Origin of the sequence: Chryseobacterium hilariae (genome assembly GCF_051400735.1) — a bacterium.
In the GTDB taxonomy this organism is placed as follows: Bacteria; Bacteroidota; Bacteroidia; order Flavobacteriales; family Weeksellaceae; genus Chryseobacterium.
Genome location: NZ_JBLFFJ010000002.1, coordinates 288,358 through 346,028 on the forward strand (window position 1 = coordinate 288,358; position 57,671 = coordinate 346,028).

General features: G+C 35.9%; 56 protein-coding genes (2 of these 56 only partly in view). 38 read left to right on the forward strand and 18 right to left on the reverse strand.

The features are described 5' to 3' along the window. The 4 genes from ACMGDK_RS08135 to ACMGDK_RS08150 all read right to left on the reverse strand — a co-directional run. Nucleotides 1–814, reverse strand: the 5' portion of a protein-coding gene (locus ACMGDK_RS08135; RefSeq protein ID WP_436807468.1) for a putative porin. 1,124 nt of this gene lie to the left of the window's left edge; 814 of the gene's 1,938 nt are visible here — the first part of the coding sequence; the start codon lies at nucleotides 812–814; its stop codon lies off the left edge, out of view. Nucleotides 815–924: 110 nt separating this feature from the next. Beyond that, nucleotides 925–2,382, reverse strand: coding sequence for a RagB/SusD family nutrient uptake outer membrane protein (locus tag ACMGDK_RS08140; protein ID WP_436807469.1), 1,458 nt, complete (start codon nucleotides 2,380–2,382; stop codon nucleotides 925–927). 12 nt (nucleotides 2,383–2,394) lie between these two features. Further along, on the reverse strand, nucleotides 2,395–5,415 hold the full coding sequence (locus ACMGDK_RS08145; protein WP_436807470.1) for a SusC/RagA family TonB-linked outer membrane protein: 3,021 nt from the start codon (nucleotides 5,413–5,415) through the stop codon (nucleotides 2,395–2,397). Between the two features lie 429 nt (nucleotides 5,416–5,844). After that, the gene (locus ACMGDK_RS08150) at nucleotides 5,845–6,156 is read right to left on the reverse strand and encodes a hypothetical protein (RefSeq protein ID WP_436807471.1); all 312 of its coding nucleotides are present in this window, start codon (nucleotides 6,154–6,156) and stop codon (nucleotides 5,845–5,847) included. A gap of 444 nt (nucleotides 6,157–6,600) precedes the next feature. On the opposite strand from ACMGDK_RS08150, the gene ACMGDK_RS08155 reads away from it, so the two are divergent. Next, nucleotides 6,601–7,290, forward strand: coding sequence for a hypothetical protein (locus tag ACMGDK_RS08155; protein WP_436807472.1), 690 nt, complete (start codon nucleotides 6,601–6,603; stop codon nucleotides 7,288–7,290). 221 nt (nucleotides 7,291–7,511) lie between these two features. Here ACMGDK_RS08155 and infB read toward each other — a convergent pair whose 3' ends face one another. The 3 genes from infB to rimP form a co-directional block, all read right to left on the reverse strand. Then, nucleotides 7,512–10,463 carry a translation initiation factor IF-2 gene (gene infB, locus ACMGDK_RS08160; RefSeq protein ID WP_436807473.1) on the reverse strand — a complete coding sequence of 984 codons (2,952 nt, stop codon included), beginning with the start codon at nucleotides 10,461–10,463 and terminating at the stop codon, nucleotides 7,512–7,514. Nucleotides 10,464–10,542: 79 nt separating this feature from the next. After that, nucleotides 10,543–11,778 (reverse strand): transcription termination factor NusA, encoded by a 1,236-nt coding sequence (gene nusA, locus ACMGDK_RS08165; protein ID WP_111959002.1) that lies wholly within the window; start codon nucleotides 11,776–11,778, stop codon nucleotides 10,543–10,545. A gap of 15 nt (nucleotides 11,779–11,793) precedes the next feature. Then, a complete protein-coding gene (gene rimP, locus ACMGDK_RS08170; RefSeq protein WP_436807474.1) occupies nucleotides 11,794–12,261 on the reverse strand; it encodes a ribosome assembly cofactor RimP in 468 nt (155 codons plus the stop codon). 216 nt (nucleotides 12,262–12,477) lie between these two features. Between rimP and ACMGDK_RS08175 the strand changes: the two genes are divergently transcribed. The 32 genes from ACMGDK_RS08175 to ACMGDK_RS08330 all read left to right on the forward strand — a co-directional run bounded on the left by ACMGDK_RS08175 (nucleotide 12,478) and on the right by ACMGDK_RS08330 (nucleotide 45,266). Continuing rightward, nucleotides 12,478–13,794, forward strand: coding sequence for a UDP-glucose dehydrogenase family protein (locus ACMGDK_RS08175; RefSeq protein ID WP_436807475.1), 1,317 nt, complete (start codon nucleotides 12,478–12,480; stop codon nucleotides 13,792–13,794). Next, nucleotides 13,795–14,874: a dTDP-glucose 4,6-dehydratase gene (gene rfbB, locus ACMGDK_RS08180; protein WP_436807476.1), complete on the forward strand. Its 1,080-nt coding sequence runs from the start codon at nucleotides 13,795–13,797 to the stop codon at nucleotides 14,872–14,874. A gap of 10 nt (nucleotides 14,875–14,884) precedes the next feature. Continuing rightward, entirely contained in the window at nucleotides 14,885–15,748 is an 864-nt protein-coding gene (gene rfbA, locus ACMGDK_RS08185) for a glucose-1-phosphate thymidylyltransferase RfbA (protein ID WP_436807477.1), read from the forward strand. Between the two features lie 200 nt (nucleotides 15,749–15,948). Next, nucleotides 15,949–16,377, forward strand: coding sequence for a sugar 3,4-ketoisomerase (locus tag ACMGDK_RS08190; protein WP_436807478.1), 429 nt, complete (start codon nucleotides 15,949–15,951; stop codon nucleotides 16,375–16,377). Between the two features lie 129 nt (nucleotides 16,378–16,506). After that, nucleotides 16,507–17,607: a DegT/DnrJ/EryC1/StrS family aminotransferase gene (locus ACMGDK_RS08195; protein ID WP_436807479.1), complete on the forward strand. Its 1,101-nt coding sequence runs from the start codon at nucleotides 16,507–16,509 to the stop codon at nucleotides 17,605–17,607. 261 nt (nucleotides 17,608–17,868) lie between these two features. Then, entirely contained in the window at nucleotides 17,869–18,714 is an 846-nt protein-coding gene (locus ACMGDK_RS08200; protein ID WP_436807480.1) for an ABC transporter permease, read from the forward strand. A gap of 39 nt (nucleotides 18,715–18,753) precedes the next feature. After that, the gene (locus tag ACMGDK_RS08205) at nucleotides 18,754–19,989 is read left to right on the forward strand and encodes an ABC transporter ATP-binding protein (protein ID WP_436807481.1); all 1,236 of its coding nucleotides are present in this window, start codon (nucleotides 18,754–18,756) and stop codon (nucleotides 19,987–19,989) included. A 10-nt stretch (nucleotides 19,990–19,999) separates the two neighbouring features. Then, nucleotides 20,000–21,337: a glycosyltransferase gene (locus tag ACMGDK_RS08210; protein ID WP_436807482.1), complete on the forward strand. Its 1,338-nt coding sequence runs from the start codon at nucleotides 20,000–20,002 to the stop codon at nucleotides 21,335–21,337. After that, on the forward strand, nucleotides 21,318–23,171 hold the full coding sequence (locus tag ACMGDK_RS08215) for a DCC1-like thiol-disulfide oxidoreductase family protein (RefSeq protein ID WP_436807483.1): 1,854 nt from the start codon (nucleotides 21,318–21,320) through the stop codon (nucleotides 23,169–23,171). The genes ACMGDK_RS08210 and ACMGDK_RS08215 overlap by 20 nt, the downstream gene beginning before the upstream one ends. A gap of 40 nt (nucleotides 23,172–23,211) precedes the next feature. Then, nucleotides 23,212–24,333, forward strand: a complete 1,122-nt coding sequence (locus ACMGDK_RS08220; protein ID WP_436807484.1) for an ATP-grasp domain-containing protein — start codon at nucleotides 23,212–23,214, stop codon at nucleotides 24,331–24,333. Nucleotides 24,334–24,382: 49 nt separating this feature from the next. Beyond that, complete coding sequence (locus ACMGDK_RS08225) at nucleotides 24,383–25,015, forward strand: acetyltransferase (RefSeq protein WP_436807485.1); 633 nt, start codon at nucleotides 24,383–24,385, stop codon at nucleotides 25,013–25,015. Between the two features lie 4 nt (nucleotides 25,016–25,019). Continuing rightward, the gene (locus ACMGDK_RS08230; RefSeq protein WP_436807486.1) at nucleotides 25,020–26,159 is read left to right on the forward strand and encodes an acyltransferase family protein; all 1,140 of its coding nucleotides are present in this window, start codon (nucleotides 25,020–25,022) and stop codon (nucleotides 26,157–26,159) included. Then, a complete protein-coding gene (gene rffA, locus ACMGDK_RS08235) occupies nucleotides 26,156–27,307 on the forward strand; it encodes a dTDP-4-amino-4,6-dideoxygalactose transaminase (protein WP_436807487.1) in 1,152 nt (383 codons plus the stop codon). The genes ACMGDK_RS08230 and rffA (ACMGDK_RS08235) overlap by 4 nt, the downstream gene beginning before the upstream one ends. A gap of 10 nt (nucleotides 27,308–27,317) precedes the next feature. Continuing rightward, nucleotides 27,318–27,932 carry a DapH/DapD/GlmU-related protein gene (locus ACMGDK_RS08240; RefSeq protein ID WP_436807488.1) on the forward strand — a complete coding sequence of 205 codons (615 nt, stop codon included), beginning with the start codon at nucleotides 27,318–27,320 and terminating at the stop codon, nucleotides 27,930–27,932. A gap of 3 nt (nucleotides 27,933–27,935) precedes the next feature. Then, nucleotides 27,936–29,048 carry a glycosyltransferase WbsX family protein gene (locus ACMGDK_RS08245; RefSeq protein ID WP_436807489.1) on the forward strand — a complete coding sequence of 371 codons (1,113 nt, stop codon included), beginning with the start codon at nucleotides 27,936–27,938 and terminating at the stop codon, nucleotides 29,046–29,048. Nucleotides 29,049–29,050: 2 nt separating this feature from the next. Beyond that, complete coding sequence (locus ACMGDK_RS08250; RefSeq protein ID WP_436807490.1) at nucleotides 29,051–29,905, forward strand: glycosyltransferase family 2 protein; 855 nt, start codon at nucleotides 29,051–29,053, stop codon at nucleotides 29,903–29,905. Beyond that, complete coding sequence (locus ACMGDK_RS08255; protein ID WP_436807491.1) at nucleotides 29,905–30,768, forward strand: glycosyltransferase family 2 protein; 864 nt, start codon at nucleotides 29,905–29,907, stop codon at nucleotides 30,766–30,768. Before ACMGDK_RS08250 ends, ACMGDK_RS08255 begins: the two co-directional genes overlap by 1 nt. A gap of 14 nt (nucleotides 30,769–30,782) precedes the next feature. After that, entirely contained in the window at nucleotides 30,783–31,709 is a 927-nt protein-coding gene (locus ACMGDK_RS08260; protein WP_436807492.1) for a glycosyltransferase, read from the forward strand. 76 nt (nucleotides 31,710–31,785) lie between these two features. Then, a complete protein-coding gene (locus tag ACMGDK_RS08265) occupies nucleotides 31,786–32,454 on the forward strand; it encodes an NAD-dependent epimerase/dehydratase family protein (RefSeq protein WP_436807493.1) in 669 nt (222 codons plus the stop codon). A gap of 7 nt (nucleotides 32,455–32,461) precedes the next feature. Then, nucleotides 32,462–33,382, forward strand: a complete 921-nt coding sequence (locus ACMGDK_RS08270) for a glycosyltransferase family 2 protein (RefSeq protein WP_436807494.1) — start codon at nucleotides 32,462–32,464, stop codon at nucleotides 33,380–33,382. Between the two features lie 83 nt (nucleotides 33,383–33,465). Then, a complete protein-coding gene (locus ACMGDK_RS08275) occupies nucleotides 33,466–34,395 on the forward strand; it encodes a glycosyltransferase family 2 protein (RefSeq protein WP_436807495.1) in 930 nt (309 codons plus the stop codon). Continuing rightward, nucleotides 34,388–34,603, forward strand: a complete 216-nt coding sequence (locus ACMGDK_RS08280; RefSeq protein WP_436807496.1) for a WbqC family protein — start codon at nucleotides 34,388–34,390, stop codon at nucleotides 34,601–34,603. The genes ACMGDK_RS08275 and ACMGDK_RS08280 overlap by 8 nt, the downstream gene beginning before the upstream one ends. Beyond that, on the forward strand, nucleotides 34,572–35,201 hold the full coding sequence (locus ACMGDK_RS08285) for an acetyltransferase (protein ID WP_436807497.1): 630 nt from the start codon (nucleotides 34,572–34,574) through the stop codon (nucleotides 35,199–35,201). Before ACMGDK_RS08280 ends, ACMGDK_RS08285 begins: the two co-directional genes overlap by 32 nt. 3 nt (nucleotides 35,202–35,204) lie before the next feature. Then, nucleotides 35,205–36,329, forward strand: coding sequence for a dTDP-4-amino-4,6-dideoxygalactose transaminase (gene rffA, locus ACMGDK_RS08290; RefSeq protein ID WP_436807498.1), 1,125 nt, complete (start codon nucleotides 35,205–35,207; stop codon nucleotides 36,327–36,329). A 15-nt stretch (nucleotides 36,330–36,344) separates the two neighbouring features. Then, nucleotides 36,345–37,130 (forward strand): class I SAM-dependent methyltransferase, encoded by a 786-nt coding sequence (locus ACMGDK_RS08295; RefSeq protein WP_436807499.1) that lies wholly within the window; start codon nucleotides 36,345–36,347, stop codon nucleotides 37,128–37,130. A gap of 3 nt (nucleotides 37,131–37,133) precedes the next feature. Beyond that, complete coding sequence (locus ACMGDK_RS08300; protein WP_436807500.1) at nucleotides 37,134–38,711, forward strand: hypothetical protein; 1,578 nt, start codon at nucleotides 37,134–37,136, stop codon at nucleotides 38,709–38,711. 50 nt (nucleotides 38,712–38,761) lie between these two features. Next, a complete protein-coding gene (locus ACMGDK_RS08305; RefSeq protein WP_436807501.1) occupies nucleotides 38,762–39,529 on the forward strand; it encodes a class I SAM-dependent methyltransferase in 768 nt (255 codons plus the stop codon). Next, entirely contained in the window at nucleotides 39,523–40,437 is a 915-nt protein-coding gene (locus ACMGDK_RS08310) for a glycosyltransferase family 2 protein (protein ID WP_436807502.1), read from the forward strand. The genes ACMGDK_RS08305 and ACMGDK_RS08310 overlap by 7 nt, the downstream gene beginning before the upstream one ends. A gap of 3 nt (nucleotides 40,438–40,440) precedes the next feature. Beyond that, nucleotides 40,441–42,243 carry an asparagine synthase (glutamine-hydrolyzing) gene (gene asnB / locus ACMGDK_RS08315; protein ID WP_436807503.1) on the forward strand — a complete coding sequence of 601 codons (1,803 nt, stop codon included), beginning with the start codon at nucleotides 40,441–40,443 and terminating at the stop codon, nucleotides 42,241–42,243. 1 nt (nucleotide 42,244) lies between these two features. Then, nucleotides 42,245–43,393, forward strand: a complete 1,149-nt coding sequence (locus ACMGDK_RS08320; protein ID WP_436807504.1) for a glycosyltransferase family 4 protein — start codon at nucleotides 42,245–42,247, stop codon at nucleotides 43,391–43,393. After that, nucleotides 43,390–44,325 (forward strand): glycosyltransferase family 2 protein, encoded by a 936-nt coding sequence (locus ACMGDK_RS08325; protein WP_436807505.1) that lies wholly within the window; start codon nucleotides 43,390–43,392, stop codon nucleotides 44,323–44,325. Before ACMGDK_RS08320 ends, ACMGDK_RS08325 begins: the two co-directional genes overlap by 4 nt. 2 nt (nucleotides 44,326–44,327) lie before the next feature. Continuing rightward, nucleotides 44,328–45,266: a glycosyltransferase family 2 protein gene (locus ACMGDK_RS08330; RefSeq protein ID WP_436807506.1), complete on the forward strand. Its 939-nt coding sequence runs from the start codon at nucleotides 44,328–44,330 to the stop codon at nucleotides 45,264–45,266. On the opposite strand, the gene ACMGDK_RS08335 is transcribed toward ACMGDK_RS08330, so the two are convergent. From ACMGDK_RS08335 to ACMGDK_RS08370, 8 genes are all read right to left on the reverse strand, one after another. Continuing rightward, nucleotides 45,258–46,184 carry an SGNH/GDSL hydrolase family protein gene (locus ACMGDK_RS08335; RefSeq protein WP_436807507.1) on the reverse strand — a complete coding sequence of 309 codons (927 nt, stop codon included), beginning with the start codon at nucleotides 46,182–46,184 and terminating at the stop codon, nucleotides 45,258–45,260. The genes ACMGDK_RS08330 and ACMGDK_RS08335 overlap by 9 nt on opposite strands. Before the next feature lies 1 nt (nucleotide 46,185). Beyond that, nucleotides 46,186–47,604 (reverse strand): MBOAT family O-acyltransferase, encoded by a 1,419-nt coding sequence (locus ACMGDK_RS08340; protein ID WP_436807508.1) that lies wholly within the window; start codon nucleotides 47,602–47,604, stop codon nucleotides 46,186–46,188. After that, nucleotides 47,604–47,984: a VOC family protein gene (locus tag ACMGDK_RS08345; RefSeq protein WP_436807509.1), complete on the reverse strand. Its 381-nt coding sequence runs from the start codon at nucleotides 47,982–47,984 to the stop codon at nucleotides 47,604–47,606. Before ACMGDK_RS08345 ends, ACMGDK_RS08340 begins: the two co-directional genes overlap by 1 nt. Further along, the gene (locus ACMGDK_RS08350; protein ID WP_426047782.1) at nucleotides 47,984–48,223 is read right to left on the reverse strand and encodes an acyl carrier protein; all 240 of its coding nucleotides are present in this window, start codon (nucleotides 48,221–48,223) and stop codon (nucleotides 47,984–47,986) included. Before ACMGDK_RS08350 ends, ACMGDK_RS08345 begins: the two co-directional genes overlap by 1 nt. Before the next feature lie 7 nt (nucleotides 48,224–48,230). Then, complete coding sequence (locus tag ACMGDK_RS08355; RefSeq protein WP_436807510.1) at nucleotides 48,231–49,958, reverse strand: HAD-IIIC family phosphatase; 1,728 nt, start codon at nucleotides 49,956–49,958, stop codon at nucleotides 48,231–48,233. Between the two features lie 14 nt (nucleotides 49,959–49,972). Then, nucleotides 49,973–50,104: a hypothetical protein gene (locus ACMGDK_RS08360; protein WP_436807511.1), complete on the reverse strand. Its 132-nt coding sequence runs from the start codon at nucleotides 50,102–50,104 to the stop codon at nucleotides 49,973–49,975. Between the two features lie 27 nt (nucleotides 50,105–50,131). Then, nucleotides 50,132–51,160, reverse strand: a complete 1,029-nt coding sequence (locus ACMGDK_RS08365; protein WP_436807512.1) for an acyltransferase family protein — start codon at nucleotides 51,158–51,160, stop codon at nucleotides 50,132–50,134. A 138-nt stretch (nucleotides 51,161–51,298) separates the two neighbouring features. After that, the gene (locus tag ACMGDK_RS08370; protein WP_436807513.1) at nucleotides 51,299–52,069 is read right to left on the reverse strand and encodes a class I SAM-dependent methyltransferase; all 771 of its coding nucleotides are present in this window, start codon (nucleotides 52,067–52,069) and stop codon (nucleotides 51,299–51,301) included. A gap of 105 nt (nucleotides 52,070–52,174) precedes the next feature. Here ACMGDK_RS08370 and ACMGDK_RS08375 point away from each other — a divergent pair, with 105 nt between their 5' ends. The 3 genes from ACMGDK_RS08375 to ACMGDK_RS08385 are packed head-to-tail and all read left to right on the forward strand — an operon-like array spanning nucleotide 52,175 to nucleotide 54,729. Next, the gene (locus ACMGDK_RS08375; protein WP_436807514.1) at nucleotides 52,175–52,717 is read left to right on the forward strand and encodes an acyltransferase; all 543 of its coding nucleotides are present in this window, start codon (nucleotides 52,175–52,177) and stop codon (nucleotides 52,715–52,717) included. 6 nt (nucleotides 52,718–52,723) lie between these two features. Next, nucleotides 52,724–53,563 (forward strand): glycosyltransferase family 2 protein, encoded by an 840-nt coding sequence (locus tag ACMGDK_RS08380; protein WP_436807515.1) that lies wholly within the window; start codon nucleotides 52,724–52,726, stop codon nucleotides 53,561–53,563. Then, nucleotides 53,563–54,729, forward strand: coding sequence for a glycosyltransferase (locus ACMGDK_RS08385; protein ID WP_436807516.1), 1,167 nt, complete (start codon nucleotides 53,563–53,565; stop codon nucleotides 54,727–54,729). Before ACMGDK_RS08380 ends, ACMGDK_RS08385 begins: the two co-directional genes overlap by 1 nt. Here the strand turns inward: ACMGDK_RS08385 and ACMGDK_RS08390 are convergent. Genes ACMGDK_RS08390 through ACMGDK_RS08400 form a run of 3 tightly spaced genes read right to left on the reverse strand, consistent with a single transcriptional unit; the run spans nucleotide 54,726 to nucleotide 56,722 of the window. Continuing rightward, nucleotides 54,726–55,484, reverse strand: a complete 759-nt coding sequence (locus ACMGDK_RS08390) for an SDR family NAD(P)-dependent oxidoreductase (protein WP_436807517.1) — start codon at nucleotides 55,482–55,484, stop codon at nucleotides 54,726–54,728. The genes ACMGDK_RS08385 and ACMGDK_RS08390 overlap by 4 nt on opposite strands. Then, complete coding sequence (locus tag ACMGDK_RS08395) at nucleotides 55,484–55,717, reverse strand: hypothetical protein (protein WP_436807518.1); 234 nt, start codon at nucleotides 55,715–55,717, stop codon at nucleotides 55,484–55,486. The genes ACMGDK_RS08390 and ACMGDK_RS08395 overlap by 1 nt, the downstream gene beginning before the upstream one ends. A 30-nt stretch (nucleotides 55,718–55,747) precedes the next feature. Beyond that, nucleotides 55,748–56,722: a ketoacyl-ACP synthase III gene (locus ACMGDK_RS08400; RefSeq protein ID WP_436807519.1), complete on the reverse strand. Its 975-nt coding sequence runs from the start codon at nucleotides 56,720–56,722 to the stop codon at nucleotides 55,748–55,750. A 44-nt stretch (nucleotides 56,723–56,766) separates the two neighbouring features. Here ACMGDK_RS08400 and ACMGDK_RS08405 point away from each other — a divergent pair, with 44 nt between their 5' ends. After that, nucleotides 56,767–57,330: a DapH/DapD/GlmU-related protein gene (locus tag ACMGDK_RS08405; protein ID WP_436807520.1), complete on the forward strand. Its 564-nt coding sequence runs from the start codon at nucleotides 56,767–56,769 to the stop codon at nucleotides 57,328–57,330. Then, a protein-coding gene (locus tag ACMGDK_RS08410) for a glycosyltransferase (protein WP_436807521.1) crosses the window boundary here: on the forward strand, nucleotides 57,331–57,671 show its 5' portion. The gene runs 811 nt beyond the window's last position; the window shows 341 of its 1,152 coding nt (coding positions 1–341); its start codon is at nucleotides 57,331–57,333; the stop codon falls past the right edge of the window.

Below are 57,671 nucleotides of genomic sequence, written 5' to 3' on the forward strand. Positions count from 1 at the left end.
TTTTTTCTGAATTGAACGGCGTGAACTGATGGCTCAGAAAATATCTCCTGTACGAATATTGAGAGCTGGATGAAGCCAGATTGACCTGGGCATTTTGTCTGTTTTTATAATTGCTGTCACCACTCTGAAAAAGATCATCTTCTGTGATTCCGCCACTTTCCTGGTTGTTGACATTCTGGTGAAGGTAATGAGCAAACAATTCATAATTTCCACTCTTGGAAACATAATGCCCCGAAAATAAAGTATTATTATTGGAAGCCAATGAATTTCTATAAAACCCCTGGGAACGAAGCCCCATATATTCAAGGGCAAAATTGAATCTTTTCCCAATATTCTGGGTATAGGTAGATTTCAATGCAGCTCCATTCTTCATGGCAGTATGATAGATGAAAGCGGCTGTAGGTGTTTTTACATCATAGTATTTCACATCATCAGCAGCTATAATCATATAGGCTTTATTGGAAGGAAGCAAAGAGAGGTTCTGCTCCGGATTCACTTCATACACCAAAGGATTGAATCCTGCCCCTATATTGGCTACCTGAGCTCTTCCAAAGTTGTCTGTATTGTTATACTGTGAAAAGATATGGGTCTTATCAAACGTCATCACGGTATCAAAAATCTTCTTTTCAGAAAACTGGGTCTGATACTGATAATCATTAATAGTAGGTTTAAAGATTTTAAGTGAATCTTTTTTTCCTGTGTCTATGACAAGGGTGTCTTCTTCTTTTTGCTGGCTCTTGATATCTGTTTTATTGACTACCTGGGCCTTCGCTACAAAACCGAAGAAGATTATTATAATAAGGATGTACTTCATTATTCATTTTTGTATGGCAAATTTAATAAAAAAAGCGGTCTCAATTTTGAGACTGCTTTTTATTTGCATAAAAAAGAGACTGCTTTTTAAGGACAGTCTCTTTGTATTTATTAGAAATTAGGATTATTTAAAATTTCCTCTTGTGGAATTTTTAAAGATACCCTGTCGTCGTTGTAAGGGAACGACTGACCTACATAGAACAAGTGGTTTGATCCTCTTGTAACTGTAGCTTTATTTCTCTTGAATGCTAAGTAAGATTTACCTTCACCCCAGAATTCTAAACGAGTATTTTTATAGATTTCAGCCTGCAAAGCAGCTCCACTTAAACCATCAATGTATGAAACATCTGTAATTCTGTTTGCTAGATAGTTCTTAAGAATTGTCTTTGCTTCACCTTCCTGACCTGACTTAGCAAGCGATTCTGCTGCCAGTAAATGGAACTCGTCAGCTCTCATATAGATATAATCTGTGGTAATTTGTCTCTGTCCTTGTCCAACTCTGTTAGGGTCAAAGAATTTGTTCCCTGGATAGTTTTGTGCTGGATTTGTTACAACAAATTGATTTCTTCTGATATCATCAGGTCTCATACTATTGTATAATCCTAAATCTATCCCCTTTCTAGTTCCTACTGAAGCATAGCTGTATGTGAATACATCTACTTGTCCCCACCAGCTTACTAGATCTAAACCATTAACTACCTCAATATCAAAGCCCCACATCCAGCTTGGAGTTCCCAGATCATTAAATCCACCTCCACTAGGTGCAGCACCTGGAGCCTGAGCCATTCTAACAGCCTGAGCTCTTGATGTGACAGGGTATCCATAATTAGCAATAATATCTTTTGATAAAACTGCTGCTTGTGCAGATTGTCCCGTAGCTGCATAAGTATAGGCTAAAAGTCCCTTTGCCACACCTTGATCAATCATACCTTTATTTGCTCTATCAAAACCTTCTAAATAATCAACAGCTTTAGTTAGATCATCAACAATAAGAGCATACACTTCTGCTTGTGTAGATTTTGGTGCAGCTGGCATCTGCGATTTAGTATATACAGGAATAGCAGCTTCAGCAGCATTATATCCTTTTGTATAAAATTGCATTAGATAAAAGTAAGCATAAGCACGTAGAGCTTTTGCCTGTCCCATTGCATATTTATCTGTATCAGAAGCCGGAACTGAGTCCGTTCCTCCAAGCGCATCAATTACGTCATTAGCGCCTGCGATAACTCTGTAATAATATCTCCATGGTTTATAATTTACTGTATTGGTAAAATCAACCTGTCCAGCCATGTTAGCTATGTTAACATACCATCCATAATTCACGGCTTCAAGAGCCATATCTTGAGAAAGAAGGTCACTGTATATATCATACCCTTTCTGTCCGAAATCATCATGATCCAAATCTGTACCCCCGGTTCCTGTATTGATCATCATCAGATACAGACCATTTAATTTGGTTTGTGCCGGAGCATCCCCAATAGTTTCAGTCGGTACAGTTTCAAGAAATTCTTCACGACATGAAACGGTCAATGTCGCCAATGCTATACTTAATAATAATATCTTTTTCATTTTATTTACTTATTAGAAGTTAATTTTTGCTCCAAATGTAATCGTAGATAGCGGGGCATAAGCATAAGTATTAGTACCTCCGGTTTCTGAAACACTTGGGTTAAACCCTTTTCTCTTAGTTGCAATCCACAAGTTATCTCCACTTACGAATAGATTAAAGCCTGTAATCCCGATTGATTTTACAAAATCCTGTGAAAGATTATATCCTAAACGGATGTTATTAAGAGCAAGATAATCTGACTTAATCAAGAATCTGCTTGACCTTGATGCAAAATTAACATCAGCCGCATAGTTAGAAGACATTCTTGGAACATCAGTAATATCTCCAGGATTTTGCCATCTGTTTAAAATGTCCTTATGCCAGTTATTTGTTCCTACCTGACCATTAGCCATCAATCCTGCATAAGCACTATCATAAGCGTATCCTCCAATGCTGTATAAGAACTGTACGCCTAATGTAAATGACTTATATCCAAAATCAAGGTTAAATGCACCTCTTATATCTGGTATAGCTGATTTGTCTAAGAATTTCTGAGTTGCCTGAGAATATACTTCAGTAACACCCGTTCTGATGTCCGCATTAGGATTTTTAGACTGATACTCATGAAGTGATGTAATTTGCTCTCCAGCATCAAAAGTACCATTTCCGTTATTATCGGTATAGTTTACATACCATTGAGCAGCACCAGTTGCAGAATTTACTCCTGCATATTCTCTCATGTAATAATCATAAAGAGATCTCCCTTCAGCTCTACCAAAACCTGCTTCAGATAAATCAAGAATCTTTCTCTGTCCTGTACTCACGTCAAATGGCATTCTGGTAAGTTTATTACGCAAGATTTCGCCATTTACACCAAAGTCAAGAAATATATCATTCTTATTGATGATATGTGCCTTTAGAGTAAATTCTACTCCTTGGTTAACCATATTACCATCGTTAACTTTTAGGATTGCATTACCTGTAGATGGTGCCAATCTAGTATCAAAGATCAGGTTATCAGTTTTTCTGTTATAATAATCAACATCAAGTTCAATAGCCCTGTTTTTAAATAACGCTAATTCAAAACCAGCTTGGAAAACCTTAAACTTCTCCCAAGTCAAGTCAGGATAACCACTTCTATCATATGTTGCTCCTGGAAGCCCCATAAAGTTCCCTGGGTTATAAACATTATATCCAGGATAATTTCCTACTCCGGCCTGATCTCCTACAGTACCATAACTTGCTTTTAACTTTAAGTTAGTGATAATCTTATTATCTGATAAGAAGTCTTCTTTTGACACTAACCATCCTAAACCTGCAGATGCAAAAGTATCCCATTTGTCCTTCAAGAATCTTGAAGATCCGTCTCTTCTTACTGATCCGTTAAAGAAGTATTTCCCCTTGTAATCATATGTTAACTGGCCAAAGAAACTTTCAAGAGTATAATTATTTATATATGAACTTGATAAAGATTCTCCAATCCCTAAATTCAATTCAGGAATCATATCAATAATATTCGGTCTTCCTGCAGACATAAATTTCTGTTCCCAGCTATTATTTTCATGAGCAACAAAAGCCATCACGTTATGATCTCCAAACTTCTTATTAAATCTTAATAGCTGCAACCAGTTATAAGACATTAATTCTGTTTTGGTTTTGTAAATATATCCATTCTGACTTGCTGCATTTCCATAAAAAGGATTGTCCACCTGATCATTGCTGTTGTTATAGTACTGACCACCAATTCTTGTTTCAAAACTTAAGAATTTAGTAATATCAGCTTTCAAGAACATATTGGCATTGATCTCATGCTTATAAAACTTATTAAGGTTGTTAGTAGCATCTGCAATTGAATTCGTTAATCCACCAAAACCTCTTCCATTTGGTCCATCTCCATAGTCATACTCATAACCTCCAAAGTGTGGATCAGGAATCTTATTTCCTGCCGCATCACGTCTGAATAAAGGATATATAGAAGGAATATTATCTACAAACCAGAAAATACTACCTGAGTCACTACTCTGTCCATTTCTGTTAGCTTTTGAATAGGCATATCCTAAGTTAAAATCTCCTCTTAACCAAGGTCTTGCCTGATGACTTAGATTTAATCTACCCGTGTATCTTTCAAAGTCAGAGTTGATAGAATAACCCTTATCACTTAAGTATCCAATATTAGTATAATATGTTGTTTTACCCGTACCTCCACTGATGCTTAAATTATTTTCTGTTCTTGCAGAAGTTTGGAAAGCATAATCTTCCCAGTTTTCCGGATCATATAACCTACCAGCTCCAGGTCTTACCTGTCCTGTGGTCGGATCGATTAACTGAGATGCAGGTGTTCCCCAAATATTATAATCTGCGCTGATTCCGGCACCACCGAAAAGATTTGCATTAGCATAAGCTGTAGGATCAGCTTGCCCCAATAATCTTCCACGGTTTCTCATTGCCTGCCAGCTTAATCCTACATATTCTTCAGGAGATTTTATTGTTGAATATCTTGGGAGCAATGCCATATTGAAACCTACTTTAGACTCAAGTTGGATAACAGATTTATTAGACCTTCCCTTTTTAGTATTCATAACCACAACACCATTAGCACCTCTTGCTCCATAAATGGATGTTGCTGTAGCATCTTTAAGAATTATCATATTCTCAATATCCTCAGGGTTAATTGCACTAATATTCCCTGTGTAAGGCATCCCATCTAATACATATAGTGGATTTCTGTTTCCACTTACTGATCCAAAACCTCTGATACGAATTGTTGCATCTGTACCAGGCTGTCCCGATGGATTAATAACTCTAACACCAGCAGACTCTCCTGCAAGTGCTTGTCCAACACTGGATACGTTCTTTGAATCAATCGACTTAGCATCAACCTTAGATGCAGTACCCACATAAGTTTCCTTTGGAACCTGGCTATAACCAATTACAACTACTTCTTCAATTGCTGTTTCCGTAGTTGTTGTATCTCCAGGCTTCTGCTGTGCGTAAGCAGCTTGTCCAAGAAAGAACAAGGCACCTGCACTTAATACACGTAGTTTAACATTCATATTAACAAATTTTAATATATTTAATTCGCAAATATGTTAATAAATATTAACACTCACAAGTGTATTGATAGCGGTATTAACAACTGTTAGTTAATTAGTTCTGCTCATAATCTTTAAAATAATATGGATTAAGCAATATTATTCAGCATTATTTACATAATTTTTTTTTTTTTACTTAATGTTATTTTTTTTAACAAATTATTACTAATACGAAAAATATTATTTAGAATCGATATAAATTATATTTTAAAAAAAGTCGTTTAAAATCAAAGCCCTTTCTTAAGGAAAGTAACTGCTAACCAACTGCAATATAGCTTTTAGCAAGAAAAGATAAAAGGATAATATACATTTTTGTCTTTCATGACCAACTTACTTCGTGAGTACTTCAATCAATGCATTATAATCTTCTGTTTTCTTTAATTTATTTTATTAAAAAAAGAGATCAAAATCATAGCTTTTAGAAAGAAATAATTTTTTAAGATCTTTTAAATTTAAAGGAATCAGCACTTTGGTTTCAGAATTATATAGGAAATAATCAGATTTTAAATTGGAAAATTTAGTTGGTGTACTTTGACCATATGTATTTTCTGCAATTTTCCCTTTAGAAAATTTCACCGTTTCTTTTCTCACGATGGTAAAATTATTTTTTTCCGTGGAAGATTGAATATAATAACTATCATTAATTAATCTTATGATATATTTATTATTTATATTAAAATATTCTACTCCCTCTTTAGGCACCTTGAAATATTCTTCAGCTTTTTTCAGAATAATTTCATCATTATAAAATATTGTATCTCAAAAGAAATGTACCTGTCTCGCCCTTTATGGTGGAAGGCAAAAATTCTTTATCCAAAAAGGGTGATCCTTCATACTCATTGTCAGCCAGTCCACTTACACTAATTTTATTAACAGCTTGTGACATCAACCTGTCATAGTTGAGTGTATTCAAAGCTGTACTCTTAATTTGGGAAAAGTAAAAGTATTCGGAACAAGACCATCTTGTTCCAGATACCCAAAAGAGGAATATACTAATGTATTTTCACTTCCAAAAGTCGCTGAAACTATGAATTACGTATGAATCTTTCGAAAACATGATTAAATTATCCGCTTTAAAATTATTATTGAATAAAATTTAAACAGGCTATATATATCAAAATAATTTGTATTTTTAAAAAAAATATTATGAAAAATACAATTATTTCTTTCTTTATTTTATTATTCTTTTTTCAATCATGTGAAGTCGATAAGAATACAGACAAAGAAGAATTCTCTAATGGAACAGCCTCTGATTATTACAAGCAAGCTGAATTCAACCTGAATTCAATCCTATCTCTGAGTAAAAATTCAAACCCTTTGAATCCGAATGCAGCATCCAAAATTGTTCCTGACCTTCCTGTTTTAGAAACTCGAGCCATATCGGCTTACTTAGTAGAAGAAAGAGTTTTAGAATGTGGCAAATCCTATGTATATGTAGCAACAGCAACCGATGTAAGTGCTTATGATAGAATGGTATGGATAACTATCAAAAAAAATTCAACTACAATAGATACTCAATATGTAATTATTCCGGCAGGTCAACAAACCAATTCGGTACAATTCAATAGAATATATGCTAATGTAGCAAAACCATATCCTATTAACGATGCAATAATATCAGTTACTGATATTGTTGAATTTTCACCGGGTGCACCAAATTTAACGAGTGCTTATGTGAAAAATTCAACTTCTCAATACATTGAAAACTGCATGACCCTAAATGGTATTCCAGATTTTTGTGAAGAGCATGGGGGAGATCATAATCATAATGGTATATGTGATGACACAGACCGAATTATAAGAGAGCTGCAAGGAGTGGATACTTCAGTAGATTAATCAATAACGTTTGATTCTGACATTCTGTAAAAGTCCGTTTTCACTGGCCGTGAAACGGACTTTTTTTATAATCCTTCTTTTTTCCGAATTTATTGCAAGTAAAAACTATTAATACCATATTATCTAACCGGATTTAAAAAATAAAGACTATAATAAAAAAGGAATCCGTTTCACAAATTTGTTGTGAAACGGATTCTTTCGTGTAATTTACAGATAAACTATTACTTCAGTTTTTTCTTAACAGCTACTTCTTCGTAAACTTCAAGAATATCTCCGACCTCAATATCGTTATAACCTTTCAGGTTCAATCCACACTCGTAACCTTTGGTTACTTCCCTCACATCATCTTTGAAACGTTTTAAGCTTTCCAGCTCTCCGTCAAATTTAACGATACCATCTCTCAGTACTCTCACTTTCGACTGTCTGGTTACTTTTCCTGAAAGAACCATACATCCTGCAATGGTACCAACTTTAGAGATCTTAAACACCTCTCTGATTTCAACATTACCAATTACCTGTTCTTTGATCTCAGGAGAAAGCATCCCTTCCATTGCTTCTTTAACCTCATCAATAGCTGCATAAATTACTGAATATGTTCTGATTTCGATTTCTTCCTTATCAGCCAATTCTTTAGCATTAGCACCGGCTCTAACATTAAATCCGATAATAATTGCGTCAGAAGCAGTTGCTAAGTTAACATCAGATTCAGTGATCTGTCCAACCCCTTTATGTAGGATATTAACGTTGATTTCTGCTGTAGATAATCTCTGTAACTGATCAGATAATGCTTCTACGGAACCATCCACGTCACCTTTAAGGATAATATTCAGTTCTTTAAATTCACCTAAAGCAATTCTTCTTCCAAGTTCTTCAAGTGTAGTATGCTTCTTAGTTCTTATTGAAAGTTCTCTCTGCAACTGCTCTCTCTTATTGGCGATTGTTTTAGCTTCGCTTTCATCTGAATATACTTTAAATTTGTCACCAGCTGTCGGCGCTCCGTCAAGACCTAAGATCGTAACAGGGATTGAAGGACCTGCTTCTTTAAGGTTTCTGCCTCTTTCATCAAGCATAGCTTTTACTTTACCGTGGTTTTTACCTGCCACTACATAATCTCCAACTCTCAAGGTTCCGGTCTGCACTAACATTGTAGCAACATACCCTCTTCCTTTGTCCAGTGAAGCTTCAATGACAACTCCCTGAGCTGCTCTATCAGGATTAGCCTTCAGATCAAGCATTTCTGCCTGAAGTAATACTTTTTCCAAAAGAACATCCATATTGTTACCAAACTTCGCGGAAATTTCCTGCGCCTGAACGTTTCCACCCCATTCTTCTACCAGGATATTCATCCCGGAAAGCTGCTGACGGATATTATCAGGATTAGCATTTGGTCTGTCCACTTTGTTTAAAGCAATGATCATTGGTACTCCTGCAGCCTGCGCGTGAGAAATTGCTTCTCTCGTTTGAGGCATCACATCATCATCAGCTGCAATTACGATAATTGCAATATCGGTAATCTGAGCACCTCTGGCTCTCATCGCGGTAAACGCTTCGTGACCCGGTGTATCTAAGAATGTAATTCTTTGTCCGTTTTCTAATTTTACATTGTATGCTCCAATATGCTGGGTAATACCTCCTGACTCACCAGCGATAACGTTGGTTTTTCTGACGTAGTCAAGTAAAGACGTTTTACCGTGGTCAACGTGACCCATTACCGTTACGATTGGTGCTCTTGAAGAAAGATCCTCCTCAGTATCCATATCCTCTTCAGATTCAACCTCTTCAAGGTCAGCATCTGAGAATTCTATTTTATAACCAAATTCATCTGCAACTAATAACAAAGTATCAGCTTCCAGTCTTTGGTTCATTGTTACCATTACACCTAAAGAGAAACAAGCAGAAATAACTTCTGTTGGAGAAACATTCATTAAACTCGCCAGCTCACCTACTGTGATGAATTCGGTAACTTTTAATGATCTGTCCTGAGCATCAATTTCTTGCTGACGTTCATCCTGCTCTCTACGGTACGTTCTTTTATCTTTTCTATGTTTGGCAGATTTAGATTTACCTCCTTTATTAGTTAATTTTTCAAGGGTTTCCTTGATCTGGTTTTTAACCTGCTCGTCGGTAAGCTCAACAGGCATGGTTCTTTGCCCTGGTCTGTTGTTGTTTCCGCCCGGACCTTTTTTGAATCCGCCTCCCTGACCTGGTGGACGGTTTCCTTGGTTATTTCCAAAACGGTTACCACCCGGACCTCCTTGGCCTGGCGGACGGTTACCTCCTGGACCACCCTGTCCTGGTGGACGGTTTCCTCCTGGCCCTCCCTGACCTTGAGGACGGTTACCCTGACCGCCTTGGTTATTGTTATTATTTCCTGAGTTTTGATTGTTCCCCTGCCCTTGTTGATTTGGGCCTCCGGGTTTTTCAATTCTCTTTCTTTTCTTTTTAGCACCTGAACCAGGTTTTGGAGCAAACTGTGTTAAGTCAATCTTTTCACCAACAATCTTAGGACCGTCAAGTTTCTGATACACAGTTTCTATTTTCTGAGGTTCCTGAGATTCAGTCTCAGCTGGTTTTTGAGGCTCTGCCTTATTTTCAGCAGGCTCAGGCTGCTTTGGAGTTTCTTTCACAGGTTCTGCCGGTTTTTCCTCTTCTTTTTTCTCCTCCATTTTGGGTTTATCTTTTTTTACAGGTCTATTTCTGGATTCTATTTGGGACAGATCTATTTTATCCAGAACTTTGAATTCCTGTTTTTCAGGAGCTGCTTTAACTTCCGGCTCAGCCACAACTTCTTCTTTCTTCTCTTCAACAGGTGCTGCTACAGGTGCTGGTGCTGCAGGAGCTTCCTCAACTTCGGGAGCTTTAGATTCTAGATCTATTTTACCTAAAATTTTAGTTTCCGGTTTATTTGCTTTAGCTCTTATTACTTCAGGGGTTTTCTTTTCTTCAATTTCCAGTTTTTCTTCCGGAACTTTAGTGATCACCACCTCATGGGAAGCCTTTCTCTGTTCGCCGTCTTTGGCAAACTCAGCCTCCAATGCAGAATATGCCGCTTCTTCTAATTGAGCGTTAGGATTGTTTTCAACTTCGAAATCCTTTGACTGTAAAAACTCTACTAATCTGGACATCGAGATATTGAATTCCTTAACCGCTTTATTTAATCTTATTTTTGGCATCTATATTATTTACTATTTTTTTTAATTCTTAAAATTAAAGTATTTCTTTTTACTGTTTATTAAAATTCCATTAAAAATCTTAATCTTCAAATTCTTCTCTTAGAATACGCTTAACATCTTCGATAGTTTCTTCTTCAAGATCTACCATGTTTAGAAGACTTTCAGTATCCTTATCCAATACTGATTTCGCAGTCGTAAGACCTACTTTCTTAAATTCATCCAAAATCCACTGCTCGATATCGTCATTAAATTCTCTCAAATCAACATCGTCATCCTCACTGGATTCTCTATACACATCAATTTCATATCCGGATAACCAAGAAGCCAGTCTGATATTCTGTCCTTGTTTTCCGATCACTTTAGAAATCTCTTCAACCGGAGTATAAACTAGGGCATAGTTTGCATCCTCGTTGATATCAATTTTGTTGATGGTAACATTTCCTAAAGCTCTTTTCACCATGATTTCAGGGTTTTTAGACCACTGAATCACATCGATGTTTTCATTTCTCAACTCTCTTACAACCCCATGAATTCTGGACCCTTTCACTCCTACACAAGCACCTACAGGATCTATTCTGTCATCATAAGCATCTACTGCAATCTTCGCCTTCTCACCAGGAATTCTTACTACTTTCTTAAGCATGATCGTTCCGTCCTGGATTTCAGGAATTTCCAGCTCCAATAATTTCTCTAGGAATTTAGGTGCAGTTCTGGAAATAATAATCTGTGGTTTTGAACCTTTAAAATCTACTGTTTCAACAATAGCTCTGATATTTTCGCCCTTTTTAAAGAAGTCGGACGGGATCTGGTTTTCTTTCGGCAAAATGAATTCGTTCTCCTCATCATCCAATAAGATCACATGTTTGTGACGGATGTGGTGGATCTCTCCAATAACAATTTCCCCAATTTTATCTCTGAACTGCTCATAAAGCATTGCATTATTATGTTCCTGAAGTTTTGTGGCCAGGATCTGTTTTAAGGTAAGAATATTTCTTCTACCCAGCTGAGCAACAGGAATTTCCATTGTAAAATCTTCACCTACTTCAAAAGTAGGGTCAATTTTCTTAGCTTCAGAAAGCTCAATTTCCAGATCGTCATCTTCAGACATCTCGTCCTCTACAATCGTTTTATTTAAAAATATCTGAAAATCTCCTTTATCAGGGTTCACAATTACATCAAAATGATCATCTGAATCGAATCTTTTTCTCAAAAGGGTTTTCAGTGAATCTTCAATAATTGCCATAAGATCAATCTTACTGATCCCTTTTTCGTCTTTAAAATCACCAAAGGATTCAATCAACGCTATATTATCCATCTATTTTTTTTTCTTTTAAAATTTAATTATTACTAACGCTTTTTTTATCTCAGAGTAAGGAATTTCTTTTTCCTCCTCCACATCCACTTTCCCTTTTCCGACTTCTTTCGGCTTTCGGTAGCGTAAAATAAGTGTGATCTTTTCATCATCCACTTTTGCCAGCTCACCTTCAATTTTGGAAGAATCATTCAGCAATACTTCTATTTCTCTTCCTAAATTTTTTCTGAACTGTCTTGGAGCGGAGAGCGGCTCACTTAGTCCCGCAGACATTACCTGAAGACTAAAATCATGCTCTTCACGATCCATATTAAACTCTATCGCACGGCTTGCATCAAGGCAGTCCTGAAGAGTCACCCCATTATCACCATCCAAGATCACAGTAATATCATCTCCTGCAGAAAATTTCAGATCAACAAGAAACAAATCCTTTCTGGTCTCAAGGAATTCATTTAATAATTCTTCAATTCTTTTTCTAAACTCCATACATTAATTATCTTGATTTACCAGTACGAAAAAAGGCTTTCTTCCGAAGCCTTCCCATTTTTCCTGTAAATCCACTGCAAATATACGCATTTTTTCTAAAAAAGCAAAATCTGCTTAATTATCAAGTAAATACCTTAAAATTTTGATTAAGGTAAATTAAACAGGCAGGTGAAGGTATTTTTATTATTTTTGTCCTGAAATTTAAAAACATACATTTTGAATATAACAATTGTAGGAACAGGTTATGTAGGGCTGGTTACAGGTACTACCCTGGCAGAACTTGGCAATTCAGTATACTGTGTTGATATTGATGAAAAGAAAGTAGAAGGTATGAAAAACGGCGTTGTTCCCATCTATGAGCCGAACCTTGAAGAGATGTTTCTGAGAAACATTCAATCCGAAAGATTATTTTTCACCACCAATCTTAGGGAGGCTTTAGACAAAAGCGAAGTCATATACCTAGCGCTTCCAACACCACCTGGAGAAGATGGATCTGCAGATCTTTCATATGTAATCCAGGTTGCCAATAATATTGGAGAAATGATGACAGAATATAAGGTCATCGTAAACAAAAGTACTGTTCCCGTAGGAACCGCTGATAAAGTAAGAGAAGTAATTGCTTCTAAAACGAACATTCCTTTTGATGTAGTTTCCAATCCCGAATTTTTAAGAGAAGGATTTGCTGTGGAAGACTCCATGAATCCTTCGAGAGTCGTTGTGGGTGCCAGCTCTGAAAAAGCAAAAAGTATCATGGCTCAGATTTACCAGCCATTTACCAATACAGGAATTCCGATCATATTTATGGATGAGAAATCATCGGAGCTTACGAAGTATGCCGCCAACTCATTCCTTGCCGTAAAGATCACTTTCATGAATGAAATTGCCAATTACTGCGAGAAAGTAGGCGCTGATGTAGATAAAGTAAGGCTTGGAATGGGTAGTGACGACAGAATCGGGCACCGGTTTTTATTTCCGGGAATCGGATACGGCGGAAGCTGCTTCCCTAAAGATGTAAAAGCCCTTATAAAATCCGGAATACAGGAGGATTTCAATTTCCAAATCCTTGAGGCTACAGAAAAGGTAAATACTACACAAAAAGTAATTCTGGTTTCAGAGATTGAGAAATACTTTGGAGGAAATATCAGCGGAAAGAAAATTGCCATGTGGGGTCTGGCATTTAAGGCCAACACAGACGACATCCGTGAAGCATCTTCTTTGGACAATATTGCTCTTTTATTAGAAAAAGGCGCAGAAATTGCTGCGTATGATGCGGTAGCAGAAAGTAATGTACAGAAACTTCTTGGTGATAAAATACATTATGCAAAAGGAATGTATGACGCTCTTGAAGATGCGGATGCTCTATTCATTGCTACGGAATGGCCTGAGTTTAAAAATCCGAATTTTGAACTGATGGCTAAGAAAATGAAAAACAAAGTTATTTTTGACGGAAGAAATATGTATCCGCTGGAAATTCCTGAGCAGAATGGATTTCATTATAAGAGTATCGGAAGAAAGACCATAGAAAATAAATAAATGAAACATATAATCATTACCGGAGGAGCCGGATTTATAGGTTCTCATGTTGTAAGAGAATTTGTAAAAAATAATCCGGACACGACAATTATAAATCTGGATGCACTTACCTACGCGGGAAATCTAGAAAATCTAAAGGACATTGAAAATGAGCCTAATTATGTTTTCGAAAAGGCAGATATTACAAAACCTGAAGAATTAAGAAAAGTATTTGAAAAATACAACCCTGATGCTGTAGTGCATCTGGCGGCAGAAAGTCATGTAGACAGAAGTATTACAGACCCTATGGCATTCATTAATACCAATGTGAATGGGACTGCCAATCTTCTTAATTTATGTAAGGAATTCTGGACCCTCAACCAGGATCACACACATGGCAGATTTCCTGATGAAAAAAGAAGTAATTTATTTTATCACGTTTCTACGGATGAAGTATACGGAAGTCTTGGCGAAACAGGATTTTTCCTTGAAACAACCGCTTACGACCCGCAATCACCTTACTCCGCTTCAAAAGCTGCATCTGACCATTTGGTAAGAGCGTATGGAAACACGTACGGAATGCCGTTCATCATATCTAATTGTTCGAACAATTATGGCCCGAATCATTTTCCTGAAAAACTAATCCCTCTGTGTATTTCTAATATTATTAATGAAAGACCATTGCCAATTTATGGTGATGGAAAATATACAAGAGACTGGTTATTTGTAATAGACCACGCAAAAGGCATTCATCAGATATTTAATGAAGCTAAAACAGGTGAAACTTACAATATCGGAGGATTCAATGAATGGCAGAATATTGATCTGGTGAAAGAACTGATCAAGCAAATGGATTCCAAATTAGGAAAACCAGAAGGACATTCAGAAAAATTAATCACTTTTGTAAAAGACAGACCAGGGCATGATAAGCGTTATGCTATTGATGCGACTAAACTTAATAAAGATTTGGGCTGGAAACCATCTGTGACTTTTGAAGAAGGCCTTTCAAAAACCATTGACTGGTATCTTGAAAACAAAGAGTGGCTGGAGAATGTAACAAACGGTGATTATCAGAAATACTACGAAAAACAGTATAATTAACACACACAAGATGAAAGGTATTATATTAGCCGGAGGATCCGGAACAAGACTTTACCCTCTTACCATTGCCGTAAGCAAGCAACTGATGCCTGTTTATGATAAACCAATGATCTATTACCCTCTGTCAACTTTGTTATTAGCTGGGATTAAAGATATACTGATCATCACAACTCCACATGACCAGGCAGGATTTATCAAACTTTTAGGTGATGGATCCCAGATCGGTTGTAATATAGAATACGTTGTACAGCCAAGCCCGGACGGACTGGCACAGGCCTTTATTTTAGGTGATGAATTCATCGGCAACGATCCTGTTGCACTGGTTTTAGGAGACAATATTTTTTATGGTTCTGAAATGGGCACTTTACTGAAGAACAAAACCAATCCGGATGGTGGAGTGGTTTTCGCTTATCATGTTTCTGATCCCGAAAGATATGGTGTTGTAGAATTTGATGATAATTTTAAAGCTGTTTCTATTGAGGAAAAACCTTTAAACCCAAAATCGAATTATGCAGTTCCCGGCTTATATTTTTACGATAACGAGGTAGTGGAGATTGCAAAAAACATACAGCCTTCTGCAAGAGGAGAACTTGAAATTACGGATGTCAATAATGTTTATTTAAGCAAAGGAAAACTTGAAGTAGGTGTTCTGGACAGAGGTACTGCCTGGCTTGATACCGGAACTTTTGATTCCCTGAATGATGCTTCTGAATTTGTAAGTGTTATTGAAAAAAGACAGGGTTTCAAAATAGGCTGTATTGAAGAAATTGCGTTCCGGAATAAATTCATCAACGAAGAAAAGCTGCTGGAGACCGCTGAAAAATATGGTAAAAGCGGTTATGGCGAATACCTTAAACAGCTCGTAAGAAAATAAAATTATCATATTCTGAATTTAAGAACTATTGGCTTTATAGCCGATAGTTTTTTAATGCAGCATTATCTCGTATTTTCTCTAATCCGAAACACCTATTTGATGTAATTTTTTATACAGACTTACATAATAATACCAGGCTGTACTCCGATAGCAATTTTATAATTAACTTTGAGGGCTTAAAGAATTATTTATAAACATTAATGGAATACAATAAACCGCAAATCATTACATTCGATAAAATAGGATCATCATCTCTGGGATATATTACTATAGCGGAGACTCAGAAAAATGTCCCGTTTGAGATAAAACGTGTCTACTGGACGTATTATACACCTCATGATGTAACGAGAGGAGGACATGCTCATAGGGCACTGCAGCAGATCATCTTTGCTGTTTCAGGAACCATTATCTTTAATACAGAAGATAAAGATGGCCATAAGGAAGTTTTTACTTTAGATCATCCTACAAAAGGTTTATATATTCCCAAACTGGTATGGCGTGACATTCAGTTTTCCCATAATGCAGTACTGTTATGTCTGGCTTCGGAAGAATACGATGAGGCAGATTACTTCAGAGATTATGAAGAATTTAAAAAGACGACTGATAAAAATAAAAAATATGAAAGCTAATAATATATGAAATCCAATAACAGGAATTTATATATTAGTGAAAAAGCGATGACCACTGCTCTATAATTTCTCAAGAAATGCCTTGGAAAAGTGGAGCTTTGAAAATTGAAATAAAAAACGGTTACGAAAATGATTAATTTTTTAGATTTAAAAAAAATAAACCTTAAATATCAGGAGGAAATTGAAAATAAACTTTTAAGTGTTTTCCGCAGCGGCTGGTACCTGCTGGGAAGCGAGCTTAAAAACTTCGAGACCAACCTTGCATCATATGTCGGTTCAGAATACGCCTTAGGAGTAGCCAACGGATTGGATGCTCTGCGTCTTATCTTCCGTGCCTATATTGAGCTGGGCATCATGGAACCCGGTGATGAAGTCATTGTTCCGGCCAACACTTATATCGCTTCAGTCCTGGCTTTATCAGATAACGGACTTATCCCTGTATTTGTAGAACCGGATGCCAATACCTATAATATTGATATCTCAAAAATTGAAGAAAAAATAACACCGAAAACAAAAGCCATTCTCATTGTTCATCTTCAGGGAAGAATTGTTTTTTCCGAAGAGCTTAAAAATATCGCATCAAAATACAATCTAAAGATCGTAGAAGACAATGCACAGGCAATCGGTGCGGAATGGAACGGTATTAAATCCGGAAACCTAGGCGATGCTGCAGGCTTCAGCTTTTATCCCGGGAAAAACCTTGGTGCTTTAGGTGATGCGGGAGCCGTAACCACGAATGACAAAGAAGTATCCGAGGCCATACGCGCTATAGCCAATTACGGTTCAAGCCAGAAATATGTCAATATTTATAAAGGATTAAATTCCAGGCTGGATGAAATTCAGGCCGCTGTTTTGGATGTGAAACTAAAATACATTGGCCATGAAAACGATACCCGGAGAAAAATAGCCAAAAGATTCATCTCTGAGATCAACAATCCTAAGATTATCCTTCCTGAAAATCCAGCTGACGAAAAAGAGCATGTATGGCATGTTTTCGTGATAAGAACAGAAAAGAGAGATGAGCTTCAGGCTTATTTAACGGAAAAAGGCATCAGTACCATTATCCACTATCCTATCCCGCCTCACAAGCAGGAAGCCTACAAAGAGTACAGCCACCTCTCATTCCCCATCACAGAGAAAATGCATCATGAGGTACTAAGCCTTCCAATTTCTTCTGTTTTGGAAGAGGAAGAGATTCAGGCTATCATCAAAGCTGTTAACGAATTTTAAATTAAAGAAATAATATTTAAGCAGAGCCAAAATCTATTTCAGGTGAAAGTTCATACAGTGAATATTCCAAACAATTCGTTAACAAATAAGATTCTTATTATAAACTTCAGTAACTATTGGCTTTATGGCTAATAGTTTTTTGTTCATAATAACAAATATTAATATATTAGTTGTTGGTTTCGGTTTTATATGAATAATTATTCATTAATTGAAAAAGCTAAATAAGAATTAAATATTTTAAATTTGCAAAAACTTACACAAATGAATGAACCACAGCAGAAGTGGACAGAAACGATTGATGCCGAGCATTCTTTATTTGACCTAAAACTTAAAGAGGTCTGGAGATATAAAGATCTGGTCTATATGTTTGTTAAGAGAGACTTTGTTTCCAGCTTTAAACAAACTGTACTGGGACCGGTCTGGTTTTTTGTTAACCCTATCCTGACTACGATTGTATATCTTGTTGTTTTCGGGAAAATAGCTAAACTTCCTACAGATGGGCCTCCTCTCTTATTTTATCTTGCAGGAGTTACCCTTTGGAATTATTTTTCAACCTCACTTATCGCAACTTCTAATACATTTGCAGGAAATGCCGGTATTTTTGGAAAAGTTTATTTTCCAAGACTTGTAACACCCTTGTCAATAGTGATCTCCAATCTGATGCGGTTTGCAGTACAATTCCTTTTATTTATTCTGGCCTGGATATATTACCTTTCCAAAGGAGAAGTTCATCCCAACATCTGGGTTCTTGCCACCCCGTTCCTTATCATCCTGATGGCTTTTTTCGCCTTAGGAGTCGGAATGATTTTCTCTTCACTTACTACCAAGTACAAAGACCTCAGCATGTTGTTGGGGTTCGGAATAAGCCTGTATATGTATGCAACTCCGGTAATTTATCCGGTATCTGCACTGCAGGGAGTTTTCAAAAAGCTGGCTTATTATAATCCACTGACAGGTATTTTTGAATGCTTTAAATATGCATGGATCGGTACCGGAGATTTTTCACCTGCAATGCTGGGAATCAGCTCAGTGATCATTTTGATCCTTCTGATGATAGGTGTTGTTGTTTTCAATAAGGTTGAAAAGACCTTCATGGATACTGTTTAGGAAACCATCTTTTTATTAATTTTAAATTCCAATTAAACTATGCTGGCTTTAAAAGCAGAAAATATATCAAAACAATACCGTCTCGGACAAGTGGGAACAGGTACGCTTTCTCATGACCTGAACAGGTTTTGGCACAAAGTAAGAGGCAAGGAAGACCCGTATTTAAAAATTGGGGAAGCCAACGACAGAACAACGAAGGGAGATTCTGAATATGTATGGTCGCTCCGTGATATCGATTTTGAAATCGAGCAAGGAAGTGCTGTAGGCATCATCGGCAGAAACGGTGCCGGAAAATCTACCCTGCTGAAAATTCTGAGTAAGGTAACCAAACCTACCACCGGAAAAATACAAACCAACGGCAGAATTGCCTCTTTATTGGAAGTAGGTACAGGTTTTCATCCTGAAATGACGGGTCGTGAAAATATCTTCCTCAATGGTGCCATTCTCGGAATGACACGAAAAGAGATCACAAGAAAATTTGATGAGATCGTTGCTTTTTCAGGAGTGGAAAGATACATAGATACTCCGGTAAAAAGATATTCTTCGGGGATGTATGTGCGCCTTGCATTTGCAGTGGCCGCACACCTTGAGTCTGAAATCCTTATCGTTGACGAGGTTCTGGCTGTAGGAGATGCAGATTTCCAGAAAAAATGCATTGGAAAAATGGGTGATGTTACCAAAGGAGAAGGAAGGACCATTTTATTTGTAAGCCATAATATGGCTGCCGTAAAACAGTTATGCAATACCGGTATTCTTATGAAAAACGGTCAGCTTGCAGATCAGGGAAGCATCAATAAAGTTTTGGAAAACTATATCATCCACGAATTATCTCCAAATTCTGAATTCAAATACATTGAAGATCTGAGCAAAAAGGCTCAAATCCATAATGTTAAGATTTTCAATAGTAAGAATATTGAGACCATGGAGTTCAGCCATACCGATAATATTAACATCAATATAGATTATGTCAACAGAAGCGTTGATAAGGGTATCCGCGTTAATATTGCCATTTTAGACAAGTTTGAAAATGTTATTTTCATTACAAGAAAAACATTTGGTGACATGCATGAAAACAGTCTGTCTATACAGATTGAAGGCTATAAACTTATTCCCAATACCTATATACTTTCCGTGGCATTAGATACTCCGGGAGTTGAGCTTTATGATTATATAAAGGGAGGCGTCCAGATCAATATTGTTGAAACAGGGCACGAAAACTTTCTTACAGGAGATACTGATAATGGGATCATTCATCCTCCTGTCATATGGATGTAAGGTGGTAAATATGAAAAAGATATTAGTTTTATCTACAGGGGATGTAAACGGTGCCTATGAAGCTATGTACAAAGTGGCTCATATTTTAAAAAATATGGGACATGAAGTAGTGATGTGCGTAAAGAATAAAACAAAAGCTGATGATTTTATAAAACCTTATATTCATGTACAGCATTCTCCTGTTACTAAAACCCTATCTTTAGCAGAGCGGGCAATACGGAAAATAAAAGCAAAATTGATACAGCCCCATCCTCAGGCTGCAGTAACAAAAACATTAACCACAGACGGTAAGTATTCTTTTCTAAGCAAAGACGAAATTACAGAGAATATCAATGTAGACAGCCTGTTAAAGTCAGTAGGTTTTATCCCGGATTATATTTTTACCGGTATGACTATTGATTTTCTAAACAGCACGGATCTTTTCAATATTCAAAAAGCTACACAAGCCAAGATATACAATATCACCGTGGATATGAATCATTTCACAGGAGGATGCCATTTTTCCTGGGGATGCGAAGGCTATATGAACAGTTGTGATAGCTGTCCGGCAATTCCCGATGAATCCCAAAAACACGTGGCAAAGGATAATCTGGAAAGAAAATATCAAAATGCTCAAAAAGCCTCTTTCAAAATTATTGCAGGATCGGGCTTAACTCTGGAACAGGCAAAAAAATCAAAAATCTACAGGGAACAGGAGACCATCTACAATATCAACAGCCTGATAGATACTACCCTGCTCAACGATAAGAACAAAAGTATAGCTAAAAATATTTTCTCTTTATCCGATGATAATTTTTATATTCTCACCGGAGCACAGAATATGGAAGATCCGCGAAAAGGCTTTAAATATCTTATTGAAGCTTTAGAAATCCTTGATCAGCAGCTTCCGGAAGATCTGAAAAAGAAAATAAACCTTTTAGTTGTTTCCAACAGTATAAATAAGGAATTTGACAGGGTTACCTTTAAGAAGCAGAAAATAGATTATATAAAGGACTACAGACTGTTGTCCTTATTATATCAGGCAACCGATGTTTTTGTTAACTCTTCTATTGAGGATTCTGGCCCTATGATGGTTTCAGAAGCTTTAGCCTGCGGAACTCCTGTTGTAGGCTTCGATACCGGAGTACTTACCAATATGGTTATAGACAATTACAACGGATATAAAATTCCCATGAAAGACAGCCTCCAGCTGGCAGAAGGAATTAAAAAAATATTCGAGCTGGATAAAAACCAATATGCAATTTTTTCAAAAAATGCGGTACAGCAGGTTCAGGAATTTTCATCGTATGAATATGCAGAAGAAATTTTCACCAAAATTTTAGAACAAAATGATCAGAAGACTTTATAATAAAAAAATTTCCGGGCTTGGGCTTTCCATTTTCAGAATTGCCTACACATTGGTGTTATTCTGTGATGTTGTCCAGTTCAATTATTTCAGACACCTAATCTTCGATAAGATTCCTTTTTTAGAACCCGCGGAAATTGACTTTGGAATCCCTATAAAAATATGGATGATTGCCATTATTTTTATCATGCTGGGACTTTTCACAAGACTGGCAACCATTATCAATTATCTGATGACCATTATTCTTATTGGAAGTATCAATAGCTATGAGTACCATATGTTTTATATATATGTATCGATTAACTTTATAATAATGTTTCTCCCAATATCACAACACTTATCTTTAGATAGACTCTTATTAAAATATAAATATTCTACTACACATTTTAATTATAATCCGCCAGATACCGTAAGTGTATTATACTATTATATTGCCGTTATAGTAGGAATAGTCATGATTTATTTTGATTCTACATTATATAAATATGACTCAAAATTTTGGTTAGAAGGCCTAGGTATGTGGTTACCTACATCTGTACCATGTACTAATTTCCTTTCAATTCCCTATTTATTAGATCAAAAGTACCTAATGATCTTTTTAGGATATTTAACTTTGGGATTTGAAACTATATTTATTTTTACTTTTTTCAGGAAGAAATGGAGGGTCCCTCTACTGTTCATCGGATTGGGCCTACATTTGGGTATATTGATCTGCTATCCTATCCCTTGGTTTGGATTGGGCATGTGTGCCATTTACCTGTTGATGGTTCCTGTTTCCTGGTGGAAAAAATTATTTAAAAGCTCTGAAAAACCGGCCAGGCTCACTTTTTATTATGATGGTGAATGTCCTTTGTGCAATCGCACCAAGGTCACAATCCAACATTTTGATATTTCAAAAAGGATTGATTTCAAAACGGCACAGCATTACGCAGAACAAAATGAGTTACTGAAAGATATTCCTACAGACACCCTTCTGGATGATATTCATTCTGTACGAAACGGAAAAGTGTATAAAGGACTGGATACCTATATTCAAGTGTTCAGTGCCATCACTTACCTAAAACCATTAAGCTGGATCTTACGTATTCCCGGGATTTATCATGCAGGAAAAGCGGTCTATCAGTATGTGGCTCAAAACAGAAATACAGAGCGCTGTACGGAAGAAAACTGCGGCTATACACCTCCAATACTACCTCAAGATGAAGAAAAATTTAAAATCCTTCAGAATTTTACGGTTAAAGATTTAAGAATAGCAGGAATTACAATCGGAATATCGTTTATCGTATTATTTCAAATTCTAGTATCTTATAATTCAATAGTAAAAAGTGGGTTTGAAAATACAGCAATAGGAAAAAGGATAAATAATCTATCTATAAGTGTTGAAAAATTCTCAAAACCGTATATGGGAATTACACATCATGGTGTTTTTACAGAATCTCATTTCAGCGAATATAATCATATTATTGCTCTTACTTATTTAAATAAAAATGGTCAAGAAATATGGCTTCCCATCATCAATAAAGACGGAACTAATAGCACATATCTATATAGTGGCCCTACATGGGCAAAATGGGGTTTCAGAGTAATGGATAATAAAATAAACCAAAATAATGTCATAAAAGGTGTAAGAGATTTTAGTGCCTTTTGGGCAGCAATGAATGGTATTGACCTTAATTCTGCAACTTTTATAATCAAAGTAAAAAAGATTGACACTCCTCACAATTGGGAAAAAGGTTTTCTAAAGAAACAAATGGAAAAGCCATGGATGGACGCAGGAGTTGCCACTTGGCATAATAAGGAGTACTCTATAAACATTCAGGAAATTGAAAGCTTATAACATTCGCTAAAAATATCACCCTCAAACTTTAAAATAAACAATGAAAAAGATTGCAATATTAGGAGCCAGCTACTTACAGCTGCCACTTATTCAAAAAGCAAAAGAGAACGGACTGGAAGTTCATTGTTTTGCATGGGACGACGGCAAGGCTATTTGTAAAGATATTGCCGATCGTTTTTATGACGTTTCAGTTTTAGAAAAAGAAATTATTCTTGAAGAATGTAAAAAAATAGGAATAGATGGTATTCTTACCATAGCTACGGACATCTGTATTCCCACTATAGCCTATGTAGCCAACAATTTGGGATTGCCGGGGAACAGTATTGAATGTTCACTGCTGACCACCAATAAATCCTTAATGAGAAAATGCTTCGAGGAAAATGGTATAGCATCTCCTCAATCTATTACAGTTTCTGAATTTAATATAAAAGACTTTGAATCATTCACTTACCCTATCATTGTAAAACCGTCTGACAGATCCGGAAGCTTAGGCGTGATAAAAGCAGCTTCACAAGAAGAATGCAAAAAAGCTATAGAAAATGCAGTACACGTTTCCTTTTCTAAAACCTGTGTAGCAGAAGAGTTTATCAAAGGGAAAGAAGTAAGCGTAGAAACCATTAGTTGTAAGGGGAAACATCTCATTATTACTATTACAGATAAAGAAATAACGGAAGAGCCTTATTTTGTGGAACTGGCACATCACCAGCCAAGTTCTTTTTCCGAGGAGATCAAAAATAGAATTCGCAAGATCAGTTACCAGATTCTGAATGCAACGAAGGTTGAAAACGGAGCTTCTCATATAGAACTTATGATTACTGAAGACGGAAAAATTTATCCCATAGAAATCGGAAGCCGTATGGGAGGTGATTTTATCGGTTCCGATCTTGTTCAGCTATCTACCGGATTCGATTATTTGCAGGCCGTACTGGATATAGCATTAGACCAGTATATCTTGCCTGAAAATGTGCAGTCAATAGCTTATTCCGGCGTTTACTTTTTATCGGAGGAAACAGCATTTCTTCTTCCTGTTATCAACGGTAAAGAAGAAAGTTATATTATCAAAAAAGAACTTTTATCAGATAATCTTAAACCCGCTCACTCCAGTAATGACAGATCCGGTTATCTGATTTACAAGTCTGACCATAAAATAATTTTAGGATAAAAAGTTGATATAACTTTATAAGTAAAACACAGAATAATTTATAAAAATCATGAAACGAATTGCCATCATAGGATCCGGACATTTGGGACAGCAGATTGCCTATCATATTCATCATGACTCCAGCGATAAGGTGGTGGCTTTCTTTGATAAGTTTCAGCCGCTGGATACTATTATTGACCAGATTCCTGTTATTGGAGGAAACCATGATGTGATCGAAAAATACCAGCAAAATGAATTTGATACAGTTCTGATTGCTATCGGTTATAAGCATCTTGATGTCAAAAAAGAACTGTTTCAGAACCTTGAAGGAAAAGTTCCGTTTCACACATTTATTCATTCTTCCTGTTACAGAGATCAGTCTGTAACTATCGGACAGGGATCGGTAATATATCCTGGCTGCATTATTGACCAGAATGTTAAAATCGAAGATAATGTATTAATGAATATCTCCTGCACAGTGGCTCATGACACGGTCATCGGAAAACATTCTTTCTTGTCTCCGTCTGTTGCCATTGCAGGATTTGTAAAAATAAAAGAGCAGTGCATTATAGGTATTAATTCCACCATTATAGACAACATTACAATAGCTACCAAAACCCAGATCGGTGGCGGAAGTGTAGTCATTAAAGATATTAATACATCAGGACTCTATGTAGGAAATCCTGTTAAATTTATACGATAAATAGATGGATTCAAAAAAACACATTTTCTTTGGCGGATTAAATGAATTAAGGGCAATTGCCGCTTTCGCTGTCATCTTGCATCACATTGAACTGTTCAAATACCGGGACAAAATAGATTCCTTGTTTGCCTCAAAATATACGGCATATTTCATCGAGCATTTAGGCAAAAACGGTGTTCATCTTTTCTTTGTACTTAGTGGTTTTCTGATTACCTATCTTTTATTATCAGAAAAAAAGAAAAACAGCTGCATAGATTTTAAAAAATTCTACCTCAGAAGAATATTCAGAATATGGCCATTGTACTATATCATCATTTTAATTTCTTTTCTTCTCATTCCTGCTTTGGTAAATTCCTTTCAGATATTTTCAATAACACCTTCATACTATAACCGAATTACAGATTCTTCAAATTATGATTTAAAAGCAATATTACTTTATGTATTATTTCTTCCTAATTTTGCTTTATACGCAGGAAAAGCGATTGTAGGAGCATCCCAATCCTGGTCTGTAGGGGTTGAAGAGCAATTTTATATTGCCTGGCCCATCATTGTTGCTTTTTTTTTCCGGAAATGGATGGCTGTCGCTTTTGGAGCTATTTTGATAGTCTTCATAATAATCAATTTTAAGTTTTACGATTCTATATTTAGCACAATAACCGCTATTATTCCATTTGAATATATGGCAATTGGTTCGCTGGGAGGTTATTTTTATTCAGAATATTCTGACACTATAACAAAATATACAAAAAGTAGATTCATCTATATAGCAGTCTTATTGTTGATTGGATTTTTTATTACAGTTCCTATCTTCAAACTGTATATTCAGAATCTTATTTTAGGATTTATATTTCTGCTATTGATACTCGTCAGCATTAATCAGTCGAACCCAATTACCTTCAGAAACAAATATTTTTCTTACCTGGGAAACATTTCTTATGGGATTTATATGTACCATCCTTTTGTGATGTTTTTGCTATTCCCTCTTTTTTATAAGATATTAGCATTTTATAATAATATATTTGTATTTAATATCGGAATATATATTGGTATTCCTCTTGTAACTGTTTTCATCAGTTACATTTCTTTCACATATATTGAAAAAAGATTTATAAAAATTAAAGATTCAAAATTTAAAACACTATGATCCCATTTAATAAGCCATTTATAGTAGGAAACGAACTTAAATATATTGAAGAAGCGGTAAAAAGCGGTAAAATTTCCGGAGATGGAATTTTCACAAAGAAATGCCACTCCTTTTTCGAAGAAAAATTTGGCTTTCAAAAAGTGCTGCTTACCACATCATGTACCGATGCACTGGAAATGGCTGCTATTTTATGTGATATCCAGCCCGGAGACGAAGTTATTGTTCCCAGCTATACCTTCGTTTCATCTGCCAATGCCTTTGTTTTGCGCGGTGCCAGAATAGTTTTTGTGGATTCATATCCCGACAATCCCAATATAGACCCTGCAGAAATAGAAAAGCATATTACGGAAAAAACGAAAGTGATTGTGCCTGTACATTATGCAGGTGTTGCCTGTGACATGGAAAAAATCATGGATCTGGCTAAAAAGCATAACCTTTTTGTCGTGGAAGATGCTGCACAGGCCATTGACAGCTATTATACTTTTTCCGACGGCACCAAAAAGGCATTAGGCTCCATTGGAGATTTCGCCGCTTTCTCATTTCATGAAACCAAGAATATCATCTGTGGAGAAGGAGGAATGCTCGTGATCAACAATCCTGAGTATAATGTACGTGCTGAAATCATCCGTGAAAAAGGAACCAACAGAAGTGCATTTTTTAGAGGAGAAGTCAATAAATATGGCTGGGTGGATCTCGGATCATCCTTTCTCCCTTCCGAAATACTTTCTGCATTTTTATATGCACAGCTTGAAAACCTGGGCACCATCCAGGAAAAAAGAATCAGGATCTGGAACGAATATTACAGCAGCCTGTTACCATTACAGGAAAAAGGCTTCATCACACTGCCGGAAATACCGGCTTTCGCAACCAATAATGCCCATATGTTCTTTATAATCTGCAGAAGCTATGAAGAAAGATCCAACCTCATCCAGTTCTTAAAAACAAAAGGAATTCATCCTGTATTCCATTATCTTAGTCTGAATAAAAGCGATTTCTTTTTAAAAGACAACTCCCCTATTGATATTCCGAACTCAGATCATTTTACAGACTGCCTGCTGAGACTTCCTTTCTATTATGAACTTGAAGAAGCGGAACAAAGAAATATCAACAGCCTGATTCACGAGTATTATTCATCACTGGAAAAGTAACCGGAAAGATATGAGCTTTATAAAAAAACATATTATTAAATTTTTATTCGGAATTTTGCATTCTGAAGCTTATAAAAAATATAAACAGCAGCAGAATAACAATTGGGCGAAAACCAATTTCAAAATCTTCGGAAAACAGTCAGTTCTTCCCGAAACATTTTGGATTAAAAATCCCCAATACATAAGCATAGGTGATAATTTCAGCTCATTATTCAACCTGAGGCTCGAGGCATGGGATAATTTTTACGGAACATCTTTCCAGCCGGAAATTCATATTGGAAATAATGTGAATTTTAACTCTGATGTTCACATTGGAGCCATTGATAAGATCAGCATTGGCAATAATGTGCTTATGGCCAGCAGAATATATATTTCGGACCATTATCATGGCAACATAAGCGTTGAAGATTTGGACCTAGTTCCGGCCGAAAGACCTCTGTCTTCCAAAGGCCCGGTGATTATTGAGGATAACGTATGGATCGGAGAAGGAGTCTGTATATTACCTGGAGTCACTATTGGTGAAAATTCTATTATAGGAGCCAATTCCGTTGTTAACAAAAGCTTTCCAAAGAACTCTGTTATAGCAGGAATACCTGCCAAACTGATAAAAACACTTGAAAAATAATTTATGAAACAAATAAAAACGCTTGCATTCTATCTTCCCCAGTACCATCCCATCCCTGAAAATGATGAATGGTGGGGAAAAGGATTTACGGAATGGACTAATGTAGGAAAGGCGAAACCTTTATTTGAAGGCCATGAGCAACCTATCTGCCCTGCAGATCTGGGATATTATGACCTGCGTGTTCCCGAAGTGAGAGAACAGCAGGCCCAGATGGCTCGCGATTATGGGGTATACGGCTTTATTTATTACCATTACTGGTTTGGAAACGGAGTACAGCTGCTTGAGCGCATTGCCAATGAAGTACTGGAATCCGGAAAACCGGACTTCCCGTTCTGTTTCTGCTGGGCCAACGAAACATGGTCTGGAATCTGGCACGGCCTGAAAGATAAAGTACTGGCAGAGCAAATATATTCTGATGAGGATTTGGAAGCTCATTTTAAATATCTGCTGCCGTTTTTTAAGGATCCCAGATACATTAAAGTAGATAACAAGCCTGTACTGATAGTCTACGATCCGATGCACATCCAGGAAAAAGCTCCGGAATATCTTGAGAAATTCAGGAGCCTGGCGAAAGAAAACGGTTTTGAAGGTCTCTATTTAATTGCCAGTAATAAAACAGAAGACAGTCATGGGTATCAGAAATTAGGTTATCAGGCAAAAATATCAAACGCTTTTATAAGGTCATGGCGGTCTCATATGAATAAAAAACCTTATATATCTGCGAAACAATATTATACCAATAGAATTAAAGGTCTTTTGGGACTTAAAACAACTGATTTTCAGAAGCCTGTTGATATTCAGAATACACCGGATGTAGTGAATGATCTTCATTTTGAGGAAACAGATGTTGATACTTTTCCATGCATCCTTCCCAATTGGGACAATACTCCGAGAAGTGGTACCCGTGGAATTATTTTAGGAAATAACAGTCCGGAACTTTTTGAAAAACAGGTTGAGAAAGCATCATCTTTTCTGAAAGATAAAAATTATACTGAAAAATTTTTAGTAGTAAAATCCTGGAATGAATGGGCCGAAGGAAATATCCTGGAACCGGACCGCAAACAAGGATTCGGTTATCTGGAAGCCCTGAAAAAAGGATTATCAAAAGGAAAATAAGGATGAGCAAAATAAGTATTTTAATCGCCAATTATAACAACGGACATTTTTTCAAAGAATGCTTTGACAGTCTTGTTGCTCAGACTTTTACAGATTGGGAAGCTGTTATTTTGGACGATGCCTCAAAGGATAATTCTCTTGAGCTTATCAGGAATATAACTAAAGATGATTCCCGTTTTAAGATTCATGTCAATGCATCTAATAAAGGAGTGGGATACACAAAAAGGAAACTGGTGGAACTAAGCAGTTCTGAAATCTGCGGTTTTTTGGATCCTGATGATGCTTTAACCAGTAATGCACTGGAAATTGTATTTAAAACACATTCAGAAAATCCGGATGTAGGTTTGGTCTATTCCAATTTTATTTTCTGCGATGATCAGCTGAATCAAATAAGAGTCCATAAGGGAACTCAAATTACCGGTCTGGATGAAAAATATTTTAATTTCCATGCAGAGATCTCCCACTTTGCAACGTTAAAAAAAACCATTTATAATAAGACATCAGGCATTGATACTTATCTGAAAATGGCTGAAGATAAAGACTGGTACATGAAGATGTGTGAGACTGCTCCGGTAAAATACATAGATGAAGATCTTTATCTGTACAGAATACATGGTGGCGGAATATCCAATAAAAGTGAAGACCAGGCAGCTTACTGGCATTGGGTGGCACTTATAAAAATGGCTGAACGAAGAAACATTAATGTCGAAGAATTTTTTTTAGACAACTATGTCAGGATGGGGCAATATAATAAGGAAACTACCCACAATACAAATCTGAAAAGAGAAATTAAGAATTCCCGATGGGTAAAACTTGGAAATATTCTGGGTTTATGTAAATTCTATAAACATCTGTAATGAACAATACATTAATCTCCGTAATCGTGCCATGCTACAACCAAGCTGTCTATCTGGATGAATGTCTTCAGTCTGTTCTGGATCAAACACATCAAAACTGGGAATGTATTATTGTAAATGACGGTTCTACCGACCATACAGAAGAAACAGCAATAAAATGGACACAAAAAGACAAACGATTCATCTATATTTATAAAAAAAACGGAGGGCTTTCTTCCGCAAGAAATACAGGGCTTAAGAAAGTATCAGGGGACTATATTCAGTTTTTGGATTCGGATGATATCATACACCCCGAAAAATTTTCAAAAAGCCTTTCCGGAAACAAAGAATATCCATTGATAGTAAGTCAATTTACTATTTACAGAAATCAAACCCAATACACAGGATATAATCGTGTTGAGCAGGACTACCTTTCTTTTGAAGGAATCTTATTTGGATGGGATCTGAAATTCAGCATTCCTATCCATTGTGCACTGATCTCGAAAAAACTTCTGGAGGATTTCCAGTTTGATATTACCTTAACAAGCTGCGAAGACTGGCTGATGTGGATATACATCACAAAAAATAACCCGGAAACACTTCTTGTAGATGAGCCATTGGCTCATTATCGTAAGGGAGATAACAACAGCATGTCATCAGATTTATACAAAATCCTTCACCAAAGGATCAAAATATTCCCAATGCTGAAAAAATTATATGGAGATCATATTCATGACAGATTAATGTATCATATTATAGAAGTACGGTCTACCCAATATATCCAGCAAAGAAATGAATTTAAAAAAGCAACCGGAGGTAAGATAGTTTCCGGATATCTTACCCTAAAAAGATACTATTACAACCTTTTTCAGAAAAAAAACTGAGAAATCCAGATATCATGACCTCATCTGTAGCACTATGCACCTATAATGGCGAAGCTTATATTGCCGAACAGCTGGACAGTATTCTGAGCCAGACCCTGCCGGTTTCTGAGATTATAATCTGTGATGACGGTTCTACAGACGGTACACTAGAAATACTTTCCCGTTATGCAGAACAGTATCCGGAGATGATCAGGGTCTATCAAAACCATGAGAACTTAGGATATGTGCGCAATTTTGAAAAGGCCATGAGCCTATGTTCCGGTGACATTGTACTCTTGTGTGATCAGGACGACCACTGGTACAGCAATAAAACCAAATTGATCAGTGGAATCTTCGAAAAACATAAGGAGATTAATGCAGTATGTCATAATATTAAACTTTTCGGTGAATCTATGAACAGCCAGGAAAGCCTGAACTACTGGGACATTGAAAACTTTAACCCTGAGCATTATAAGAATTCCCAAGAAATAATCAGACGTTTATTATATCAGGGAAATGTATTTCCCGGTATGAGTATGGCAGTACGAAATATCTTTCTAAAAAAGCACCTGCCCCTGAAAAGAGTCAATGAGACGATCATTCACGATTATGAGCTTCTTCTTCTTGCTGCTGATAAGAATTCACTTTGGATAGAAAATTCTGTTCTGGGAGAATACAGAATTCATCCTAAACAGAATATTGGATTTAATACGGTCTCAAAATTCACTGCTGAAGAGGAAAAACCGCTGACCCGTGAAAGTATTTTTGTACTATTCAAAAGATATCCTTTCGTGAAACAAGTAGTCTCCGGATTACACTTAAATACAGATTTGAATACCGGATACATCCATTACTGTCACAGAAAATACAGAGACTATCTTAAGAAAATCCCTTTTCCAGATCGTTTTATAACCCAAATAAAAATGAAATACTATTTTCATATCTTTGATTTTTTAAAATAAAAACCATTGATTTACAAGATATAAATATGGAATTTTGTTCCCCTTATATAACACACCTAATGAAAAAAACCAACGTATGATTATCGGAAATGGTATTATAGCCAATGCTGTAAAATCTTATGACAGAAATGACACAATTTTCTTTGCCTCCGGCGTTTCAAACTCTCTGGAGACAAGAACCTCAGAATTTGAAAGAGAGCTTTCTTTTTTAAAAACTGTACATGATGAAAATAAAGAAAAAAAACTGGTTTATTTTTCTACATTAAGCATTTACGATCAGTCCAAGCAGGATAGCCCCTATGTAATTCACAAAAAAAACATCGAAAATTATATTGAAAACAATGCCGGAAGCTTTCTTATTTTAAGAATTGGAAATATTGTAGGCAAAGGAGGAAATCCTAATACGCTTTTTAATTTCCTGAAAACTAAAATCGCGAATCAGAAAGAATTTCCCATTCACCTAAAAGCCAGAAGACTACTCTTGGACATTGATGATATTTCAAAATTTTTGGGATCTCACTGCCTGAACCATGAAAACAAAACCGTTAATCTTGCTTTTCCCTATTATTATAACCTTAAAGAAATCATCAGTGCCATTGAAAAAAAGACAGATAAGACTGCCCATTTTTCAGAATCAGATGAAGGCGATTTTTATAAAGTAGATTTTGACGAAGATATAACCTCTTTTTTCTTGGGAATACAACCGGAAGAATATTTGGAAACTTTAACCCAAAAGTATATTTAAAATTAAAATGTTGAATATCCACATTATTATTGTTACTTATAATGCCATGAAATGGGCTGAGAAATGTTTTACGAGTTTAAAGCATTCTTCAGTCCCTGTAAAATGCATTGTCATAGATAACGGATCTACAGACGGGACCCAGGAATATATTAAAAATCATTTCCCGGAAATCGACTTCATGCAGTCTGCTGAAAATTTAGGTTTTGGAAAAGCTAATAATATAGGTATAGAAAAAGCTTATAAAGAAGGGGCGGATTTTTTTTATCTCATGAACCAGGATGCCTGGATTTATCCTGACACCATTGAAAATATGCTTCATGTATATACCGGATACCCGAAAAAAGAAGAAATAGGAATTATAAGCCCTGTGCATACAGATGGTACTGAAAAGAGGATGGATATATTCCTTGACAAGTATATTGCCTTAAATTATGATACAACCAGACTTATTTCCGATCTCTATTTCCAGACCCTGAAACCATATTATGAGCTTGTTTTTGTAAATGCAGCCCATTGGCTTATACCCAGAGAAACAATAGAGGTTGTAGGCGGTTTTAATCCTTTTTTCTTTCATTATGGTGAAGACAATGAATATATAAACAGACTTCATTTCCATAAAAAGAAAATAATCCTTGTACCTGGTAGCAAAGCTGTACACGATGGCAAACAGCTCCTGAACAAAATAAACTATGACAAGTACAAAGATTTGAGTATAGAAACGAAGATCTTAGATCCCAATCATCCAAATTCGTTACAACGGGAAAAAAAAGCATTGATTCAAAGCATCATAAAAAATTCTTTGACAGGAAATTTTGACAAAGCTAAAAAACACTTTAAAAGCTATAGAAATATACATAAAAATGCTTCTGAACTTTTAAAAATTAAAGAAAAAATAACAAAAGAAAGAAACTGTTTCCTTAATATATAAGCAAACAAAGGATTATTTTTATAATTAAAAAAACTAATTCTTTATTTATATATTTGAAAAAAATTTATTATTCCCCATAATTCATGATTAGTATCGTTAGTCCTGTCTATCGTGCAGAAAAAACACTTCCTGCCTTAGTTTCCGAAATTGATAAAGTCTCTGAAAAGATTGGCGTGAACTATGAAATCATCCTTGTAGATGATAGAAGCCCCGACAATTCATGGGAAGTCATGAAAGATCTTGCTGAAAAAAATAAAAACCTGAAAATTTACAGACTGAGCCGAAATTTTGGACAGCATCCGGCTATCATGGCAGGTTTAAGCAAAGCTAAAGGTGAATGGATTGTAGTCATGGACTGCGACATGCAGGATCAGCCCAAAGAAATTGAGAAACTTTACCATAAAGCTCTTGAAGGTTATGATATGGTACAGGCTAAGCGAAAAGAAAGAAAGGATAATGCCTTCAAAAGACTGACTTCTCAGTACTTTATCCGCACCTTTAACTACCTTACCGATATGAAAGTAAATGAAGAAGTTGCCAACTTTGGAATTTACCACAGAAAGGTCATCAACAGTATTTTAAATATTAATGATTACATTAAAGCATTTTCTCTTTTTGTAAATTGGGTAGGTTTTAACCGTTATGAAATAAGTGTTGAGCACAATGAAAGAATGGAAGGCAAAAGTAATTACAGCTTTGGTAAGCTTTTTTCTTTAGCATTCAATATTATTGTATCCTTTTCCAACAAACCGTTGAAAATATGTGTAGGCTTCGGAGGTGCTATTTCAGTTCTCTCTGTTTTTGTGGCTATCTTTTTCTTAATTCAAACCCTTCGGGGAAAAATCACCGAGCCCGGATACAGTTCACTTATTTTATCTATTTGGTTCCTATCCGGTGTTATTATCTGCTGTATTGGGATCGTGGGACTGTATGTAGGAAAGACCTTTGACGAGGTGAAAAACAGACCGGTTTACATCATTGATGAAGAAATAACACATAATAGTGATGAGTAAAATACTTATACTTCAGTCAAACTCTATTGCCTGGAAGGAATATTTTGATCTTATAACCATCAGTGGCTTATTTGTTGTATACGATGATATGCAGTACACCAAAAACTTTGTTGAAGTAAGAAATTTCAGTAAAGAAACCAATGCCAATAACTTTTTAAAATCCAAATTTTCACAAAATGAAAACACTTGCAATTATAGGTTCCGGTGAATTGGGAATGCAGATTGCAAACTTTGCCATTCTCGACGGCCACTATCAAAAGGTTATTTTTTTTGACGATTTCGAAACACACTCTAAAAAAAACGGATATGAAATTTTGGGTGGCACAGAAGAAATTATCCCTGCTTTTAAAGAAAAGAAATTTGATGAAATAATTATCGGCATTGGCTATAATCACCTGGAAAAAAGAAAGGAAATATTCTTAAAATATAAAAAAGATATTCCATTTGGCACAATCATTCACACCAGTACTATTTGTGATGCATCAGTACAAATCATGGAAGGGACTGTCATCTATCCTGGAACCATTCTCGATAAGAAAGTGGTAATCTCTGAAAACTGTCTGATCAATCTGGGGTGCATTATTGCGCATGACAGTATTGTGGCGGGACACTCTTTTTTAGCTCCGGGAGTAAAAATAGCAGGATTTGTCTCAGTTGGTGAAAAATGTTTTCTGGGAATAAATTCTACGATTATTGATAATAAAAATATAACAAATGATGTAAAACTGGGAGGCAGTACTACCGTAATTAAGGACATTCACGAAGCCGGCACTTACGTAGGAAACCCCGCAAGAAAAATAAAATAACAAATGATTCCCTTTAACAAACCTTACCTTACAGGAAAAGAAACAAAATATATAGAAGAAGCAGTTGCTACAGGAAAAATCTCCGGAAATGGAGTCTTTACCCAGAAATGCCAGACTTTTTTTGAAGAAAAATATGGCTTCAAAAAGGTTTTGCTTACCACTTCCTGCACAGATGCATTGGAAATGTGCGCTATTCTGGCAGACATAGAAGCTGGAGACGAAATCATTGTTCCAAGCTATACATTTGTATCAACGGCTCTTGCCTTTGTGAGACAAAATGCTCATATTATTTTTGCAGATTCTTATCCCGATAATCCAAATATTGATGCCAATAAAATTGAAGCTTTAATTACAGATAGAACCAAAGCCATTGTTGTCGTTCATTATGCAGGTATTGCATGTGATATGGATACAATCATGGAAATTGCCAAAAAGCATCACCTTATTGTCATAGAAGATGCGGCACAGGCTATCGACAGCTATTATACATTCAAAAACGGCACTAAAAAAGCATTAGGAAGTATCGGTCATCTGGGAGCATTCTCATTTCATGAAACCAAAAATATTATTTCAGGAGAGGGAGGAATGCTTACTATTAATGATGAAAGGTTTGTACACAGAGCTGAAATTATCTGGGAAAAGGGAACCAACCGTTCTATGTTTTTCCGGGGTGAAATCAATAAATACGGATGGGTAGACACAGGATCTTCCTTTCTTCCAAGCGAAATCATTTCTGCTTTTCTTTGGGCCCAACTAGAAAATATAGATTCTATTCAGGAAAAAAGACTGGCCATTTGGAACAGATATTATGAAGGATTAAAAGGTAATGAGAATTTTTCGTTGCCCGCGATTCCAAAAAACGCAACCAATAATGCACACATGTTTTATATAGTCTGCAAAAATCTGGATTTCAGAACTCAGTTAATTAATAAATTAAAGAAAAATGAAATTTTAGCAGTTTTCCATTATCTTTCATTACATAAAAGTGAATTTTATGCCCAAAAGCATAGCAACGGCGAACTACCTAACTCAGATCATTTTGAAGACTGTCTTTTAAGGTTACCTCTATATTATGAACTTGATGAAACTGAACAGCAAAAAATAATCAATACTATTACTGACCTTTAAAAACCTACACTTAAGATGAAAAAAATTAATACAGAATTATTTAAAGATCAATTTCAGGAAAAAGATGGAAAATATATTTTTGTTCCTGTTCAGGAAGAGGTAGTGACTGATTTTCTTGATAAAATTAAATATAAATTAAAGAAATTCGGGAAATTATACAATCTATTAATAGAGTTTATAAGCCCTGTTTATCCACAACCTTTATTTGATATAAGAAAAATTATCAGAAATGAAATTAAAGGCAAAAATGTAGTTGCCTTAAACTTAGGGAGTGGAAGTTCTGATCTCGGAGAAGATTTTCTGAATGTAGATTTACTTCCTTACGAAAATGTAGATGTTATTTGCGATATCGAGAATATCCCGTTTAAGGACAATTCTGTAGATTACATCATCAATATTGCAGTTTTGGAACACGTTCCTAATCCACAGAAAGTAATTTCTGAAATTCACAGAATATTAAAACCTGGAGGCAGAATTTATTGTTTCATCCCATTTATGCAGCCTTTCCACGCATCCCCATATGATTTTCAAAGGTTCACTTATGAAGGAATGAAGCATCAGTTCAGAGAATTTGACATTTTAAAGCTGAAATCTATCGGACCTACATCAGGAATGCTCTGGGTAGTTCAGGAATGGTTTGCGCTGGTTTTTTCCTTCGGAATAAAACCGCTTCATACAATACTTTATTTACTGTTTATGGTTCTGACCTTCCCCATTAAGTTTTTGGATGTGTTATTCCAATTCTATCCAATGAGTAAGAATGTCGCTTCAGGATTCAGTATTTGGGCACAAAAAAAATAATTCATGGAAAAATCTCAATTCAGATATGAAAATTTATTAAGCTGGATATTTGTTATTGGTTCATTATTCATCGGTTATATTGTTTACTCCAACCTTGATAAGGGCTTTATCTTTAATGATGAAGCGTTTTATCTTTTCCTTTACAAAGATCATGAAAGTTTACCTACTGTAGATTCTACCAATTTTTACAGAATTTTCAAATTTCTTTTTACAGAAAATACATACCATTTCAGAATAATAACGTACGCGCTACTGAATATTTCCACCTTTATTGTTTATTTCTTTGCAGCAAAATACTATAAGCTTAAAGTCAATGCCTTTTTAATTGGCTTCCTGGGAATTACTGTCAATTTTGTAAGCTGGGGAATCAGTAATATTGTTTTGCACCAATATATCAGCAATACGGTTCTTATAAATATTTCCTTAGCACCCATATTCATTTATCTGATTTACAATAAATTAATACCATTAATAATCTCCGGATTCTGTTTGGGGCTATTATTGTTTAATGGCATTCCACACACCGTCGTTATCATTCCCATTGCAGCTTTTTTATTATTTAATTTTTGGAAAAAAGATAAAAGACCTATCTTCTTTATAATTGCCGGCGGCTTATTGGGAATTGCATTCTATTTTACATTTATTGAAAGTTTTTCAAAATTCATTTCTCAGTTTGAATGGATAAAATATTACAAACAATACCACACTAAGCAACATCCTAAAAGATTTTATCTTGTATGGATTTTAAAAGTGGCAGGTTTTATATTCCTGCCTGCGCTACTATTAATCGGGTATTTACATAGATTTTCAAAAAATAAAATTCATCTGACCAATTATATACTGCTTGTAATGGGAATCATTTTTGTGATCTCGTTCCTGTTTTATCCTTTTATTTATCTCAACTATGTGCTTCTCGCGCTGCTGATTTACAGATATTCTCTTGAAGATGTCAGCCTTGAAAAGAAAACCATGCCTATTGTGTTATCGTTGATTCCGTTTGGTCTTTCATTCGGATCGGGTACTTATTTCGAAGTAAGAGGAACTTTATATAACGTTTACTATTATCTTCCCCTTTCCATCATTATTTTATCTGTTTATAATGTAAGAGTATATGCGGCTTTTATTATTCTTTTTGTTTATCAATACCTGGTTTTTCCAAATTTGCTAAAGGAAAAGAGCTGGAAAGATTTCGTTTTTACAGAGCAGACAGAAAAAGTAAAGGTGAACGGATATGACCTGTATCTGGACAAGCAAAGGAAAAAGGACATAGAAGATTTACGTCCTTATCTCCAAAACCAGCCTAATGTAATTTATTCAAGCAATCATCTGATGGGGTATCTGTATATACTTGATGCCAGCCCTCCTATCTATTATTATTTCACATTAAAAGATTATTTATATTATATTATTAAAAAAACCGGTAAAACCCCGGACGATTATATTTATGTTGAAAGTAATGATTATCCTTTCAGCCCAAAAGAATTCGTACCTTTAAAATTCGTAAATCATCCTGACCAATATAAAGTTGTAAAAGCAGGCAGATTTACCTTATACCTTCCCTCTCAATTTCAGAAAAAATAAAATATTCCTATCTTTATTCTGAATAATCATATACAATTAACACTTAAATTATGAAAATACCTGGAGTAAACGCTATAAAATTTCAACTTAGAAAATTAGAATTAGCCAATAGATACCTTAATAATAAATATCACATTCATGCTAAACAAAAGTTTGTTGAGGAAATCGAAAAAACTCCTTTAAGAACAGATATCATTAGTTTTCTTTTGCAACAATTTACTGCACCAACTGTCTATTTGGAAATAGGCGTAAGAAATCCAAATGATAACTTTAATAAGATTTCCTCTCAGGAAAAATATAGTGTTGACCCTGGTTATGAAAATGCTGAAAACAGTGTAGATTTTAAAGTCACAAGTGATGAGTTTTTTGAAATGCTGAAAACAGGAAAAGCCCTTAGAAGTGATATAAAATTTGATGTTATTTTCATTGATGGCTCTCATCTTGCGGAACAGGTGGAAAAAGATATACAAAACTCTTTAGATTATCTTAAAGAAGATGGATTTATTGTGATGCACGACTGTAACCCTCCTACTGAATTTCATGCTTCAGAAAATTATGATTATATTTTGTCCCCGGCTTCAACTCTTTGGAATGGTACAACATGGAAAGCATTTGTCAAAAACAGAAAAAGAGAAGACATCTATTCTTGTTGTATTGATACAGATTGGGGCGTTGGCGTTATTTCAAGAAAAGTAAATTTTGGACCTTCCAATAAAATTGAAAATACTTTTTTTGAATATTATACTTTTGACAAGCATAGAAAAGAAAGCCTGAATTTAATTTCTTTTGATACATTTAAATCCTTTTTTATATGTTAGCAGTTATAGTTCCTTATTACAAAAAAAAGTTTTTTTCGGAGACATTGAAGTCTGTTGAAGCGCAAACCGATAAAAGATTTAATGTATATATAGGGAATGATGCTAGTCCGGAAGATCCGGAAGATCTTATCAGTCAAATATTAAAAAGTACCCATTATAAATATTTTACCTATAAAGAAAATCTGGGAGGTAAAAACCTGGCTTTACAATGGGAAAGAGTCATTGACGAAGCTAAACATGAGGAATGGATAATGATATTGGGTGATGATGATATATTGGAAGATAATGTAGTGGAAATGTTTTATAAAAATCTGGAAAAAATTCAGGAAAATAAAATTTCTTTAGTAAAATTCTCCCAATATATTATAGATGAAAATGGAATTCAAACAAGAAATCCTACTCATTTGGAGAATATTGTTTCTTCAAAAGACTTTTTAATCAAAAAAATAAGCAGCCAGTTTCCCAACAGTTTATCAGAAAATATTTTCAGTAAAGAAATGTATCAGAAATATAGATTCAAAAAATTTCCTTTAGCATGGCATTCCGATGATCTGGCAATACTTGAGTTTTCAGACCTGAAAGATTTTTTGTTTATACAGGATGCAAAAGTAGGAGTAAGAATTTCAAGCGAGAGCATTTCAGGGATGGATAACTCTACGAGAGATAAGCAATTGGCCACTTACCTATTCTGTGAACATATTATTAAAAATTATTATAAAATATTTCCTGAAAATTTCATCGAATTACTGTTAAAGAAATACCGTGAGATTATATGGAGAAACGGCTTTGATATTAATATAAATTTTAGTAAAATCTATATTAATCAAAGAAATTTTCTCAGAGCGCTCTATGCGATTAAAATAAAACATGATTTGCAAAAAAGAATCAAAAAAATAAATAAATTATAAGCTATGTGCGGAATAGCCGGAATTATAACCAATAATGCCAGAAACTATCAAAACGAAATTCAAATGATGACGGACGCCATCGCATACCGTGGTCCGGATTCTTCACATCATGAATTTTATGACAATGCGGCTTTAGGCCATCGCCGACTTTCGATTATAGATCTTTCTAAAAATGGAAAACAGCCCATGTTCTCCAGTACAAAAAAGGAATGCATCGTTCTGAATGGCGAGATTTATGGCTATCAGGCTATAAAAGATCAGTATTCCGACTATTCTTATCACGGAAACTCAGATACTGAAGTGGTGCTTGCCATGTATCAGAAAAAAGAAAAAAATCTGATTCATGATCTTCCGGGAATGTTTGCTTTTGCAATTTGGGATGAGGAAAAGCAGGAGCTGTTCTGTGCAAGAGACCGTTTCGGAGAGAAACCCTTCTATTATGCTGTTGGTAAAAACGGTGAGTTTATTTTTGCTTCCGAAATTAAAGCCATTCTCGCATCAGGATTAATAAAGCCCGAAATTGATAAAGCACAAATCGCCTATTATTTAAAAAACGGCTACATTCATCCTCATAAAACAATTTATAAAAATATTTTCAATCTTAAACCTGCCCATACTCTGGTATACAAGGCAGGAAAAATAGATATAAAACCTTACTGGACGATCCCTCCTGAAACCTCAAAACTGAGCATGGATGAGAGTATTGAAAAATTTAAATATCTTTTAGACAACGCTATAAAAAAACAAATGGTAGCCGATGTTCCCGTAGGTTCTTTCCTTTCAGGAGGCCTGGATTCCAGTACCATTGTTGCCGTTGCTTCGAAATATAAAGAAAATATAAAAACATTGGTGTATGGCTACGAAAGCGGTGACCTGAACGAGATGCCGTATGCACAGGCTATTGCAGATAAATACAAAACAGACCACCATATTCTTTTAGATAAAAAACAGAAGATTCCCGAAACTTTACAGGAAGTTTATTCATACATGGATGAGCCATTAATGGATTCTTCCCTGCTCCCGACTCATCTTATTTTCAAAGAAGCTGCGAAAAATCTGAAAGTAATCCTTTCAGGTGATGTGGGCGACGAGCTTTTTGGAGGCTATACTTTTTATAAATACAATATCAACCTTTCCCAAAAAGGCTATTACCCGGACTATCTTTCAAAGATGATTCTTTTGGCCGGTAAATTCAGGGATATGGGTTCTGAAAGGCGTGTAAGAGCAGAATATCGCGATACTATAGATTATCATCAGAATAAGGTCCGGAATTATTTTACCGTTTCTGAAATCAGAAAACTGGGCATTACCGAGGCAATTCCCGGGCAGGATTTCAGTTTTAAGCCTACTAATGAAGATTTTAATGATCTCATGCGGATCGATCTGGAAAAATATGTCCCTGGCAATATGCTACTGAAGGGCGACAGAACTTCCATGTACAATTCTGTAGAGGTAAGAATCCCGTTTCTGGATATCGATTTTGCGGAATTCTGCATCCAGATGCCATGGCAATACAAAGTCAATTCAACGGAGGATAAAATTATATTGAGAAAGGCCTATTCCCAAGCATGGACAGAAGAAATTGCAGTCCGTAAAAAGAATGGCTTTGCGGCTTCTGTAAAAGAATGGTTCAAAGAACAGGAACTTCAGGAACTAAGTAAAGATCTTCTTGAAAATAAAAACAGTTATATTTTTGAGTTTTTAGATTTTAACGAGGTACAGAAAAAACTGGATCACCATCATCAGCATTGGAGTCTACTGATCTTAGCGCTCTGGTTTCAAAATAATAAAAATCATTTACAGTAATATGAGAATAGGACTGGCAGAAAAGGGCTATCCCATTAAAAGGAATATTTTAAATAAAGTTTCTGAATTCCACTATGTTTTTCTAAGAAAGAACAACAATCTTTTTCATTCATTATCTACTGTCAGGAAAATTTTATTCAGAAAAAAGATGGATATTGGAGGAAGGTATTTCTTTTATCAGAACCCTAAGATTGATATCCTTCATCTTTACAATGATATCAATTATTCTTCCCAGAAATGGGTAACTTCTTTTGAGACTCTTGTTCCGCGTTTCCCTGAAACTAAAGATGATCATCAGAAAACTGAACCTCAGCATATCCGTAATGAAAAAACAGAAAATGCCCTCAAACAGATTTGCAAAAAAAACTGCCTGGGAATTATCTCAATTTCAAATGCAGCTGCCAATATCCAGATGGAGCTTTTAAAGAACTACCCCGAATTTCAGGAAATTATAAAATCCAAACTTTCAGTAATCCATCCATCGCAGGAAATTATCCCGAGAAACTCACAGGAGATTTACCAAAACACGGAAATCTTCAATCTTATTTTCGTAGGCACACAGTTTCATCTGAAAGGAGGCCCTGAGATGATGGAAGTTTTGAAGAAGTTAAGACAGAAATACAATTTCAGGCTTAGTATTGTTTCGTCATTTAAAACGGATAACTACGTAACCAGAGTTACCGAAAAAGAAGCCCTGGAAACTAAAGAAATATTAAAAAAAGAAGAATGGATTGATATTTTTGAAAATATCCCTAATGAAAAAGTGCTAGAGCTTATTAAACAGTCACATATCGGTCTTTTGCCCACTTGGTCGGATACCTATGGATTCTCTGTTCTGGAAATGCAGGCAGCAGGCGTTCCTGTGATTACGACAGACATACGTGCCTTGCCGGAAATCAATAATGAAGATTGCGGATGGCTTATTCATCTTCCTCAAAACCGTTTAAAACAGGCCCTTTATTTTACTGATGAACAACGGGAAGAACTAAAAAGAACACTGAAAATACAGCTTGAAAATATTTTGGAAGGTATTTTTACAAACCCGGAACAGCTGCCTGAAAAGTCAGCCAATTCCCTGGAAAGAATTAAAAAGAACCACGATCCCCATATTGTCAGTGAAAAATTAAAAGCCATATATAGCAAGGCATGAATATCTCTGTAATTATACCTGTTTACAATGCATCTGCCTTTTTGGAAAAAGCGGTAGATTCTGCTTTACAGTTTGAAGAAGTAAAAGAAATTGTCTTGGTTGAGGATAAATCCACCGACAATTCATTAGAAATCTGTCAGAAACTGATCTTAAAAGATACAAGGATTAAATTATATCAACATCCGGATAAAGGAAATCATGGAGCGGGAGCTACAAGAAATCTAGGTCTTGAAAAAGCAGGCTGCGAGTTTATATCTTTTTTAGATGCTGATGATTATTATCTTCCCAATCGTTTTAATGCTGAACAAGAAGCCTTTAAAGAACAAAAAATTGAAGGTGTTTTTGGAGCTATCGGCGTAGAGTATTTATCTGAAAAAGGCAGAAAAGAGTTTCAGGATAAGTTTAAAGATGTCTCATTGACCACCGTTAATTTCCCTGCGGAAGGTGAAACTGTTTTGAAAGGCTTATTAGGACTGACTTCTCAGGTCTTTGGAACATTCTTTCATCTGAATACCCTTACCCTCAGAAAATCAGTGCTGGTAAAGAATAATCTTCGCTTCAACGAAAATCTTCGTGTACATCAGGATTCCGATTTTATCATTAAACTGGCCTATCACTGCTATTTAAAATCAGGGATTATAGATAAAGCTATTGCCATAAGAGGGATTCATGACAATAACAGGATTACAAAAATCATAAGATATTCACCGCAGTATAATGAGAGGCAGCTGCTTTTATGGAAATCATTGCATGACTGGGCAGATTCCAATACGCTGCCTTCAGATTGTAAAAGAAAGATTTATTTAACTTATAAATCATTTGATCTATCCTTAAAAACAGGATTAAATAAATATTTTTGTACCTTTTTAGAAGTAATCAAAGACCCTCAAATATTAAAAACACAATACCGTTTTACCTATCTCAAACGATAATAATGAAAATATCCGTAATCATTCCCGTTTATAATGCTGAAGAATATGTCTCGCAGGCTGTAGAATCCGCTCTTCAATTCGAAGAAGTATATGAAGTTGTCTTAATTGAAGATAAGTCTCCGGATAATGCTCTTCAGGTTTGCCGGAAATTAGCCGAACAATACGATAGGGTTAAACTTTACCAGCATCCCGACAAAGGGAATCATGGTGCGGGAGCCTCCAGAAATTTAGGAATGGAAAAGGCGACAGGAGATTTTATCGCATTTCTGGATGCGGATGATTATTATTTACCCAACAGATTCGATGCTGAAAGGGAGCTTTTTAAAAATCCTGATGTAGAAGGCGTTTATGGAGCTATCGGGGTAAAATATTATTCGGAGAAAGCCAGGGAACAGTATTATCCTATTTATAAAGATAAACTGGATACAGTATACAAAAAAACCAATCCTGAAGATGTTTATCTGGGCCTGATAAGTTTACGCGGTACTTTTGGGCTTATTCACCTGGATACTTTAACCTTAAGAAAATCCTCTTTAACAAAAATGGACAGATTTTTCGAAACCTCTCTCAGGCTTCATCAGGACTCGGAAATCACCATAAGATTCGCCTATTATCTTAAGCTTTATACAGGCATTAATGATAAAGCTATCGCCTTAAGAGGAGTACATGAGAACAACAGAATCACAAAAGTAGATTCAGGGAAAATAAATCCTGCCAAAACACGTGTTTTGCTTTGGAGAGAATTGAATACATGGGCTGAAAATGAAGAAACCGTCCCCGAAAATGTAAAACTTCATATCAACAGAATGCTTCGCAGTTTTGAGATCGCCGTTGCTCCGACATTCAAAAAATGGGGAATGATCGTTAAATATCTGGTTTCAGATTACCCAAGTATCCGCTCGGGCTTGTTCAATATTAATTTCAGGAAAAATTTATTTTAATATTTTCTTATCCAGAAGAATAGAATCAGCAATCTGGGCCGTAAATATTTTCCCGGATTCTTTATACATATGGTTTCCGTCTGTATAGATGTACTTATCATACTGTGAAGAAAAGTCAAGAAATTTCACGTCATTTTTCTTGGCAATAGATCCTATTATATCATTAAAGTCAGGAGAAAAAGCATTTTCTATATCCATCACTCCCTTAAATCCTGGGATTCTGACAATATAAACAGTCCCTTTGGTATCAAGGTATTGAATGATGTCTTCCAGGGCATCCAGTCTGTATTGAGATATTTTTTGTGTGCTTGCAAATTCTTTGTACTGGATTATCTTGCTGGCTTCTCTTTTCCTTAAATCCGCAGGATTGATATCAACCGTTACTTCCATCCAACCGTTTTTATGAAGATAAGTATTGGATCTTGCTACTACTTCCCTGTCGTTGTAGATATTAAACCAGCTTTTAGGGTAATGCTTTAAAAGGTACTCATAATTGGGCGCGATATCATAAAAGTGCATGTCTGCCAATGCGGAAGTATTCTCGGTATATTCTTTTGCATCTTTTACGTCTTTTCCTGTGGATACATTCCATGGATTGACGGTCAGAATGAAGATGCCATCCTTTGTATCAGGATGAAGCTTTTTCTTTACCGCTTCAAGATAAATCTGACCGTAAGGTGACTCACTAAGATTGAGAGAGAAATTATCAAATTTTCTGCCTTTAAATTTACGGTCCAGAACATCTGGTACCAAAGCCTGGGAACCGCGGGAATCTCCCAAAATTATATTGGAAGGTTTAGGACCTGTAAAATGTCTGTAATTGTCATCCGTATTACCATCTGCATAACTTCCCAGCCACAATAAAACAGCAGCAACGGCAAGAATATAAAAGGATATTTTAAATAAAAACTTCTTCATATCAGAACTGTTCATAGATGAAACTAGCATTACCAAACACACCGAAATATAAAATCATGAAAATAAGAAAAACGTAAAAAGCCCGTCTCATAACAGGTTTAAATCTGCTGATTTCAAGACCATGTTCTTGATCTTTATTCAGCCAGTCTATCAATATTATGATTCCTATTAATCCTAAAATTTTAATTTTCATAAACTCCGGAACCGAAAAAACAGAGAGACTGAAAATCCTTCCATACATTCCCAGTGCATCAGTAAGGGTTGGCGCAACGAACAGTACCAGGGCAAAACAAACCATTGCCATTGTCAGCAAAATATTTCCAAATTCCTGAAAAGTAGGAATAGATTTTGAAAACTTTTTCTTTTTGTTCAGCTTATCTTTTAAGATCAATGGAACATAATAAAGTCCGTGAAGAAGACCAAACAGCACAAAGGTAAATCTTGGCCCATGCCAGGCTCCGATTAATATAAAGTTCAGAATAATTGCTGCAATCAACCCCTTCTTTTCATAATCCCTGAACTGAATGACCAAAGGGGTAAAAACATATTCCGTTAACCAGGAAGTCAGTGAAATATGCCACTTTCTCCAGTATTCTGCAATGTTCTGTGCAAAGAGCGGAAAGGCAAAGTTTTTTGTTATCTTAAATCCTAAAAGCCTGGCAAAACCAATTGCCATATCAGAATACCCGGAAAAATCCGCATACATCTCAAAAAGGAATAAAATCATCCCATAAGCAACGGTGCTTCCTGAAAGATGATCATAGTTCTGAAATATTTCCTGAGTAATAGGGCTGATACTATTCGCAACAACAAGTTTTTTAAATGCTCCCAAAAGAATCTGCCTTGCAGCATCTGAGCCATTTTCCAGCGTAAATATTCTTTCTTTCTTTAATTGTGGCAATAGCAGCCCGGCCTTATCAATAGGTCCGGAAGTCATGCTCGGAAAGAAAGCAATATAATTAAAAAACGCCAATACATCGGTCTCCGCCTTCAATTTATTATTCTTAATATCAAGCAGATAGCTTATCATCCTAAAGGTATAAAAACTGATTCCCAAAGGAAGAATTATCGTTAAAGTAAATGTACTTTTAATATTGAACAGCTCTGCAAAAGAACCTATGAAAAAATTGAAATATTTAAAGTAAAACAGAGTTCCAATGGAGAAAAGAAGCCCGAGATTAACTAAAAGTTTCTTTCTTCCAGGAGTTTTACTCTCAGAAATTTTTAATCCCAAATAATAACTAACCCCTGAGCTTATGATCAAAAGTATTAAAAACCTCCAGTCCCAATTTGCATAAAATACGTAGCTGGCCAATAATAAAAATATATTCTGAGCTTTAAGCTTTTTACCTAAAACCCACCAATACACAGCAAACACAACTGAGAAAAAAAGAATGAATACTAATGATGTAAACTGCATTAGTTACTGTTTAAAAGTTCAACAATTCCGTAAGAGAGCATCAGGAAAGCCACTTTCCGGTTATTAAAAAGAACAGCTTCTTTGGGAGGGGAAATAAGCATTCCTCCATTTTGGATAAGATGTTCTATTGTTTTATCAATATCTTCAACTTCATAGCAGATATGATAATATGAAATTCTCTTTTTCAAAAGATTCTCTACAGGTTTCCCGGAAACAAACTCAATGTTTAAACCATCTTCCACAGTAACCATACAAAGTTCCGCCTGTTGATTGGCATCAAAAATAACAGGAGTTTCTTCAACAATCTTATGGAGTGTTCTTATATTTTGGAGTTCTGCCTGTATATCTTTACAGGCAACTCCAATGTGATGAAATTTCATTATAGTTTTGAAGCTATAGAATCAGCCATTTCACCTACATTATTCCACCCCTGGATTTCAGAAGAGGTAAAACGGATTCCGAAAGCTTTTTCTACGGCAACAATTAACTGAATGTGGGAAAGGGAATCCCATTCTTCAACATCTTCGGCTGTAGTTTCTGCGTTTAATACAATTTCTTCATTATCCAATTCGTCACGGAAGACATTGGTAAGCTTTGATAAAATTTCGTTCTTATCCATGTTTTGTTTATTTTTTATTAGTAATATATACTTCTTTTGACTGATATTCGTCGACATTCAGAAGCCACTGTCCATTATGCTCGGTAAATCCTAATCTTTCATAATGATCTTTTACCATCTGGTTTTTTGCAGTAGGAAGATATTCTCCCACAACATTTTTGAAGCCGTGCTTTTTGGCTGTTTCCACAATGGTATTGAGGGTAAAATCTTCCATTCCTCTCTTCAATACACGGCAGCTCATCAGCCAGGTATCTATGAAAAGGGTTTCCGGATCTTTCTTTTCCAAAACAATTACACAGATCAGTCCATTATCGCCATATTTATCTTCCAGAGTGAAAGAAATAGTATGATGCTTCTCGGAATTGATCAAGCTGTCCACATCCTGTTCCGTGTATCTCACCGTTCTTAAATTAAACTGGTTGGAACGCTGTGTCAGCTGTGAAACTCTCGGTTTTGAAAAGCTGTCGAAAGATTTCACATCTGAAACCATATTCATGCTTTTCAGGAAATCTTTCACATTGGTAAAGCTGTCCAGATCAACTGCTCTCTGTGCTTCCACCTGGTATTGTTTGGTTCTCTCCGCATCGTTCTCCGAGAAACTGGATGTTTCAAAAAGATTCAGCCCGTAAAGATATTCCAGATATTCTGCCGGATCTTCGGGCAATTCGGGAACGCAGACTTCAGGAAGGTTTTCGCGTACGATATTTCTTTCAAACGGATTGTCATCCAGAAACACCATAGAATCAAATCCAATATTAAGAATATTTTGAATCTTTCTGATATTATCCGCTTTATTCTCCCAATTAGCTACAAATACAGCAATATCGTCCAGTTTAAGGACCATATCGGGATGCTTTTCAAAAGGCTCTTTGGCTTTATCTTCATCATTCTTGCTGCAAACAGCCAAAATTATACCTCTTCTCTGAAGTGCCTTGATCCAGTACTGAAATTCAGTGAATGCTTTTCCTATTCCAAGACTTCCTACCTGGATCTTTTCCAGGCCGTCATCTCCGATAATTCCGCCCCACATAGTATTATCCAGATCCAGAATCAGGCATTTTTTAAACTTTCCTTCCAAAGAGGAAATAATACCGGTGATATGGTGGGCAACAATCGGAAGGGCATCCAGTGAAAGCACCATTTCTGTGTTCACGTAAATGCTTGGGGAGAACATAAAGTCTCTTCCCCATTTATTCTGGATTGAAAGCAGATCTGCAATAAAGAAGTTATCATTTTTGATCGCCAGCTCTGCCGAAAGCAGATAATTCAGCTTATTCAGCTGGAAAACAAAAGATGACTCTACCTTATTGGAAAAATTACCGAAGATCTGATTGTTGATCAGCGGAAAATTACAGTAAATCACCCTGCTTTTGGTTCTGCTCTGAATCGTGCGGTAAAGATCCTCAACATAGGAAATCTTTGTTTCTGCAAAAGCAGCCTGAGTATCGTAAGATTTATAATACTGACTTAATAATTTATGAGAGGACTCAAAGATGATTGTATAATCTGCATTGAATTCATAATATTCTGAGGTGGGATCCAGGATCTGCCGGGAAATCTGTCCGAAATCAGCTTCGAAAATCTCAAATTCAAAGCCTTCATTTATAGCAGTACCTTTCAAAGCAAGATTGAGAAACTGTGTAGCAGTGTCACCAAGTAATGCCACCTTAATCTTCTTAAGATGAGGGATGTCTCTGCGGAGGCCTTTTTTCAGTTCTGAAAACGTTTTGTACATGAATTCTTTTATTATTAAGATATGAATGTACCCGTTCCCAATGCTGTCAGTTCCGTCTTATTTCTTTTAAAAGCTTCCGTGAGTTCCGGATCTTTAGCATAACTGCATGCTGTACATGCCTTGAGAATGTTCGTATTTCTTTTCATTGTGTTTTTGCTGCAAAAATAAAGATTTTATCTGATATTTACTTTTTTAAGATAATTTCTAAGTGGTTTTTCAATAAATTGATAGAACAGCATCGAGGTAAAGATAAGTACAGCCAGATAAATCCAGAACACACTGTTAATATCGAATTTATAATTTTGTTGTTTCAGAATTTCCCTCAGAATATACAGAATAGGGATATGGGTAATATATACCGCATAACTCACCTCACCCAGGTATTCCAGCGGCTTTAATGACAAAATTTTTGTTACCGTTCCGTTATTCCATGAGATTAAAAGAATAAGCGGAATAAAAAGTACTGCCATAAGACCGTTATGATAAAAAAGAGGAACAAATATCAACGAAAGCATCACACCTGCAAAGGCCAGAATTACAGGAATATCATAATTTTTCTGCTTAAAATTATTCACGAAATATAGCCCGGCAAGGTTACCTACTAAAAATTCACTTACATGCATCAGCGGGAAATAATACAAAAACTCGTGGCTTTCTGTATGTGGCCCTTTATAGGATAGTGAATCCTCATAGAGATGGGAAAATACCTGTGTAATGATCCAGAGCACAATACCTGCCACCCAGATGCTTTTATTCTTTTTAGAGTAAAAATAATTATAGAGTACAGGAAAAATCAGATAAAAAAGAAATTCCACAGAAATAGACCATCCCGGAAAATTCAGGATCATAGCCTTACCCGGAATCCAGCTCTGCAGCCCAAACAGATATAAAAAAATATTGATAATACTGAAATTTGAATATCTGGTCACCAAGTAAAGCAACAGTCCCACTACATATAACGGATAAATCCTTGCAAACCTGTTTTTATAATACTCTATATATTCTATTTTCTCTTTTTTATGATACGCTACGATCATGATAAAACCCGAGAGAATAAAAAAGTAGCTCACCCCAACGTTGGCTTTTAAAAAGATATTTGAAATATAATCTGTCTTATAAACAAACATATCTTTATTGAAATGAGAAATAACTATAGCTATAGCTGCAAGGAATCTGGTAAAGGTAATCTGGCTTATCTTCATTCACAAGGACTGTTCAACAGCTTTATAATAGTTTAGGGGGCAAGAAAACACTTTTAGAAAATCTTTAAACACTTTCCTCTCCCTTCATGAAAATATACGGTTAAAGCATCATAATACATAACGATACAGTCTAAAAAACTACTTAATAAAAACGCCGATATACTTCCCTTCATATTCCACTACCGTCGTTTCTATGCTGTTTTTTTCACAGAAATCCTGGTAAGCTGAATTGTCACCAATATCATCACTGATAAAAACGCCTCCTTTTTTCAGATGCTTATACAGCTCATCATAAGCCCACATTCTCCCGTTATAACTTTTATCGGAATCGTAATGAAGAACATCAAAAACTGAGTTTTCAGCAAAAATCTTTGGCAATGATTCTTTATCGGCAAAACGGAATAATTTCCAGTTGTTTTTAAGATTTTGAGGAACAACGCAACCTACGTACTGGTCTCCATCCTGCGCCAGATACGGCATATCTGAACTGTACAGTGTTCCGTTCCTTTTTGTGAGAGACAGAAGTGAAGCCAGAGACGACCATCCATATGCTACCCCAGTTTCCACTACTTGTTTTGCATTGGCAAATTCGCACGCATAATACATCAGCTCCAAAGCTCCGGGACCACCCATTTTTACAGGACATTCTTTTTCTCGTTGTTCTGCCGTTCTTAAAGCCTCAGCGTAATCAGTACGGAAAGCATTTATTTCAAGACCGAATAGCTTTGAAACAGCCTCCTTCTGGGAAATTGCTTTTCCAGCAGCCCAAGAATTTGTTTTTTCCTTTCCTTTGAAAGCATTGCCTCTGTTGACTGTATTTTTAATAATTTTCCGGCCCAGTTCCGGATAAAGATCGGGTCTTTTCAAATACCCTATTAATGTCTTGAGAACCCTTGTTATTTCACTCACTGTGTTGTATTTAATACCGCAAAAATAAATATTTTTTTTTCATTTATGTAAAAACAGGTTATATTTGTGAGGCCCAAGTGAAATAAAAAAATTAAAAACTCCTGTATGTTCTACAATTTTTTCGAAAAAATATACCGAAGGCAGCAGCTTTCTATTCTGAGAAAAAACCCGAAAGTATTTTTTGAAAATATCAGACTGGGTGTGGGTGGGCGCTTTGTCCTGGATAAGGATATAAAAAAAGTAAGTATCGGAAAGTCTGTGGAATTCAGAAACTACACTTCTATTTTGGTAATGAAAGATGCTAACCTAGAAATAGGTGACCATTTTTTCATGAATAACTTCTGCTCGATCAACTGTCTGGAGCATATTTCAATTGGTGAAAATACATTGTTTGGTGAAAACGTCAGGCTTTATGACCATAACCACACTTATGAAACTTCTCCAACCTTCAAGCTTCATCCGTCTAAATTTACTAAAGCTCCTATAAAAATAGGCAGCAACTGCTGGCTTGGAAGTAATGTTACAGTACTGAAAGGCGTTACAATAGGCGACAACTGCATTATCGGAGCAGGATGTACCATATTCAAAGATGTTCCTGCCAATACAAAGGTTGTTAATAAACAGGATCTAGTATTCAATTCCCTTTAAATTCAGATGAAATTCTCAATACTTATCGCCCATTACAATAATGCTCTGCTGTTCAAAGACTGCTATAGCTCATTGCTTGCCCAAACCTACAAAAATTGGGAAGCTATCATTCTGGATGATGCCTCGTCTGAAGACGAAAAGACACAGATAAAGGCCATCATTGCCGGTGACGAACGGTTTAAATTTTTCGAAAATGAACAAAATTCCGGCGTGGGAGTTACCAAAAGTACACTTATTGATCTTGCTTCGGGAGACATTTGTGGTTTTGTAGATCCTGATGATGCTATTCTTCCTCATGCTATTGAAAAGGCTGTAAGTATATTCGCGCAGAAAAAGAATGTAGTATTAGCTTATTCACGGTTTATGAGCTGCGATAAGGATCTGAAGCCTATTGCTCCTTTTAAATCTGCGATGCAGGTTCAGAATAAGGATCCCTATTTTTTTAATTACCCTATTCAGATTGCCCATTTTGTAACGTTCAGAAAAGACATCTATGAGCAAACTGAAAAGATGAATGCTGCACTGAAAATCTCGGAGGATCAGGATCTCTATTTAAAGATGTATGAAAAAGGTGATGTTTATTTCATCAACGACACAAATTATCTTTACAGAACCCATACAGGTGGAATTTCACAAAACGAGAATAAAACCAAATCTTACGAATATTTCGCCCTGGTGGTTTTCAATGCAATGAAGCGAAGGAATATTAAAAGCATAAACGGAATGAAAGTTCCGGAAACCTATACCGGACAACAGGAAATTTTCAAACTATTGGAATATCAGAATTCAATTCCATATAGGATAAAAAGAAAAATCTCTATTACTTTACAAAAACTTTTCAGGTAATGTCAGCAGAAAATCAGAAAATAAAAGTCCTTTTCAGACACCGTTCCATGGAAATGGGCGGCGTGGAAAAAGTGATTCTCAGTATCCTCAATAATCTCAATCCTGAAAAATTTGATATAACAGTATGTCTGAATATGAATCAGGGTGAACTGAGAAATGAATTCCCGGAACACGTTAAAAAGATATATTTTACTGATGGAAAGGAAGATCTATCCAAAAATCCATTGATCCATAAACTCCAATTGATTCGCAGAAGACTGAAGCTTTCCCGCATTCTAAAAAACAATAAAATTTCTGACCGCCTTTTGGGGAACAAAAAATATGATATCGAGATTGCTCCTACTTACTCAGCATTTTCATCTGTTATCAATTCCAGCAACAAAGCCTCTAAGAAATTAGGCTGGTTTCACTCTGAAATCAATTTGCCTAAGCTACAGCCGCTGGTTCCTGACATTCTGGACAATTTCCCTCAGTTCGACCACATGATTTACTGTTCTCAGAAAATCAAAGATCTGATGCATAAATATTATCCGGAACTGAAATACCCTGAAGAAAGTGTAGTGATCAACGCCATTCCTATTGACGAAATCAAGAAAAAAGCACAGGAAAAAATAGAATCTCTTCCTGAAGGTCCCGTTTTTGTTTCTGTAGGGCGCCTTCACGACAGAAAAGGATACCATAAGCTTATTGATGCCCACAAAAAATTAATTGATGAGGGTTTCCACCATAGTATCATCGTTGTAGGCAGCGGCGAAGAAATGAAAAACCTTACCGAGCAGATACGGATGAATAATGTTCAGGATACGTTTATTTTAAGCGGTAATAAGATGAATCCCTATCCTTACATAAAAAATGCAGATTATTTTATTCTGCCTTCCGAATCTGAAGCATGGCCGCTGGTAATCGCTGAAGCTTTAATCCTTCAGAAACCTATTATTGCTACCGATACAGGAGATGTAGGCGTGATGATCAGAGACAGAGAAACCGGCTACCTCATCAATTATGATACGAATGAGATGTATGCTGCCATGAAGGCCTTTCTAACCGATCCGGAGCTTATTGCCAGGATCAGAAAAAACCTGGAAACCATAGAGGACCAATTCGACAATCAGAAAATCTTTAATGCAGTGGAAGGAATTCTTGAAGATCTCTACAGAAAAAATTAATGGGCGGAATATCCTCCGTCCACCACGAGATTCGAGCCTGTAATCCATTTTGAGGCATCCGAAAGCAGGAAAATACAGGCGTTGGCTACATCTTCAGGCTGCCCTACTCCCAACGGGTGTTTTTTAAGAATCCCTTCTGCAGCGTCTTCACCAACGTTTTTAAACATTTTTTCCAGTATCGGAGTATTTACCATAGCCGGGCTTATGCTGTTGACCCTTATTCCACTTCTTGAAAGCTCCATAGCCATGGATCGTGCTCCCGCAATTACGGCGCCTTTACTTGCTGAATAGGCTGTTTTCCCTATTTCGCCCACCATTCCTGCTACTGAGGAAATGAAGACAAAACTGGAAGTTTCGTTTTTATATTTTTTGAGGGCTAAAATCTTGGCAATTTCAAACCCGGAGATCATATTGACTGCAAAAATATCTGTGTAAAGCTGGGGAGTGTGTTTTTTCAGCGGAAGCGTTTTTTCTATCCCTGCACAGTGGATGAATCCTGAGATTTTACCTAAAACAGATACTTTTTCAGCGATCAGCTCTTCAAGGTTTTCAGCGCTGGTGATATCTGCAATAATAGTTTCAGCTTTGGTATCCGGAGCCAGCATGGATACTGTTTTCTGCAGCTCTTCTTGGTTTCTGGCAATAAGGATAAGATCTGCCCCACTCTTGCTGCATTCTACAGAACAGCTTCTCCCGATACCGGAAGAAGCGCCTGTAATAAGAATTATTTTATCTTTTAAAGAAAACCGATTCACTAATCTTCAAAATTTTCTTTACCAATAATATTCATAAGATCAGAAACAGTTTCTATATCTTTAAAATAATTTGAATCAATTTTCTTATCGAAACTCTCATCAACAAAGGCAATTACAGAAAGCAGACTGATAGAATCATAGCTTTCCAGCTGTCCCAGGTTTGTTTCAATTGTTAATGGCTCTTTTTCTTCTAATTCTTCTTGCAATTTCTCTAAAAAAACGGATGTCTTCATATATTTTGTTTTACTACATTATGTTCTATTTCAAATTTCCAGCACGGTTGCTCCCCAGGAATATCCTACTCCAAATCCGGCCATCAATACTCTGTTTCCTTCTTTCAGCATTCCGTTATCCATCATATCTTTCAGGGCTATAGGAATGGTTGCGGAAACTGTATTTCCGGTATTTTCCATATCAATATAAAACTTTTCTGCTGGTATTTTGGTTTTCTTCCTTAAATAGTTCAGCATAAAAGAATTGGCCTGATGGAAAACAAAATGATCAATATCTTCTATCGTCAGCTGATTTTTTTCCAAAGTTTCCTTTACCAGCCCCGGGATATTTTCAATGGTGAAATTAAAAATTTCGGGTCCGTTCATGTAAAGATTTTCCGGATCAAAATCATGTTCAGGATTAAGTTCAAAATCTTTTTTGAAAGCTCCTTTCCTTACAATAAGATTTTCTGCACCACTTCCGTCTGTACCCAGGCAGAACTGATAATCTTTAGCATTTTCATCCTTCTCTACAATTACAGAGGCTGATGCATCCCCGAATATGCTTCGGTTGGCCTTATCTTTTGGATGGATATGCTTTGTATAGGTTTCTGATGTGATCAGTAAAATACTTTTCGCAATACCGGCTGCTACTAATCCTTTAGCAAAAGCCAGTCCATAAATGAATCCGGAGCACCCAAGATTAAAATCCATTGCTCCGATATTTCTTCTGAGGCCAAGTCTGTCCTGAAGAATACAGGCAGTAGTGGGAAGAAAATAATCCGGGCTTTGGGTACAAAAAAGAATAAAATCTACCCTTTTCCTGTCATAATTCACGAAAAGCTTTTCTGAGGATTTTACAGCAAGCTCCAGAACAGTTTCGCTGTCTGAAGAAATATGACGCTGCCTGATCCCTATTTTTTCATGAATTCTCTCAGAACTCCAGTCAGGAAATTCTTTCTCAAGATCCTCATTGGTCAGAACCTTATCGGGCAAATAATATTCTATTTTGGAAACTTTTATCATAGAAATTCTTTTTCTTTGTAAAAATAAAAAACAAATTCACAATAATGATGCTCCTATTCAGAATCATATTGAAAATCCGTTCCCTATATGAAGACATGGTGAAAAATGCTGCTATAAAAGTAGCAATCCATCAAGGTATGAAAGTTGGTGACAATCTGTATGTTCAAGGTATTCCAAACTTTGGCTCTGAATGTTTTCTCATAGAAATGGGTGATAATGTAACGATTGCAGAAGGTGTTTCGTTCATTAACCACGGCGGAGATGGCCGGGTAACCAAAAGAATTGAAAAATATAAAAACGGAAGAACTTTCGGAAGAATAAAAATCGGTAACAATACCTTTATTGGAAAAGGAACTGTTCTCTTGCCCGGGGTTTCTATTGGAAGTAATTGTATTGTAGGTTCATTAAGTGTTGTTAGCAGTTCAATTCCTGATAATTCAGTATATGCTGGAGCTCCAGCAAAATTTATTTGTACCATTGAACAATATGGCGAAAAATTATTAGTAAATAACACGATTTATCCTTTAGAGTTAGAAGCTGACCGATCTGCCTTAGAAAAATACCTCATCAAAAACCTTCCTCACAATTATAAACCTGTAAAAAAATAAATGTCACAAAAAAAGAAAGTCCTTATTCGTATAGGTTCTCTACGGCATGGCGGCGCAGAAAAAGTTCTCATCAACTTTCTCAAAAACCTTCCTGAAGACAAATATGAAATAGACCTGCTGATCAATCTTTACACAGGAATGTATATCAAGGAGGTTCCGTCATGGGTCAACCTGCAATATCTTCTTAAAGGGGAAATGATTACCACCAACAAGCCTCACGAAATTCCTGTGAAAGCATTCAGAGTGCTTTATCAGAAACTATTTCTTTGGTTTCCGGCTCTTCTTTACCGGTTTATTCTAAAAAATAAAAAGTACGACGTAGAAATAGCAGCTATTCACGG

Coding starts and splice junctions, on each gene's coding strand:
- ACMGDK_RS08140 (WP_436807469.1), bottom strand. CDS start 2,382: ATGAAAAAGATATTATTATTAAGTATAGCATTGGCGACATTGACCGTT.
- ACMGDK_RS08145 (WP_436807470.1), bottom strand. CDS start 5,415: ATGAATGTTAAACTACGTGTATTAAGTGCAGGTGCCTTGTTCTTTCTT.
- ACMGDK_RS08155 (WP_436807472.1), top strand. CDS start 6,601: ATGAAAAATACAATTATTTCTTTCTTTATTTTATTATTCTTTTTTCAA.
- infB (WP_436807473.1), bottom strand. CDS start 10,463: ATGCCAAAAATAAGATTAAATAAAGCGGTTAAGGAATTCAATATCTCG.
- nusA (WP_111959002.1), bottom strand. CDS start 11,778: ATGGATAATATAGCGTTGATTGAATCCTTTGGTGATTTTAAAGACGAA.
- rimP (WP_436807474.1), bottom strand. CDS start 12,261: ATGGAGTTTAGAAAAAGAATTGAAGAATTATTAAATGAATTCCTTGAG.
- rfbB (WP_436807476.1), top strand. CDS start 13,795: ATGAAACATATAATCATTACCGGAGGAGCCGGATTTATAGGTTCTCAT.
- rfbA (WP_436807477.1), top strand. CDS start 14,885: ATGAAAGGTATTATATTAGCCGGAGGATCCGGAACAAGACTTTACCCT.
- ACMGDK_RS08190 (WP_436807478.1), top strand. CDS start 15,949: ATGGAATACAATAAACCGCAAATCATTACATTCGATAAAATAGGATCA.
- ACMGDK_RS08195 (WP_436807479.1), top strand. CDS start 16,507: ATGATTAATTTTTTAGATTTAAAAAAAATAAACCTTAAATATCAGGAG.
- ACMGDK_RS08200 (WP_436807480.1), top strand. CDS start 17,869: ATGAATGAACCACAGCAGAAGTGGACAGAAACGATTGATGCCGAGCAT.
- ACMGDK_RS08205 (WP_436807481.1), top strand. CDS start 18,754: ATGCTGGCTTTAAAAGCAGAAAATATATCAAAACAATACCGTCTCGGA.
- ACMGDK_RS08210 (WP_436807482.1), top strand. CDS start 20,000: ATGAAAAAGATATTAGTTTTATCTACAGGGGATGTAAACGGTGCCTAT.
- ACMGDK_RS08215 (WP_436807483.1), top strand. CDS start 21,318: ATGATCAGAAGACTTTATAATAAAAAAATTTCCGGGCTTGGGCTTTCC.
- ACMGDK_RS08220 (WP_436807484.1), top strand. CDS start 23,212: ATGAAAAAGATTGCAATATTAGGAGCCAGCTACTTACAGCTGCCACTT.
- ACMGDK_RS08225 (WP_436807485.1), top strand. CDS start 24,383: ATGAAACGAATTGCCATCATAGGATCCGGACATTTGGGACAGCAGATT.
- ACMGDK_RS08230 (WP_436807486.1), top strand. CDS start 25,020: ATGGATTCAAAAAAACACATTTTCTTTGGCGGATTAAATGAATTAAGG.
- rffA (WP_436807487.1), top strand. CDS start 26,156: ATGATCCCATTTAATAAGCCATTTATAGTAGGAAACGAACTTAAATAT.
- ACMGDK_RS08240 (WP_436807488.1), top strand. CDS start 27,318: ATGAGCTTTATAAAAAAACATATTATTAAATTTTTATTCGGAATTTTG.
- ACMGDK_RS08245 (WP_436807489.1), top strand. CDS start 27,936: ATGAAACAAATAAAAACGCTTGCATTCTATCTTCCCCAGTACCATCCC.
- ACMGDK_RS08250 (WP_436807490.1), top strand. CDS start 29,051: ATGAGCAAAATAAGTATTTTAATCGCCAATTATAACAACGGACATTTT.
- ACMGDK_RS08255 (WP_436807491.1), top strand. CDS start 29,905: ATGAACAATACATTAATCTCCGTAATCGTGCCATGCTACAACCAAGCT.
- ACMGDK_RS08260 (WP_436807492.1), top strand. CDS start 30,783: ATGACCTCATCTGTAGCACTATGCACCTATAATGGCGAAGCTTATATT.
- ACMGDK_RS08265 (WP_436807493.1), top strand. CDS start 31,786: ATGATTATCGGAAATGGTATTATAGCCAATGCTGTAAAATCTTATGAC.
- ACMGDK_RS08270 (WP_436807494.1), top strand. CDS start 32,462: ATGTTGAATATCCACATTATTATTGTTACTTATAATGCCATGAAATGG.
- ACMGDK_RS08275 (WP_436807495.1), top strand. CDS start 33,466: ATGATTAGTATCGTTAGTCCTGTCTATCGTGCAGAAAAAACACTTCCT.
- ACMGDK_RS08280 (WP_436807496.1), top strand. CDS start 34,388: ATGAGTAAAATACTTATACTTCAGTCAAACTCTATTGCCTGGAAGGAA.
- ACMGDK_RS08285 (WP_436807497.1), top strand. CDS start 34,572: ATGAAAACACTTGCAATTATAGGTTCCGGTGAATTGGGAATGCAGATT.
- rffA (WP_436807498.1), top strand. CDS start 35,205: ATGATTCCCTTTAACAAACCTTACCTTACAGGAAAAGAAACAAAATAT.
- ACMGDK_RS08295 (WP_436807499.1), top strand. CDS start 36,345: ATGAAAAAAATTAATACAGAATTATTTAAAGATCAATTTCAGGAAAAA.
- ACMGDK_RS08300 (WP_436807500.1), top strand. CDS start 37,134: ATGGAAAAATCTCAATTCAGATATGAAAATTTATTAAGCTGGATATTT.
- ACMGDK_RS08305 (WP_436807501.1), top strand. CDS start 38,762: ATGAAAATACCTGGAGTAAACGCTATAAAATTTCAACTTAGAAAATTA.
- ACMGDK_RS08310 (WP_436807502.1), top strand. CDS start 39,523: ATGTTAGCAGTTATAGTTCCTTATTACAAAAAAAAGTTTTTTTCGGAG.
- asnB (WP_436807503.1), top strand. CDS start 40,441: ATGTGCGGAATAGCCGGAATTATAACCAATAATGCCAGAAACTATCAA.
- ACMGDK_RS08320 (WP_436807504.1), top strand. CDS start 42,245: ATGAGAATAGGACTGGCAGAAAAGGGCTATCCCATTAAAAGGAATATT.
- ACMGDK_RS08325 (WP_436807505.1), top strand. CDS start 43,390: ATGAATATCTCTGTAATTATACCTGTTTACAATGCATCTGCCTTTTTG.
- ACMGDK_RS08330 (WP_436807506.1), top strand. CDS start 44,328: ATGAAAATATCCGTAATCATTCCCGTTTATAATGCTGAAGAATATGTC.
- ACMGDK_RS08335 (WP_436807507.1), bottom strand. CDS start 46,184: ATGAAGAAGTTTTTATTTAAAATATCCTTTTATATTCTTGCCGTTGCT.
- ACMGDK_RS08340 (WP_436807508.1), bottom strand. CDS start 47,604: ATGCAGTTTACATCATTAGTATTCATTCTTTTTTTCTCAGTTGTGTTT.
- ACMGDK_RS08345 (WP_436807509.1), bottom strand. CDS start 47,984: ATGAAATTTCATCACATTGGAGTTGCCTGTAAAGATATACAGGCAGAA.
- ACMGDK_RS08350 (WP_426047782.1), bottom strand. CDS start 48,223: ATGGATAAGAACGAAATTTTATCAAAGCTTACCAATGTCTTCCGTGAC.
- ACMGDK_RS08355 (WP_436807510.1), bottom strand. CDS start 49,958: ATGTACAAAACGTTTTCAGAACTGAAAAAAGGCCTCCGCAGAGACATC.
- ACMGDK_RS08360 (WP_436807511.1), bottom strand. CDS start 50,104: ATGAAAAGAAATACGAACATTCTCAAGGCATGTACAGCATGCAGTTAT.
- ACMGDK_RS08365 (WP_436807512.1), bottom strand. CDS start 51,160: ATGAAGATAAGCCAGATTACCTTTACCAGATTCCTTGCAGCTATAGCT.
- ACMGDK_RS08375 (WP_436807514.1), top strand. CDS start 52,175: ATGTTCTACAATTTTTTCGAAAAAATATACCGAAGGCAGCAGCTTTCT.
- ACMGDK_RS08380 (WP_436807515.1), top strand. CDS start 52,724: ATGAAATTCTCAATACTTATCGCCCATTACAATAATGCTCTGCTGTTC.
- ACMGDK_RS08385 (WP_436807516.1), top strand. CDS start 53,563: ATGTCAGCAGAAAATCAGAAAATAAAAGTCCTTTTCAGACACCGTTCC.
- ACMGDK_RS08395 (WP_436807518.1), bottom strand. CDS start 55,717: ATGAAGACATCCGTTTTTTTAGAGAAATTGCAAGAAGAATTAGAAGAA.
- ACMGDK_RS08400 (WP_436807519.1), bottom strand. CDS start 56,722: ATGATAAAAGTTTCCAAAATAGAATATTATTTGCCCGATAAGGTTCTG.
- ACMGDK_RS08405 (WP_436807520.1), top strand. CDS start 56,767: ATGATGCTCCTATTCAGAATCATATTGAAAATCCGTTCCCTATATGAA.